The following is a 54174-nucleotide window of genomic DNA, read 5'->3' as shown; positions in this document are numbered from 1 at the left end:
GTATCCCACCGTAGAGGGTGGACCAGAGGGGTGACGCCCCAGGTGGTCCTTCAGAGGGGAGGCGAGTTCTGGTTGAAGGTGGAGGGTGAGCACCACCTCGACGAAGAAGCCGGAGCAGGCCGCCCTGTTGGAAGTAGCCGCCAGCGAGAAGCCGGAGCGGGAGGAGCAAGCGAAGAGCTCCGCCCGCTACGCCTCGCCGAGGCCATTCCGGGAGTGGACACCGGAGCAGGGACAGTTGCTGCCGCAGTACGCGCGGGAGGTGCTGGGAGAGGGGCATCTGGCGTGCTTCTTCGTCGAGCTGCGCAAGACGCTCGACTTCAGCCCCATACTGAAGGCGTACACCCAGGAGCGAGGCCAGCCGCCCTACCATCCGGTGATGATGACGCTGCTGCTCATGTACGCGTATACGCGTACGCGCGGGGCATTACGAGCAGCCGGGAGATTGAGCGGCGGTGTGAGACGAAGGAGAGTTTCAGGGATGTGAAGGATCTGCGCTTCGGCATGGACCTGTCTTCCTTCCGAATCGCGGAGACGGACAGGCGTGACAGGCTGCTGCTACTGAGTGCCCTGGCGGGTGCTCTGCTGACGCTGCTGGGGGCTGCTGGCGAGAGCCTCGGTATGGAGCGCGACCTCAAAGCCAACACCTCGAAGAAGCGTACCTACTCCCTCTTCCGCCAGGGCTGCATGTACTACCAGGCTCTGCCCAATATGCCCGAAGCCCAGTTGCAGCCTCTCATTGAACGCTTCGCCCAACTCGTCTGCGAGCAGCTCGTTTTCCGTGAAGCCTTTGGCCTTTTATGAGGGGATGCCTCAGATCACGACAGGTGGCTCTGGCGCGCTGATTCTGGTTCCTCTTGCGCTCTAATCTGGTGAGATCATGAACTACAATTCAAACTTCGCTGTGGACTCCGTCCTGCGAATCCTGGGGACTGTGAACGAGAAATACCAAGAGGGCTCGGCAGAAGATGAAGCACTCCGCATTGCCGCAGTGGCGCTGCTCTACGTGCGCGACATCCAGAAGCTGGATGAGTACCGCGAGTACTTTCGCAAGTTCTACATCCCAGCCATTGAGTCAGTCGTCGTCTCTCAGACCTTCGCGACGAGAGAAGAGGCTGATGCGTGGCTGGCCAGTGGAAGAGCCAGCGAAGAGGAACTCGTTCGGATCGCTGGCCAGGGATTCCGCGTCATCGCTTCGCGCAAGGGAAAGGGCCTGATGTTCCTTCGCACTCCCCTGCCAGAAGAGATGGAGTAGCCGCACTCACCCGAACGCGCAGTCCTTGCCCTTCGTCGGCAGCGCGGAGGGCTCGCGGTTGAGGTACGTGTCCACGGCCTTCGCCGTCTCGCGTCCATCCGCGAGCGCCCAGACGATGAGGCTCGCTCCGCGGCTCGCGTCACCCGCGCAGAACACACCTTCCACCGACGTGGCGAAGTGCGCGTCCACCTGCACGTTGCCTCGCGGCGTGAGCTTCGTGCCGAGCTGCTCCGCCAGCAGCCCCGTATCCGGCCCCGTGAAGCCCATGGCCAGCACCAGCAGGTCCACCTCGTAGACCGTCTCGGAGCCGGGCACCTCCACCAGCCGGGGAGCGCCATTGGCCTCCCGCTGCAGCTCCACCCGCACCGCGTGCAGTGCCCGCAGCTGTCCGTTCTCCCCCACGAGCTTCTTCGTCATCAACCCGAACTCGCGCGCCCCACCCTCCTCCTGGCTCGACGAGGTGCGGAAGATGAGCGGCCAGCGCGGCCACGGGTTGCCCTCGGCGCGTACCTTCGGCGGAGCCGGCATCAACTCCACCTGCGTCACGCTCGCCGCGCCCTGGCGCAGCGCCGTGCCCAGGCAGTCCGAGCCCGTGTCACCACCACCCAGAATCAGCACCCGCCTGCCCGCCGCGTTCAGCCGGGGCTCGAGCGTGGCCAGCCCCGACACCACCCGGTTCTGGTGCTCCAGGTAGTCCATGGCCTGCACCACGCCGGGCAGCTCGCGCCCGGGAACCTCCAGCTCCCGCGCCTTCCTCGCGCCCATGGCCAGCACCACGGCGTCGTACTGCTCGCGCAGCGCGGCGTAGCCCGGCTCGCGGCCCACGTCCACGCCACAGCGGAACTCCACGCCCTCGGCCTCCATCAGCTTCAGCCGCCGGTCCAGCACCGGCTTCTCCAGCTTGAAGTCGGGAATCCCGTAGCGCAGCAGTCCACCGGCCCGGTCATCCCGCTCGAACACGGTGACGCTGTGCCCCGCCTGGTTGAGCTGCGCCGCCGCCGCCAGCCCCGCGGGCCCCGAGCCCACCACCGCCACGCGCTTGCCCGTGCGGCTCGCCGGAGGCCTCGCACGCACCCAGCCCTCGGCGAAGGCCCGCTCGATGATCTCCTTCTCCATCTGCTCGATGGTGACGGCGTCCTGGTTGATGCCCAGCACGCACGCCGCCTCGCAGGGCGCCGGACACAGCCGTCCGGTGAACTCGGGGAAGTTGTTGGTGGCGCTCAGGGCGAGGAAGGCCTCCTTCCACTTGCCCCGGTACACCGCGTCGTTGAAGTCCGGGATGGGATTGCCCAGCGGACAGCCCTGCTGACAGAAGGGCACGCCACAGTCCATGCACCGTCCCGCCTGCCGCTTCGCCTCCTCGGCGGACAACGGCAGGACGAACTCCCGCGAGTCTCCGACGCGCTCGGACTTCTCGCGCTTGGGGGCGGGCACGCGCTGCCACTCCATGAAGCCAGTCGTCTTTCCCATGGCTCAGCCCTCCCCTCCCACGACCTGGAGCCGTGGCAACGTGGCCGGAGGCGGCTTGCGGGCCGCCCGGCGCGCCTGGAGCACGCGCTTGTAGTCGGTGGGCATCACCTTCACGAACTGCGGCACCATGCGCTCCCAGTTGTCGAGCACCCGCTGCGCCAGCTTGCTGCCCGTGTGGTGCAGGTGCCGTTCGATCATCCCGTGCACGAGCCAGATTTCCGACTCGTCCACCAGGGACTCCAGCTCCACCATCTCCAGGTTGCAGCGCTCACGGAAGGAGCGCTCGCGGTCGAGCACGAAGGCCATGCCACCGCTCATGCCGGCGGCGAAGTTGCGCCCGGTGGGCCCGAGCACCACCACCGCGCCGCCCGTCATGTACTCACAGCCGTGGTCCCCCACGCCCTCGACGACGGCCTGGGCGCCGCTGTTGCGTACCGCGAAGCGCTCGCCCGCGAGCCCGCGCAGGTACACCTCGCCGGCCGTGGCGCCGTAGAGGACGGTGTTGCCCACCACCACGTTCTCCTCGGGCACGAAGCGGCTGTCCGCGGGCGGGTAGACGATGACGCGTCCGCCGGAGAGCCCCTTGCCGAGGTAGTCATTGGCATCGCCCTCCAGCTCCAGCGTCACGCCGCTGGCGAGGAAGGCCCCGAAGCTCTGTCCCGCCGAGCCCTTCAACCGGATGCGCAGCTGCCCGTCCGGGAGCCCGCGGGCCCCATGGCGCCGGGCGATCTCCCCCGAGAGCATGGCGCCCACCGCGCGGTGCGTGTTGCTCACCGGCCGCACCAGCAGCGTGGGAGCCCCACCCGCCAGCGCCGCCTGGGCGTCCTTCAGCAGGTCATGGTCCAGGTGGTCGGAGACATCCTTGCCCCACGGCGAGTCGCACCGCCGGGGCTCCTCGACGGGAGCGTGGGGGAGCGTGAGCAACCCGGAGAGGTCCACCCGCTTCACCTTCCAGTGGTCCGAGGCGGGCCGCTGGCGCAGCAGGTCCACGCGGCCCACCAGCTCGTCCAGCCGGCGGGCGCCGAGGGCCGCCATCTGCCGGCGCAGATCCTCGGCCACGAGGTAGAAGAAGTTCACCACGTGCTCGGGCTTGCCGTGGAAGCGCTCGCGCAGGCCCGCGTCCTGGGTGGCGATGCCCACCGAGCACGTATTGAGGTGGCACTTGCGCAGCATGATGCACCCGAGCGCGATGAGGCTCGCGGTGGCCATGCCGAACTCCTCGGCGCCGAGCAGCGTGGCGACGAGCACGTCCCGGGCGGTGCGCAGGCCGCCGTCCACCTGCACGCGGATGCGTCCGCGCAGGCCGTTGTGCACCAGCACCTGCTGCGCCTCCGCCAGTCCCAGCTCCCACGGGAGGCCCGCGTGCTTGATGCTGGAGAGCGGCGAGGCGCCCGTGCCGCCCTCGTAGCCGGAGATGACCACGCCCCCGGCGCCGGCCTTGGCCACGCCCGCGGCGATGGTGCCCACGCCCACCTCGCTCACCAGCTTCACGCTCACCCGCGCCGCCGGGTTCACCGACTGCAGGTCATAGATGAGCTGCGCCAGGTCCTCGATGGAGTAGATGTCGTGGTGTGGCGGCGGGGAGATGAGCGTCACACCCGGCGTGGACCAGCGGACCCGGGCGATGCGCTCGTCCACCTTGTGGCCCGGGAGCTGTCCGCCCTCGCCGGGCTTGGCGCCCTGGGCCATCTTGATTTGGAGCTCGGCCGCGTTGACGAGGTACTCGGTGGTGACGCCGAAGCGGGCGCTGGCCACCTGCTTGATGGCGCTGCGCCGCAGGTCTCCGTTCTCGTCCCGGGTGTAGCGTCGCGACTCCTCACCGCCCTCGCCGCTGTTGGAGCGCCCGCCCATGCGGTTCATCGCGATGGCCAGCGTCTCGTGGGCTTCGGCGCTGATGGAGCCGAAGGACATGGCGCCGGTGACGAAGCGCTTGACGATCTCCGATGCCGGCTCCACCTCCTCCAGGGGCACGGGAGTCTGGCGCTCGGCCGCGACCTCCAGGAGCCCGCGCAGGTTGCAGTGGGCGCGCGACTCGTCGTCCGCCAGCCGCGAGTACTCGGCGAAGGCGGCGGCGTCATTGTCGCGAGCCGCCTGCTGCAACCTGGCGATGGTGGCGGGGTTCCACTTGTGCGTCTCGCCGCGGCGGCGCCACTGGTACTGGCCGCCCACGGGGAGCAGCTCCGCCTCGTGCTCGGCCACGGGGCCGAAGCCGAGCGCATGCCGCTCGCTCACCTCGCGCCCCAGCTCGGGCAGGCCCACGCCCTCCACGCGCGAGGGCGTCCCGGTGAAGTGCTTCTCCACCAGGCCGCGCCGCAGGCCCACGGCCTCGAAGAGCTGCGAGCCGCGGTAGGACTGGAGCGTGGAGATGCCCATCTTGGACATCACCTTGAGCAGCCCCTCTTCAATCGCGTGGATGAAGTTCTCCTGCGCCTTCTCCTGGTCCACCGGCAGCTCGCCGGCATCGGCCAGGGCGCGCAGCGTGTCCAGCGCGAGGTAGGGGTTCACCGCGGAGACGCCGTAGGCGAAGAGGCACGCGAAGTGGTGCACCTCGCGGGCCTCGGCCGTCTCCAGCACGAGGCCGGTGTACATGCGGATGCCGTCGCGCACGAGCCGCTGGTGCACGGCGGACACGGCCAGCAGCGCGGGGATGGCGGCATGGGCCGCGTCCACGTCCCGGTCGCTCAGCACGAGGATGTTGGCGCCCGCGTCCACCGCCTCCACGGCCGAGTCGCACAGCCGCTCCACGGCCGCTTCCAGCGCGCCCTCGCCCCCGTTCACCGGGTAGAGGAGGCTGAGCGGCAGCGTCTCGAAGATGCCCTCGTTGCGGATGGCGGCCAGCTTCGCCAGCTGCCCGTTGGTGAGGATGGGGCCCGGCAGCGACAGCCGGTGGCAGTGCTCGGGCGTCTCCTCGAAGGTGTTGCCCTCGGGGCCCAGCCCGGTGGCCAGCGTCATCACCAGCGACTCGCGGATGGGGTCGATGGGCGGGTTGGTCACCTGCGCGAAGAGCTGGTGGAAGTAGTTGAAGAGCGAGGGCGCCTGGTCGCTGAGCACGGCCAGGGGCGTGTCGGTGCCCATGGAGCCCACGGGCTCCTTGCCGCCCTCGGCCATGGGCCGCAGCAGCAGCCGCACGTCCTCGTCCGTGTAGCCGAAGGCGCGCTGCAGCCGCCACAGCTCCTCGCCGCCCAGCCGCCGGGGCGCGGGCACGGTGGGCAGGTCATCGAAGGTGAAGACGTTGTTCTTCAACCACCGCCGGTAGGGCCAGCGGGTGGTGATGTCGCGCTTGACCTCCTCGTCCTCGAGGATGCGGCCCTCGAGCGTGTCCACCAGCAGCATGCGGCCGGGGGTGAGGCGGCCCTTGCGGCGCACCTGGGAAGCGGGCACGTCGAGCACGCCCGTCTCCGAGGCGAGGATGATGCGGTCATCCTCGGTGACGAGGTAGCGCGCGGGCCGCAGGCCGTTGCGGTCCAGCGTGGCGCCGATGAGCTGGCCGTCGGTGAAGGCGATGGCGGCCGGCCCGTCCCACGGCTCCAGCAGCGAGCTGGAGTACTCGTAGAAGGCGCGCCGCTCGTCGCTCATGAGCGTGTGGCCCTCCCACGCCTCGGGGATCATCATCATCATGGCGTGGGGCAGCGCGCGTCCGCCCAGGTACAGCAGCTCCACCATGTTGTCGAACTGGGCCGAGTCGCTCTTGCCGGGGACGATGAGGGGGAAGAGCGGCTCCAGGCTGCCGCCGAACCTGGCGGACTGCAGCAGGCCGCGCCGGGCGTTCATCCAGTTGCGGTTGCCGTGCAGCGTGTTGATTTCGCCGTTGTGGGCGATGTAGCGGAACGGCTGCGCCAGCTCCCAGGTGGGGAAGGTGTTGGTGGAGAAGCGCGAGTGCACCAGGCCCAGCGCGCTCACGCACTCGGGGTGCTGCAGGTCCACGTAGAAGCGCGGGAGCTGCCGGGGCAGGAGCAGGCCCTTGTAGATGAGCGTCTCGGCCGAGAAGCTGGCCACGTGGAACTGGCCGTCCGGGTCCAGGGCGCGCTCGCGGATGCGGCGCTCGGCGAGCTTGCGGATGCGGAACAGCTTGCGCTCGAAGGCGCTGGGCACCACGCGGCGCCGGGCGACGAAGAGCTGGCGGATGACGGGGGCGCCGTCGCGGGCCAGCTTGCCCAGGTGCGAGGGCTCCACCGGCACGTCGCGCCAGCCGAGCACGCGCTGGCCCTCGTCGGCCGTCACCTGCTCCAGGGCGGCCTCGCAGGCGATGCGCGCCTCGTCGTCCGAGGGGAGGAACACCATGGCCACGCCGTACTGGTGGCGCGGGGGCAGCGCGAAGCCCAGCCGCTCGCGCTCGAAGAGGCGATGCGGGAGCTGGATGAGGATGCCAGCGCCATCCCCCGTCTCGGGATCCCTGCCGGCCGCGGCCCGGTGGCTCAGCCGGTTGAGCAGCTCCAGCGCGTCCTCGACGATGCCGCGGGATTTCTCTCCCTGGATATGGGCCACGAAGCCCACTCCACAGGCATCGCGCTCGGTGTCCGGTTCGTACAACCCATAGCGGCCCGGGCCTCGCTGCTGCATCAGCACTCCCTCTCGGCGGGTGATTCCGTTGACGCGGAGAGTCTAGTGCACTGCGTCAGCCAGTGTAAGCAGGCAAGAAGGATTCAGTGACGTCCGCAAGCGCCCGGAGCGCTCAGGGAGACGGGGGCCCGGTGGGAGCCCTCACGGGAGCATGAGGGCATCCCGGGGGACGCGCTCCGGACAGGAGGTGGCGTCCTCGGCGCGCGCGCGTTCGCCCGCCAGCCCGAGCGTGGCGCGCACGGCGGCGAGCAGCTCCTGTTCGCGGTAGGGCCGCGAGCACTGGGAGTGCTCCGGGTGGGCCCAGGCGGGCCGCGAGGCCCCGGCCAGGACGATGGGGATGGGCCGGGCGCGCGGCAGCTCGGCGAAGGCGGACAGGAAGAGGCCCAGCTGCGTGGGCGGAGCGCCCTCGGACAGCAGCACCAGGTCCACCGGCAGGGAGGACGCGCGACGCAGCGACTCCACGCCTCCGTGCGCGGTGAGCACCTCGAAGCCCTCGGAGCGCAGCACGCGCTCGGCGGTGAGCTCCTGCACCGGGTCCTCGTCCAGCAGCAGCACCCGGCGCGGCAGGCGGCGCACCTCGTTGGCGGACATGCGCGGCAGGCCCAGGGTGAAGGTGGAGCCGTGGCCCTCGGCGCTGGACATGGACAGCGCGCCCTGGTGCAGCTGGGCGATGGAGTGGCTGATGAAGAGCCCCAGCCCCAGCCCGCCGAAGTGGCGGTGCGAGGAGTTGCCCGCCCGGTGGAAGCGCTGGAAGAGGCGCGCCTGGTCCTGCTTGGGGATGCCGATGCCCCGGTCCCTCACGTGCAGACGGGCCTCGCCGAGCAGCGCCTCCACCTCCACGGCGATGGGCTCGCCCTTGGGGCTGTACTTGTCCGCGTTCTCCAGCAGGTTGACGAGCACCTGCTCCAACCGCTCCCGGTCCGCCTGCACCCAGAGGTGCTCGCGCGGCACCGCCAGGCTGAAGGGACGCTCCAGGCTGTGGCGGAACTGGTCCACCACTTCCGCCACCAGGTGGCCCAGCTCCAGGGGCGCGAGCTGCAGGGACAATTGACGCTCCTCCAGTCTCGAGACATCCAACAACTCGTTCACCAGCCGCTCCAGCCGCTCCACCTGCCGCTTGGACTTGGTGACGCTGGCGGGGTCCACGCGCTGGCCCTGGGCGAGGCAGCGCTCCAGGAAGCGCAGGTTGAGCTTGAGGGGCGTGAGGGGCGTCTTCAGCTCGTGCGACGCGATGGACATGAACTCCTCGCGCACGCGCAGGGCCGCCTGGGCCTCGCGCAGCAGGCGGGCGTTCTCCACCGTCACCGCCACCTGCCCGGCGGCCGCGCTCCACAAGTCCAGCTCGCGCAGGGAGAAGGAGGTGCCCTGCTCCTTGTAGAGCACCAGCAGCCCCAGCGCGCGCTTCTGCGACAGCAGCGGCACCGCGGCGAAGATGGAGCCCACGGCGTCGCCATAGCCGCGCTGGACGCCGATCTGCGGCTGGCGGGTGATGAGGGCCGCCTCGAAGGAGTCGGCATGGTCCTCGAGGGCGTCCTCGGGCGAGTCGGCGCTGGCCAGGTCGGACACGGCCACCCGGCGCAGGGGCTGGCCCTCCTCGGACAGGTACACCTCGGCGCGGCGCACCTGGGCGCAGCGCACCACGGCGAGCACGGCGGCCTTGCACACGCTGTCCACGTCCAGCGTCTCCCCCACCTCGCGGGCGATCTCCTGGAGGGCCTGGGCGAAGGCCACGTCGTCATCGGCGCCGGAGGGCTCGAAGAGGAGCCAGGCCCCGGGACTGGCGCCCGGGCCGGAGGGGCGGGTGAGGATGCGCACCTGCTTGAGGCTGGAGGTGATGGCGTGGCCCGAGTGGGCGCGGCCCTCGCGCAGGGCGCGCTCGAGCGCATCCCGGCCCCAGCCCCCCTCGAGGGCCGAGAGCACCGGGTCTCCCACCTGGAGGACCATGCCCGTCTTGGCGCCGAAGTCCGGCTCCAGCCACTCCACTCGCAGATCCGGTCCGAGCCGAGCCACGGCCTGGGGAACGCACGCGAGAATGTCCTGGAAATCAGAGGGCAGCATGCGGGGCGAGGATCTGAGTTACGCCCCTGTCACCGGAGACACAAGATGGCCCGGCCCCGGCTGCTCCCCCCTGGACAGAGGGGACGTTGGGGGCCGGACAGGTAGGAGGACCGAGCAGGAGGGGGAGCGTTCGCCAGACAGAGGCTGAAATCGGCCGGGTGTGTGATAGACGACACCCCGCCATGCCCTCTCAGCCGACCAAGGAACTGAAGACCTTTCCCAACCCCGCCAAGGATCGCGACTACGAGATCGCGTTCGACGTGCCGGAGTTCACGTGCCTCTGCCCGCTGACCGGGCAGCCGGACTTCGCGAAGTTCAAGATCCGCTACGTGCCGGACGAGCTGTGTGTGGAGCTCAAGAGCCTGAAGCTCTACATGTGGTCGTTCCGGGACGAGGGAGCCTTCCACGAGAAGGTGACCAACACGATCGCCGACGACATCGTGCGCGCCATCCAGCCGCGCAAGCTGACGGTGGAGGGCGACTTCTTCGTGCGCGGCGGCATCGGGACGCTGGTGACGGTGACGCACGAGAAGAAGGGCCGGGGAGCGAAGCCGGCCAGGAAGAACACCCCCGCGCGCCGCAAGTAACCCCGCGGGGTTGCCTACTGCTGTTCCCCGCTCATCTTCTGCTCCAAGTCGTGCGCCCGCTGGTCCGCATCGGACTCGATGCGGCTGGCGGCGCCGCGGACGTTGTCGAGCTGCCGCTTCGCCTGACTGGTCTCCGCCTCCGGAGCGGAGTCACGCGGGGCGTTGCTGAGCGCGTAGTACGCGACGCCCGCGGTGAGGGCGATGGCGAGGATGGCGGTGATCATCTTGCCCATGACGAGGAGCTCCCGGGTGCGAGCGCTCAGCGGATGGTGAGCTGCCGCACGAGCCCCATCCAATACGAGTGGGTGAGCGCCAGTCCAGTGCCCAGGGCTCCGGCGACGGCGACGAAGGCGAGCAGCCACCGCGTCCATGGCCGGGAGAGCAGCCTGGCCGCCTGGTCGCTGAAGTCGTCGACGACGTCCAGCTCCTTCTGGGTGAGGTGGGCGAGCGCCTCGGTCTCGGTGAGCTTCTTGCGGTGGCGGAGGAAGCCGACCAGGAGCGCCTCGTAGGACATGCCCACGCGCTGGGAGAGGAACATCTCCAGCTCGCGGCGCATGGCGGCGGCGTTGGCGAAGCGATCATCGGGCCGCACCTCGAGGGCGCGCTTCACGATGTCCGCCAGCGGCTTGGGGATGTGGGGCGCCACCTTGTTGAGCGGGGTGTACTCGCCATCGCGGATGCGGGCGAAGACCTCGCCGGTGTTGCGGCCCAGGAAGGGGCGGGCGCCGGAGAGCGCCTCGTAGAGCAGCACCCCGAGCGCGAACAGGTCCGTGCGCCCGTCCACCGGCGCGCCCGTCACCTGCTCGGGAGACATGTACGAGGGGGTGCCCACCGCCATGCCCTGCGCGGTGAGGGCCTCCAGGCCCACGTCCTTGGCCACGCCGAAGTCCATCAGCTTCACGTCGCCGGCCTTGGACAGCATCACGTTGGCCGGCTTGAGATCGCGGTGGATGATGTGGCGGAAGTGGGCGTGCTCGAGCGCCCCGGCGATGCGCGCGCCGATGGCGGCACCCACCTCGGGGGGCAGCGGCCCCTCCTTGATGAGCTCGTGCAGGGTGGGCCCGTCCACGAACTCCATCACCATGAAGAGGACGTCGTTCTTCTCCACGAGGTCGTACAGGGTGACGATGTTCTGGTGGCGGAAGGCGGCGAGCGCGAGCGCCTCGCGGCGGAAGCGCGACACGGCCTCCTTGTCGCGCACCGGGTCCGCGAGCATCTCCTTGATGGCGACCTCGCGCTGCAACATCTCGTGAAGCCCCCGGTACACCTGGGCCATGCCTCCGCGCCCCAACTCTCCGAGCACGCGGTAGGCGCCTATCTTCCGATGTCTGACGACGGGCTTCTCACTGGCAGGCACGCGCGCGAGGCTACCGATTTGCCCGCGAGGCGTCGACACGCCCGGAGTGCAGACAGCCAGGCGGTAGAAATCCCTGTTCACGGGAGAGCAGAGCGTCCCACATCACACTCCCGCTACGCTGCGCGCGCCATGAAGAAGACCCTCTTCCTCCTTCCCGCCGTCCTCATGTTGCTGCCCGGGTGCCTCGTCATCCGCGACACCCGGTACATCCCCAGGACGAAGAAGTCCGAGATGAAGTCCCGCCCCGACTGCCACCCCAGCCAGTACTGGGACGGCGAGCAGTGCCGCCACAAGGGCAAGGGCAAGGGCGCGCGCAAGCACGACGACTGACGCACGGTTTCACGGATGGGCTCCCCGGCACGAGATACCCTCACCCCGGCCCTCTCCCGAGGGGAGAGGGAGGCGTTGTCCGCGGAGGGGTCCTCCGGCGGCGTCTCCCCGGTGGGGCTGTCCGCGGAGACGCACGGGCAGTGGATCACCCTGCTCGACGGGGGCGCCGAGGCCTACCCGCGCATGCTCGCGGCCATCGCCTCGGCCACCCGGCGCGTCCACCTGGAGGTCTACGCCTTCGAGCTCGAGGGCGTGGGCACCCACTTCATCGAGGCCCTCATCGCCGCCGCCCGCCGGGGCGTGGAGGTGAAGGTCATCGTCGATGGCTGGGGCTCCATCGGCGAGAGCCGCGTGCTGGAGGACACGCTGCGTCCGGCCGGCATCAAGGTGCGCGTCCACAACCCGCTCACCTCCGTGCTCCTGCTGGGCCGCCTCTGGCGCAACCACCGGAAGATCCTGCTCGTGGATGACACGGTGGCCTTCCTCGGTGGCATCAACATCGGGGACCACTACGCCGCGGCGGAGGGCCATCCAGGGTGGGCGGACCTGGCGCTGGAGCTGCGCGGCAGCATCTGCGCGCGGCTGGGCGAGAGGCTCACCGCGGGAGCGTCCGCGCTGGAGCAGGGCCCGGTGCGCATCCTCCTGTCCGGCTTCGGCGGCGGGTGGCGCCTGCGCTCACGCTACCTGGCGGCGCTGAAGCAGGCCCGGCGCGAGGTGGTGCTGGCCCACGCGTACTTCCTGCCGGACCGGGCGTTCGTGCGCGCCCTCACCCGCGCGGCGAAGCGAGGGGTGGAGGTGCACCTGCTACTGGCCGGCCGCAGCGACGTCCCCTTCGCCCGCGCGGCCACCATGCGCCTGTACCGCACGCTGCTGCGCGGGGGCGTGCACATCCACGAGTGGACGGAGACCACCCTGCACGCCAAGGCCGCGGTGGTGGACGGCCAGCGCCTGCTGGTGGGCAGCTTCAACCTGGATCCACTCTCGCTGGTGAACCTGGAGACGCTGGTGGAGGTGGAGGACGCGGGCGTGGCCGGACAGGCCACCCGCTGGATGCGGCAGCACATGGGCCAGGCGAAGCCGGTGGGCCTGGAGGACTGCGCGCGCTCGGGGCTCCAGCGCTGGCTGCTGGACGGAGTGGGGCTGGCGGTGGCGCGCTTCGCCGAGCGCGTCGCCACCTTCATCGGCTCGCGGCGCATGCGCCGCCGGGGCTGACGCTCAGGCCCTGCCCGCCACGCCGGAGACCCGGGCCACCGCGTCCAACAGCTGCTCCAGCCGGAAGGGCTTCTTCAGGAAGGCCTGCCATTGGCGAGGCCCCCCCGCTCTCGGTGCGGTCTCGCTCATGAGGATGACGGGCACCCCGTCCAGGCCGGGCGTCCTGCGCATCTCCTCGAGCGCCTGCATGCCGGAGAGGATGGGCATCATCACGTCCATCACGACGACGTCCGGGCGGTGCGCGCGCAGGCTCTGCAGGGCATCCCGGCCATTGCCACAGACGGCCACCTCGTAGCCCTCGTCGCGCAGCACGTCCGCCACGACCTGCTGCACGTCGAACTCGTCCTCGACGACCAGGATGGTCCTCATCGTCCCCTCCCGCCGCCCCGGCCGCCCCGGCCGAGCACCTTCTCGAGCACCCCCGTCTTCCCCTTCTTCGGGGGCTTGTCCGCCTTCAGCCTCCCCTGGCGCAGGCGCCCGTGCCCGCTGAGGATGGTCTCCGCGCTCTCGAAGGAGTCGGCCACGTCGATGCCGTCGCGGGAGATGCGGAACTCGCGCAGCGAGGTGTCGTAGCGGCTCTCGCGCATCTTCATGATGGAGAGCAGCCGGTAGATTTGAGAGCGCAGCTCCACGTAGCGCAGCAGCAGGACCGACTCCACCACGTTGGCGAGCTCCGGGGTGGGCAGGTTGAGCTCGGGCTGGAAGAGCTCCAGCTCGTCCGTCATGACGGTGGTCACGTCCTGCATGCGCAGCTGGTTGGTGAGCGCCGAGAGGAAGCGGGGGACGCGATCCGGGTACACCGCCGCCGCGCGGAAGCCCTCGGCACCGTCGACGAACAGGCGCCGGCGCTCCTTCTTCTTCTCCTCGGCCCGCAGCTTCTCCAGCAACTGCTCGGCCAGCGAGTCCATGAAGTGCTCCAGCGGTGGCTGCCAGACCAGGTCGATGAGGCCCTTCTTCACATACCGCTCCAGCGGCAGGCCCACGTCCTCGGCCTTCTCGATGAGGCGGGGGGGCGGCTCGTAGAAGCCGAAGTAGGTGCCGTGCTGGCCCTGGCGGGCCCCCTCCACCAGGAAGGAGAGCCCCAACAGCGTCTTGCCCGTGCCCGGCGCGCCGATCAGCGCGGTGGTGGAGCCCGAGGGCAATCCCCCGTCGAGCATCTCGTCCAGCCGCTTGAGGCCGAAGCCCATGCGGACGCGCTGCTCACGCGCCTGCTCGGGCGGCCGGGCGAACTGGATCTCCGTGCGCGGGTGGATGACCAGACCCTCGCCGGTGATCTCCACCTCGTGACGGCCCCGGAGGTAGTCGCTGCCGCGGAACTTGTGCACCGTCAGCTCGCGCACCGCCCGCGGGCCCACGAGCTTGTCGGACAGCTCGATGACGCCATCCACCACGGCGTTCTCCACGTGCGTGCGCTCGCGCACGTTGGAGACCAGCAGCGTGGTGCAGCCCAGCAGGTTGGTGAAGGCCTGGAGGCCGTGCACGAACTCCCGGTAGGCCTGGGGCGAGGTGGCGAACTGCTCCGCGCTCTCCATGCCATCGATGACGAAGAAGGTCGCCTGGCGATCGCGCAGCGTGCGGCGGATGAGCTCCATGAGCCCGGAGAAACCCTCCTCGCGCACCTGCTGGTAACCGCTGATGTAGTAGAGCCGCTCGGGGATGAACTCCGGCTTGAAGAAGCTCAGCGTGGACAGGTGCGAGAGCATCTTCGCGTGCGACTCGATGAGCAGCGTCATGTAGACGCAGCGCCCCTCCTGCTTCTGGATGTGGTTGCAGCACAGCTGGTTGGCGAAGATGGTCTTGCCGCTGCCCGGAGGCCCCATCAGGGCATAGATGCCGCCCTGCTTGAGCCCTCCCTTGAGGATGAAGTCCAGCCTCGGGATGCCGCTCTGGATGCGAACGTCCTGCGCCTTGTTCTCCGTGCCATCTGTTCCGGACTCACTCATACCCCTCCTCCACCGCCTCCTTGGGCAGGCGCAACGTGAAGCAGGAGCCTCCGCCGTCGCGCGCCGTCAACGTCACCGTGCCCCCATGGGCACGGGCAATCCAGCGGAAGAGGGCGCCCTCCAGGGGCTCGCCGCGAGCGGCCCGCCGCACCGGACACCGCTCGGGGGAAAGGGGCGCGCGGACAACACCCGGCCCGTCCCCACCTCCACCCGCAGGACAGGCACCACGAGGAAGTCGAGGATGCCCTCCTGTGCCGATTGCTCGGACACACCCGTCTCCATTTCCTCCACCCGCGCAGCACGAACGGATGGAGCCCGCGGCACCCGGTGTCGCATGAGGTGACCGCAGTCCCCCAAGATGGGCACGGGGTCAAGGATGGCAACCGCGCCGGCGGAGCCCGCTCATCCTCCAGCGTTACCTGATGGACGGATGGCGCCACGGGGCGTGGCAGCCCGCTCAGGTGGCCGACTGTCTGGAAACGACCGGCTCGAGCAGGCCCTTCGCGCGCAGTACCTCCTGGACACGTTGGCCCAGGGCGAGGTGCTCGGGATTGGAGGCGGTGAGGCGCTCGGGTGTGCCAGAGGATGAAGCCATCCCTGCCCTCCTGGTAGGTCCTCCTCTTGAAGAAACGCAGGAAGGTATCCGCGGTGGGCTCGAACTGGAGCTGGAGCGCCTTCTTGCGCGAGTCGGCCTGCTCGAACCAGCGGGTGTAGATGGGATCACACCGCGACAGCAGGTGGAAGTACGCCTCCGCCCGCCGGGCACACTCCTCGGCGGAATCCTTGCGGCCCCCCCAACAAATGCCTGCGTAACAAGTCGCTCTCATGCGCGCTTCGCTTCAGGGCGGTGGAGTGAATACCACCTCAATACCCGTGATGAAGTTTTCAGGCGACGCTCAGCCCCTGGACCGCCACCGTCACCGCTCGCCCGGGCACCGTCACCCACCGCAGCACCAACTCGCCCCGCTTCGTCAGCGTCAGCAGCGGCACCGACAGCCGGCCGAGCTTCTCGCCCCACCCCACCGCCCTCACCACTCCCGCCCCCGAGGTGCCCACCGTCAGCAGCGCGTTGGCCAGCAGCCGTGACACCGTCCGCACCCGCTCACCCCGGGGCTTCTGGCGGAAGGACTCCCAATACTCGGGCGCATTCTGGAAGAGCACGCGCACCGCGCCCGGCAGCCGCGTCAGTCCCTCCAGGCTGTCACCGGGGTGGAAGATGAGCCGGCTCAGCCCCTCGAGCGAGGCCGCCCCGGCCCCCGTCATTCATTCCGGAACCACTCCGGGGGGATGCCCAGCACCGCGAGGATCCGCTCGGGCGAGCTCTCGCCCTTGATGTCGCTCACAACTGGCATGAATGAGTCCTCTCGTGGCGGCTGCGCAAATTGCCCGATGCACTCGCCTCCTTTGAGTCTGTTGACAACAAAGACGTCCAGTCCTGGGGAGGCAATTACTCCATAGACAGTTGCATTGGGGAGCCGCTCCGACAGGTTCACGTCAGCGAATCCTATGTCGCCCGTTCCGCTAAAGACACGGAGACCTCGTGGTGTGTCCTCGAGTTGGTATCGCCCCTGAGGGAGTGGTTTTCCGTCATCTTCCTCCAGGGCGCGAAGTGCCTCGTAGGCCCGGACGCCTTCCACCAAGGCGACATGCCGCAACGGCGTTGCCGCGGCGTTGTTCAATGGTTTCTCGCTGTCGGGCAGTGGGGAGCCGAGAGACTTCGCCAAGCCGTCTGGGCTCACTTCCAATACATCAGGTGCACCGCTTCGCCAAGACATGACGGTCCAGGGCTCGTTGGCGCGCTCAATCGAGTACACCGGCTCATCACATTCGAGCGACAGGGCTTTGGCGATTTGGATCTCGGCGCCGATGTCGATGGGGTCAGTTCCCACGATGGCGTGGTAACGGCCACTGCCGGGGATGACCTCGAAGGGCAGTTCGTCTCCGACCTCTTCTTCCCAGTCTGGCATCGCGATGGCGAGGGCGCGGCTCTCCAATCGTGCGGGCTCACCTGGAGCCAGAACCGCCCAGAGAGGCCACCGGCTCATGGTGCACCTCCGGACAAGTCTTCGGGCAGATTGAATGCGGCGCGCAACTGCTTCGTCTGCTCCAGAACTTGAGTCTCCTCTATTTGAATGAGCCTGGTGCCTCGTGCGTGTTTGCCGAGAAAGTGGCACCCCTCACTCATTGCGGAACCACTCTACTGGGATGCCCAGCGCTGCGAGGATCCGCTCGGGCGAGCGCTCGCCCTTGATTTCGCTGGCGACCGGCAGACGCGGAAACACATCAGGCGGCTGCGCGAACTCTTCGATGCCCTCACCCCCTCGCCTCACGGTAACAAAAAACTCGTCCAGGTCCGGCGAGGCAATCACCGCATACACGGTCGCGTGGGGAATCCGTTCCGACACAGTGATGTCTGCGTACCCGATGTCGCCAGTTCCGCTGGCGACGAGGAGCCCTCGCGGCGTGTCCTCGATGCGATAGCGCCCCGGAGTAAGTGGCTCGCCAGCCTCCTCCTCCAGAACCCGAATCGCCTCTTGTGCCCGGACTCCTTCCACCAATGCGACAGCCTGCAGTGGTTTCCTTGCGGGCGAGTCCGAAGACGCCTCGCTGCCTGGCAGCGGACAACCGAGAGACTTCGCCAAGCCGTCTGGGCTCACCTCCAAAACCTCAAGCGCACCCTTTCGCCACGACATGACGGTCCAGGGGTCGTTGGCGCGCTCAATCGAGTACACCGGCTCATCACATTCGAGCGATAGTTCCTCAGCGAGTTGCATCTCTGCGCCCACGTCGCTGGGGTCCGCTCCCACGATGGCGTGGTAATGGCCACTGCCCGGGACGACATCGAAGGGCTGCTCTTTCCCAAGTTCTTGATCCAAATCCGACATCACGATGGAGCGGGCACGGCTCGCCAGACGTGTGGGATCACCTGGAGCCAGAACCGCCCAGAGAGGCCACCGGCTCATGGCGCACCTCCGGACAAGTCTTCGGGCAGGTTGAATGCGGCGCGCAACTGCTTCGTCTGCTCCAGAATCTGGGTTTCCTCTATTTCAATGACCTGTGCGCCCCGTGCGTTTCTGCGTAGGAATCTCTCCAGCTTCTCCCTGGTAGGTCCACTCAGCTTGTCAGTCATGACGAGGAAAGGTTTCCCTCGGGGCGCCTTCGCCGCATCGGCGAGTTGTTCGATTAGGCGCTGCAGTTGATCTGCTAGTGCAGCCTGCTGTTCGTTGATCGGTTGCGCACTTTGCCTGGCATCCCACGCATTGAGCGCCATGCGCCACCTGTCTTTGTTCCAGCCCTTTGCTTCCACTCCATGTTGAAGCCGCAATCCAAGCATCGATGTTATCTCATTGTCGATGACGTGCCCCCCTGCCAATGGCACCTGTCTCCCCGTGAGCCGGAAGCCCGGGAAGAGCTTCTGAGCATTGCGCTCTGTCAGCATCTCCACCGCGATGCCTCGGAGTTGCTCACGCGCTCGCCGTTGCACCACGAAGTTCCACGGTTCTGCTGCCGCCTTCTGGAATAATTTCCAGGCCGTCTTCTCGTTCCGGGCCATGAAGTTGAGGTCATCCGTGGTCAGTCCTGTGGAGCGCAGCCAGCCCAGGTCCACGCGCCCTTTGCATGTTTTTCTCGCTAACTCAACGATAGCTTCGGCATCCAGTTCCGCGTGACTGACGAGCCACTCGGCTTCCCTCATGAAGGCGAGCGGATCCTTCAGGCTTGGCGCTCCAGAGCGGTGCAGCAATCCCGGAAGGGTCGGTTTCGCCGCACCGCGCGCGGAGGAGCGCAGCGATTCCACGGCGGCGAGGTATGCCTGGGCCTTGTCGGCCGGCAAGGCCGCCGCGCGCCGCGCCACCGCACCGTAGGCGAGCGCCATCTCCTGGCTCTCCGCCGCCAGCAGCTTCAACGCTTCCAGCGTCTTCTCGGCCTCCTGGGCCGCGAGCCCCGCGCCGCGAATGCCGCCGAGGGCTCGTGCGGCGGCCATTTCCCCTCGTATGGCGAAGAAGGCCTGCTTGAAGGCCTCGGCGCCGCCAGGCAGGGACAACCGCAGCCCGTCCGGTGTCGCAACGGCCTTGCCCTCGGCGTGCATCCGCTCCAGCGTCTTCACCAGGGCCTGGACGGACTCCAGCGACTCGCGCAGTCCGGACGAGGCCCGGGCGCCCGCCGCGCTCAACGCCAGTCTGCTCCGGTGCACCAGCTCGCGTCCGATGCCCGAGGTGGCCAGCTTGTGGATGTCCCGGCCGGCCAGCACCACCATGGCCACGTCATGCACCGCGAGGAAGGCCCGTCCCTCGGGCGTTCGCGACAGCTCGTCCCGGTACGTGTCCACCGCCGCCAGCGCCGCCACCAGCGAGATGCGGCCCACGAAGAGGCGCACCGCCGCTCCGCGTGCGGCCGCCAGCGTGCCGCCTTGTGCTGCCGTGGCTGGCGCTCCCGCCAGCAGCGGCGCCCGCGAGAGCGCCGACACGGCGCCGTACACCATGTGCAACTCGCTGACGCGGCCGACCGTCGACCAGACCAGCGACGTGTCCGGCGTGGAAGCGAGCAGGGCCAGCTCCATGGCCGTCATCAGGTGCGTGCGAGGCCGCGGCCCATGGACTTCCACCCGTACCCACTCCAGCGGGTGCAGGGCCCGGCTGCGCGGCAGCTCGTCCACCGAGGACAGGTAGCGCGCCTGGAACTCCTGCCGCACCGGCTGGAAGTACAAGGCCATGCGCCTTGCGGGCCCCACCGCTTCTCCGGGCAGGGCGGGTTCGGCGCCCAGGCGTACCCCCTGCCGTGCCTCCCACGCCTCTGGCGCCACCAACACCGTGGACACCTGCCCATGAGGCACGTTGAGCAGGTGGGTCGTCTCGCCCTCACGTCCCAGGTGGAAGGCAGGCAGGGACTCGAGGACGTCCAGCACGAGGGGGAATGAGGCGAGCGCCTTCTGGGTGAAGGCCTGTCCCAGCAGCACCTTCGCCTCCGGCGCGTTGCCGCCGAGCAGCTTCTCCAGCGCCCCACTCGACGTGAGCTTGCGCTCCAGAGGGGGGAATTCCCCGTCCGGCGTGGACAGCAGCACCCGCGTCAGCAGGTGCACCGCGTCCTCCCTCATGTCCGAGGTGAGTGCCGGGCCCGAGAGGACGGTGTTGAAGACGCCCAGGCGCTCGTCCGGGGTGAGCAGGGAGAGCACGTCATGGTCGAGGGCGAGCAGAGGCCGGGGCTCTTGCGGTGTCGCCGCGGCCAGGGCTGTCTGGAGAAGCTCCCGCCTCAGGGCCGCCACCTCGCCCGTACTGGCTCCCAACCCCGGCCGCCAGTCCCCCGGGCGGATGAGGAGCGTGCCCGGGTAGTACCAGGAGGCGTTGCCCTCGGGGCTCTCGAGCGGGCCGGGAGCTCCGGGGGGGGTGTTGAATTCGGCGCTGTAGCCGCGCCAGCGCCCGTCCTTGCCGAGGAGGATGACGCGCGGTGTGCCTCGGGGAGCGTTGCGCACCCGTAGCTCCGCCCGCTCCAGCGACGTCTCCTCGGTGAGCAGCAATTGGGTGCGGACCTGGACGCTGGAGCCGTCGGGAAAATAGAAGCGGCCCACCACACTGCCCGGAGCGAGGGCGGGCGAGCCATCCGTGACGTTGTAGCTCGTCTTGAAGCGCCTGGAGCGCAGGGCGACGGCCTTGCGCAGGGGCTCCGCGGCTTCGCCGAGGGAGGGCCAGTCCTCGTCCCGCCAGGGGCCGAGCGCCTGGAGGTAGCGGTCGAAGTAGCTCTGCCCGGCCCCGTCCGGAATGTCCGAGCGCTGGGCCCAGCGCAGGCCGCGTTCCACCACCGTGGCGGCCGCGGCCCTATCCAGCGAGGCCGCCGAGAGCAGGGAGCGGCTCCAGGCGACATCCGCCTCCAGCTGCGCCTCCAGGGCACCGCGCATGGCGGCGAGTAACTGTGGCACGAGCGCTGGAGGGTGGCGTACGCGCACGCAGACCGGGAAGCCCTCCAGCGCGCTGGAGGGTGGCGCTCGGGGCTCGATGTCGAAAGCGCCCGCCGCCGCGGCATCCCCGAAGAGACGCGAGGCAATCTCCTCCCGCGAGGCGTATCCGGCCACCCAGAGCAGCTCGGGCCGCTCCGGGTCCACCTGCACGGGGAAGGAAGCCTCCTGCGCCCAGAGGAGTGTGAGCGCCCTGTCCTCCCCGTCCTCGGGCGTGTACTCCCGCTCCGTTTCAACCCGTTCGTCCTCCAGCCACTCGGGTGGAATGTCTTCCACGGGCGGGAGGCGCCAGGAGCGCTCCAGGGCGGGCGTGTCCCGATAGTCCCAGCCCCACTCGTAGGTGAGGGTGAGCATGGCCCCAGCGCCAATGCCCTCAGGGATGTCTACTTCCACCTCCTCCCGGCCTGGCTCGCGGCTCACCACCCGGGGCAGCGCTGCTGCCTGGGCCGTGCTCGGGTCCACCCGCAGCCGCTTGTCCTCCCCCCAGTTCAGCTCGCCCGCGGCAATGACTTCATCGCCTGCCTTCACCACGAGGCGGCCGGGGTCCACCACCCGGAGGGAGAGCGCGCCTTCCTTCCAGTCTTCCAGGCGGGGGTTGGAGGCTTTGGCTCGCGCATGTGCGTTGGCCGAGAGCGTCACCCTCACTCGTCTCGGCTCTTCGCCGGCCGCACTCATGCTGACCACGAGGCAGCTTGCGAGCACGAGGACCTGGAGTCCTCTGGCCCAATGTGGCTGGCGCCTGTTCCCTCCCCTTCCCTCCTCCGGTTCCCCCCCGCTGTGCGCCGAAACCACCGGCTCCGGGCCCGTGCTGGCCTTCCCAGGTGCCGATGCTCCGAAGCCGGGACTCGAGTTGACCAGGAGGATGCCTGCGCGCGCCGGCGGGAAAACCGTCAGTGCTGGGGGCGGCCGTGCGCACGCGGTGGATGCATCACCACGACGGGCGGACATGGTGCACCTCCTCACCTGGACGAGCCGGAAAGGGACACGGGATGCGTGAGGCACGCCGTGGCGAGGCCCTTGCCCGAGTGGAGAAGCCCCCGCCCCAGTGTGTCAGCGCCGTCAGGTTCCGGCCATGTGGAACACCGATTCCGGGCAAGTGGAACGCACCCGGCAGGGGACGAGGGGGGCCAAGAACCCCTCCCCAGGTATACGCACCCAGGTGGACCTTCCCGGCGGAGCCCCTGCCCGCGACAGCCAGATGCGTGCGCATGGGCGGTTTTGACGCGGGGAGACGAGCCCTCTGCTCGACACGGGTAGACGTCTACCACCGGGGCACTGGTAGACGTCTACCACTCCAGGGGCACACATGCGCACATGGAACCACACCACTGGTAGACGTCTACCAGTCAAGCCCACCCCGGTGGCATTCCCGGGTGCTTCAGCAGGGGCCTGTCCACCGCGTGGACGGGCGCGAGCGGCTCCGGACAATGACTGGCACCCTGTGTATCCGCACGCCTTGAGCCGTCCTGTAGGCTGGCCCACCTCGGAGGTGGTGTGCATGAGCGAAGCCAGCACGCGGAGCGGTGGGCAGGAGCAGCAGCGGCCAGGAGCGGTGGAGCCCCTGGAGGAGGAGGCCTCCCCCTGGCGCCCCCGGCCGGGCCTGGTGGTGGCCGGCTACACGTTGGAGGCGCGGCTGGGCACCGGCGGCCAGGGCACCGTGTTCCGCGCCTCGCGCGGGGGCGTGCTGTACGCGGTGAAGTTCCTCTTCCTGCCGCGCACGGCGCGCTGGGCCTGGCGCGAGCGCGACGTCATGCTCAAGCTCAGCAGCGTGGGCGGCCTGCCCCTGGTGCAAGAGGGCGTGTGGCCCGAGCACCAGCCCTTCTACCTCTTCCTCGTCATGCCCCTGGTGCGTGGGCTGCCGCTGGACGTGTGGACGCGCGTGCACAACCCCTGTGCCCTCGAGGTGGCGCACCTCTTCGGCCAGGGCGCGCGCCAGCTGGCGGTGGTGCACGCGGCCGGTGTGGTGCACCGCGACGTGAAGGGGGCCAACCTGCTGGTGCATGGCGAGGGGCAGGTGGTGCTGGTGGACTTCGGCGTGGCCACCTACGAGGGCGCCCCCCGGTTGACGGGCGCCTTCCCTCCGGGCACCTGGTCCTACCTCAGCCCCCGGGTGTGGCGCGCCTGGCGCGGCCTGGAGGACTCGCGGGCCTGCCCGGGTGACGACGTGTGGGCGCTGGGCGTGGAGCTCTACCTCGCGCTCACCGGCGCGCTGCCCTTCCGGGGCCGCGAGGGCGAGCTGGTGCATGCCGTCCTGCACGAGGAGCCGCCGGTGCCGCACGCATGCAACCCCCGGGTGCCACGGGCGCTGGGCGAGGTGTGCTGGCGCATGCTGCGCAAGGTGCCCGAGGAGCGCTACCCGGACGCGCTCGCGGTGGAGGCGGCGCTCGCGCAAGCGTTGAACGAGGCGGACGACACGTGGCGGGAGCCGCTGTGCGAGGCCTGGGGGCCGCACCACGCCACCACCGTGCTCGAGGGCGACATGTGGCGGGGGGCGGACGTGCTGGCGCTCTACGAGCGGCGGGCCTCCTACGCCCGGGTGCCGGTGCGCGGCAGACCGCGGGCGCCCGACGAGGTGTCCACCCTGCTCCCGCAGGCGCCGCCCGAGGCGCCCGCCGCGGGCACGGCGCCCGTGGAGCCGCCCGTGCCGCCGCCCGCGCAAGGGGAGGCACCCGAGGTGACACCGCAAGTGGCCGTGCCCCCAGTGGCGGCGCAAGAAGCCCTGCCGCTCGCCGGGCCCGAGGTGCCGCGAGCGGTGGACGAGGCCCCGGCGGTGACACCGCCGGCTCCGCGCGTCCGGGAAGCCGCGCGGCCCGCCGCCCGCTCGCGCCGGGCGCTGCTGGCCGCGGGTGCGGTGCTCGCGCTGGGCCTGGGCCTGTGGCTCGCCATGCGTCCCCCGCCTCCCGCCGCCGTGCGCACCGCGTCACCCCTGGAGACACCTCGCGCCAGCCTACCCGGGGAGTTCCTTCCTATCAGCCTGGAGCCGGGTGGCCAGGAAGTGGCTTCCCCGTGGAAGCGGCCAGAAGGTGACGCTGGCGCGACGCCCCCTGGGGCGGCAACCCCCGCGCCCGTCGCCCCTGCGACGCCGCCTCCAGAGACGCGCGTGAAGACTCCAGCGAAGGAAGCCAAGACTCCCACCCTCCCGAAGCAGACGGGCTCCACGACCACGAAGGTGGGCGCGGCCGTGCTCGGCTGCGCCCTGGCCACCGGCTGCCCCAGCCCCGCCACCACCGCCCAGGTGCTGCCCACGCCCCCGCTGCCCCCTCCCGCCGAGTGCCCCCCCGGTGCGCAGCAGGCCATGAAGGAACTGGAGCTCACGCGCGAGTCCGAGGGAGTCACCATTCACCCGTTTCCGGGGAAGGCGACGACCACCGTGAGGCCGGGCCTGGTGACGATGCGTCTCAATGGCCAGGACCACTGGGGCAAGCTGCCGCGCGACACCCTGTTCACCGGCCAGTTGCTCTTCGGCGAGCGGGTGCAGGCGCGCCTCACCCAGGCGTACACCCCCGAGGGCCAGGCCTATCCGGTGTGCCTGGAGGTGACGTCCGGGCGGTATTGGGGCTGGGAGAAGGAGGAGGGCAGTGGCCAGGACACCGCCGTCGTCCGCAGCATCTCGACGGCTCTGCGTCCGGTGAAACGCTTCGGCGAGGCGTCGCGGTACGAAGACCAATAGAAGCCGCGCGGCGACTGACGGGAGGAACAGGAGGGGCCGACTTCCGAGGACCTGCTAGTGTGGGCCACTCTGGAGGTCACCCCCATGTCCACACTGCTCGCCGCCCCCCTGCTGCTCGCGCTCCTCGTTTCCACACCCGCCTCGCCCCACGGGGTGGAATGGGACACGCCGGACGAACGCCTCCTGGAGCTGACGGCGGAGAACGCCGGGGAGCAGCACCCGGTGCGCATCCGCCCCCACCAGTCCACCACGCTGGTGTTCGACACGCCGCTGCAGCCCGGTGGCGTGCAGGTAGAGGACGGGCAGGGGATGAAGGTGGCGGTGAACGAGGCCGAGGGCATGGTGATGCTGCTGCCCACGCAGGCGCCGCCGCCGGACAGGCCGCCGCGGGTGACGGTGCGCTTCGCGGATGGGCAGGTGCCTGGCGGCGTCACCTTCCGGCTGGTGGAGGACGCGCCGCGGGCCGAGCACCAGGTGCGGGTGTACCGCCAGCCCCGCTCGGGGGAGTCGTTGCAGCTGGAGTCCCGGCAGCAACGCGAGCGGGCCGAGCGGTGCGAGGCCGCGCTGGCGCAGGAGCGTGCCCGTCCGCAGGGGCCGTGTTCCGGAAGTCTCCAGGGACTGCTGGAGGCCGGGCTGGTGAAGAAGGGGTTGGGCATCCTGGCGCGCGAGCTCAAGAGCAGCCTCACCCAACGTCCCGGATCGCCGCTCGAGGTGATAGAGGCCTGGAGCTACCGAGCCGAGGCACGGCAGCAGATGGCGGTAGAACTGTACGTGACGAACACGAGTGACCTGGCCTGGACGACGGAGGGGGCGGAGCTCGTCAGCACGGAAGGCGTCCGGCTGCGGGTGACGCGGGTGTGGCAATCCAAGCTCCTCATGCCGGGAGACCAGGCGCGGCTCGTGGTGGAAGCGGAGGCGCCGGAGAAGAAGCAGTTACGAAGCACCTTCCTGCTGAAGCTGCGCGAGGCGGGTGGAGCGCGCACCTTCACCGTGCGCGGCGTGCGCTTTCCCTGAGTGCGGTGACCCGCTCCCCCCGGGAAGGCGGAACCTGCCCCTGAGCACCCCGCCCCGCCCGTCTCAACCCGGGAGCGGAGCCAGCAGGCCGGCCTTCTCCAGCCGCTCGCGCACGCGCCCGGCCAGCGAGACATGCGCCGGGTTCTCCAGGGAGAAGCGCTCCGGCGTGAGGATGATGAGCGTGCCCTGCTCCTCCATCGGCTCGGCACGCGCGGGCCTCGGCAGGGGCGGCACCCTGCCCCGCCGGCCCGAGACGTACGTGAGCCACCCGAGGCAGGCGCCTCCGTCCTCCATCGTCTTCTTCGCGCCCCGGTCTCCCTCCGGAATCACCGCGCACCCGTCCGGGTCCCACGCCAGCACCATGGCGCGCACCACCTCCTTCAGCACGGAGACGGTAAGCACCCGGCTGGCGGCCGGCTCCTCCCGAGGCAGATGCAGCAGGCACCCGTTGGGATAGAACGTCTCATTCGAGCCGCAGATGAAGCTCAGCATCCCTCCCCGCCCCTGCTGCTCCTGTCCCGTCCACGCATCGAAGGTGAACACCTCGCGCGCCAGCCGGTACTTCCTGCGCTCGAAGAAGCGGAGGAACGTCTCGGCGGTGGGCTCGAACGGCAGCTGGAGCGAGTGCTTGCGCGAGTACGCGTACTCGAACCAGCGCGCATAGGCCGGATCACACCGTCCCAGCTGCTGGAAGAGCACCGCCACGCGCCGGGCACACGCCTCGGCGGACTCCCTCCGGCCTGCCCAATGTGCCCCCGCCTGGAAAAGTTCCATTACCCATGACATACGCCATGGGTAACAAAGTGACCATCCCAGAATGAGATGCCACCCCACCTTCCCGGTGGGGACCGGGTCAGCTCCCCGTCTGGGGCACCTGGCGCACGGGCACGGGTGCGTCCGGGGCCGTCGCGTGGCGCAGCGCCTGGAGGGGCTTGGTGTCCGGCTGGTTGTTGCGCCGGGCCAGTTCCATCAGCACCCCCTGGCTGCGCACCGCCGTGCCCTCCCGGCCCACCGGGGCGTAGGTGCCGTCCACCTGCAGCCTCCGCGCCTTCACGTTGTCCCGGAGCGCCACCCCCAGCACCTCGTCCAGCAGCCGCTGGCGGATGGCCGGATCCTCCACGGGGAACATCGTCTCGATGCGGCGCAGGAAGTTGCGCGGCATCCAGTCCGCGCTGCTCATCCACACCTCGGGGTGGCTGCCCGCCCCAAAGGCGAACACCCGGCTGTGCTCCAGGAAGCGGTCCACCACGCTCGTCACGCGGATGCGCTCGCTCACCCCGGGCACCCCGGGCCGCAGGCAGCAGATGCCGCGTACCAGCAATTCAATCTCCACCCCCGCCTGGCTCGCCGCGTAGAGCGCGCGGATGACGGTGGAGTCCACCAGCGAGTTCATCTTCGCCACGATGCGCGCGGGCTCGCCCTTGCGGGCCTTGTCCGCCTCGCGCTGGATGAGCGCGAGCACCTTCTCGTGCAGGCCCATGGGCGCCACGGCCAGCCGCTTCCACTGCGGGGCCACCGCGTAGCCGGTGAGCATGTTGAAGAGCGCGCTCACGTCGTCCGCTATCTCCTCGCGCGAGGTGAAGAGGGACAGGTCCGTGTACAGGCGCGCGGTGTGGGGGTTGTAGTTGCCCGTGCCCAGGTGCACGTAGCGGCGGATGCCGTGGCCCTCGCGGCGCACCACCAGCGCCACCTTGGCGTGCGTCTTCAGGCCGATCAGCCCGTAGACGACGTGCACCCCGCTCTCCTCCATCTTCCGCGCCCAGGCGATGTTGTTGGCCTCATCCAGCCGGGCCTTGATCTCCACCAGCACCGCCACCTGCTTGCCATTCTCCACCGCGCGCGACAGCGCCCGGGCGATGGGGCTGTCCCCGCTGGTGCGGTACAGCGTCTGCTTGATGGCCAGCACGTCCGGGTCCTCGGCGGCCTCCTCCAGGAAGCGCACCACCGGGTCGAAGGACTCGTAGGGGTGATGCAGGAGGATGTCGCGCCCGGTGATGACGTCCAGGATGGACTCCACGTCGCGCAGCACCGGGGGCACCGTGGGCGTGAAGGACTCCACGCGCAGCTCCGGCCGCGTGTCCAGCTCCGTGAGCGCCATCAGGTCCAAGGGCTGCAACGGAAACTGCTGCCGGTACACGTCCATGGGCCCCAGCTTCAGGGCCGCCGTCAGCAGGGACTCCATCTGCGGGCTGGCCGAGGCATCCAGCTCCAGGCGCACCGCGGCGCCTCTGTCTCTCCGGCGCAGCTCCTCCTGAAGGGTGGAGAGCAGATCCTCGCTCTCCTCCTCGTCCACGTTGAGGTCCCAGTTGCGTGTCACGCGGAAGGCGGCGGCGTGCTCCACGACGTAGCCGGGGAAGAGCTCGGCGGCGCACAGGGCGATGACATCGCCCAGCAGCAGGAAGGCCAGACCCTTCTCGCCAGGCATGGGGACGAGCCGGCGCAGCACGCTCGGCACCTGCACCACGGCCAGCGAGGTGCCCCGAATGTTGCGCCGGCGCTTGGGACCCTCGCGCCGCAGCAGCACCGCCACGTTGAGGGACTTGTTGCGCAGGTGCGGGAAGGGGTGGCCCGGGTCCACCGCGAGCGGGGTGAGCGCCGGGAAGACGGACGTGGTGAAGGAGGTGCGCGCGGCCAGCTTCTGCTCGGCCGTCAGCTTGTCCCGCGTGAGGATGGAGACGCCCGCGGCCTGCAGCCCCGGCAGGAGCTCCTCGGTCCAGAGCCGGGAGGCCGAATCCACCAGGGCGTGCACCCGCTCGCTGATGGCGCTCAGCTGCTCGGCGGGGAGCAGGCCGTCCGCCGCGGGCTCCGCCACCCCGCTGGCCAGCTGCTGCTTCAGGCCCGCCACGCGGACCATGAAGAACTCGTCCAGGTTGGAGGAGGCGATGGCGAAGAACTTCAACCGCTCGTAGAGCGGCAGCTCCCGGGAGCGCGCGTCGTCCAGGACCCGCTCGTTGAAGGCGAGCCAGGACAGCTCACGGTTGATGAAGAGCTGCGAGTCATTGAATTCCACGGGCCTGGAGTCTGGCAGGTGTCGGGTGAGGACACGTGACGGCCCCGTGACGTCACGTCACGGACCTGTCAAGAAGCCCAGGTAAAAGGTGGGCCGCCCGACAGTGGAGGCCCTATCCTTCGAGCCGCAACCATTCTGAGCGCCCACCCCATGCCCACCTCCCCCCAACAGCCCGTGCTCGCCGCCATCGACGTGGGCACCAACGCCGTGCGCCTGGAGCTGGCCCGGCCGGACGCGGAAGGCTCGCTGGAGACGCTCCACCAGGAGAGAGATCCCATCCGCCCCGGAGAAGGCGTCTTCACCAGCGGGGAGATGCCCGAGGAGACGGCGGCCCGGCTGTTGTCCACGCTGCGGCGCTACGCGGCGCTGTGCCGGCGGCACAAGGCCCGGGTGCGCGCGGTGGCCACCAGCGCCATGCGCGACGCGAAGAACCGCGATGAGATCGTCCAGCGGGTGCGCGACGAGGCGGGGCTGAACCTGGAGGTGGTGAGCGGCAAGGAGGAGGCGCGCCTCATCTGCCTCGGCGTGCTGCACCGCAAGCCGCCGCACACGCGCTCGCTGCTGGTGGACATCGGCGGGGGCTCCACCGAGGTGGTGCTCGCCACGGGAGAGAAGCCGGATGAGCTGTGGAGCCTGGCACTGGGCTCGGTGCGGCTGACGGAGATGTTCGACGCGGCCGGGAAGGTGACGCCCAAGCAGCTGCGGCTGATGCGCAGCTACGTGGAGGAGCAGATGCGCAAATCCATCCCCGAGCGCCTGCCCAACCTGCCCCGGGTGGCCCTGGGCTCCTCGGGCACCATCAACGCGGTGGTGGGCTTCGCGGCGAGCGAGGGCACCGGACACGTCTCCGTGCGCCAGCTCACGAACGCGGTGGAGACGCTGGCGGACATGACGCCCGAGCGGCGGCGCAAGCGCTTCGACCCGAGGCGCGCGGACATCATCGTGGCGGGCGCCACCGTGCTCGAGCGGGTGGCGAAGCACCTGGGCGTGGAGACCGTCACCGGCGTCAACCGGGGCCTGCGCGACGGGCTGCTGGTGGACCTGATGTACCGGCAGGACGAGACGCGCGAGGACCATTCGCTGGCGGACGCGGCGGTGGCCATGGGGCGGCGCCTGCTCTTCGACGAGAAGCACGCGCGGCAGGTGGCGTCGCTCGCCCTCAGGCTCTTCGACGACCTGGCGGCGCTGCACCAGTTGCCGCTCTCGTGCCGGCCGTACCTGGAGACGGCCGCGCTGCTGCACGACGTGGGCAACGCCGTCAGCTACGAGCGCCACCACAAACACACCTACTACCTCATCCACAACGGCGACATCCCCGGCCTGGCGGACCGCGAGCGCGAGTTGGTGGCCCGGGTGGCGCGCTACCACCAGCGCAGCCCGCCGGAGCTCAACCACTCGGGCATGGAGGGGCTGAGCACCACGGAGGCCCGGCTGGTGCGCAAGCTGGCCACGCTGCTGCGGGTGGCCAACGCGCTGGACAGCAGCCATCACCAACCGGTGAAGGAGCTGCGGGCCGTCAATGGCCGCGACGCGGTGTCCCTGCACTTCAAGTCGCGCCAGCCGGTGGACCTGGAGCTGTGGACGGTGGAGCGCGAGACGGCCCTCTTCCGCCGCGTCTTCGGCAAGCGGCTCGCCCTGCACGTCGGCCGCTAGCCGCGCCGCCCGCCCTCCAGGAGAGGAAGCGCCTCCGTCTGGCACCGGACAGGGCGCGTGGCCACCCCTAGCGGGGAGATTCCGACGCCAGCGCGCTCAGCGCCTGGAGCCCCGCGGGGGGAAGGAGCGGCAATGAAGGCAGTCGTCTTTCATGGCATTGGAGACATCCGGCTCGAGGACGTCGCGGAGCCCGTCCTCCAGCAGGACACGGACGCCATCGTCAAGCTGACGGCGAGCGCCATCTGCGGCACGGACCTGCACTTCGTGCGCGGCACCATGCCGGGCATGAGGCCGGGCACCATCCTCGGGCACGAGGGCGTGGGCATCGTCGAGGCGCTGGGCCCGGACGTGCGCAACCTGCGCGTGGGAGATCGGGTGGTGATTCCGTCCACCATCGCCTGCGGCACGTGCTCGTACTGCCGCTCGGGGTACTACGCGCAGTGCGACGTGGCCAACCCCAACGGCAAGCGCGCGGGGACGGCGTTCTTCGGCGGGCCGGAGATGAGCGGGCCCTTCCACGGGTTGCAGGCGGAGAAGGCACGGGTGCCCTTCGCCAACGTGGGGCTGGTGAAGATTCCGGACGAGGTCACGGACGCGCAGGCCATCCTGCTCTCGGACATCTTCCCCACGGGCTACTTCGGGGCGGACCTCGCGGAGATCAGCCCCGGGGACACGGTGGCGGTGTTCGGCTGCGGCTCGGTGGGGTTGTTCGCCATCCTGAGCGCGAAGCTGATGGACGCGGGGCGCATCTTCGCCATCGACTGCCACGCGGACCGGCTGGAGGCCGCGCGCAACCTGGGCGCCGAGGTCATCAACTTCGACGCGGAGAATCCGGTGGAGGCCATCCTCCGGCTGACGGGCGGCATCGGCGTGGACCGGGCCATCGACGCGGTGGGCGTGGACGCCATGCACGCGCACCACGGGCCGGCGGCGAAGGAGGCGCGCAAGGAGAAGGCCGAGTTCAAGCGCGAGCTGAAGGAAGTGGCGCCGCACACCAACCCGGCGGGGGACAACTGGGTGCCGGGTGACGCACCGGCCCAGGCGGTGATGTGGGCGGTGGAGGCGCTCGCCAAGGCGGGGACACTGGCCATCATCGGCGTGTACCCGCAGCAGATGCGCACGTTCCCGCTCGGCCAGGCGATGAACAAGAACCTGACCTTGAACATGGGCAACTGCAACCACCGCAAGTACATCCCCCACCTGATGGAGCTGGTGCGCGCGGGCGCGGTGGACCCCACGGAAATCCTCTCGCACGTGCAGCCGCTGACGAGCGCCCTGGACGCCTACCGCTCCTTCGACGCGCGCAAGCCGGGCTGGATGAAGGTGGAGCTCGAGCCCGCCATGCTGACGTGAGCCTGTTCTTCTTCACGAGCGGTGGCGCGCGGCCACGCGGTAGAGCCGGGTGAGGGAGTAGTCCAACAGCGCCTGGCGCGAGGCCATGTAGTGACGGGCTCGGACAAAGGGCAACCACACCCGGCTGCCCACCCGCACCTGGGCTTCCTCCAGCTTCTGGCGCGGTATCCACCGCCCGCCCAGGTTCCTCACCAGCACCTCGCCCAGGTACGCACCAATGGCGGGCACCGCGTACGCCTCGATGTTCTCCCGCAGGCGGCTCCTCGGGAAGTTCTCGCGCCAGAAGTAGAAGTCCACGTCCGTGAGGGACTCGGGCGTCTCGTCGAAGACGGAGGGCACCTTCGTGTGCAGCAGGGCCACGAGGTGCTCGGCCAGGGTGCCGTAATGCTCCAGGGCGCGCACCGGGTCATCCACGTCCGGGGGCAGGGCCGCGTCGGCGGGGCGCCACTCCTCGGGCTCGGGCGGCTGCCAGGTGTTGAGCCCGGAGATGGTGCGCTGGCGCTCGTGACTGGCGGTGTGGTCCACCACGCGAGAGAGGAGCGGGGCCACGTCAGGGTGGAAGCGGGGCTCCACGGGGGCGAGCGTGGCGCTGCGCTCGCGCAGGGTGCGCAGGAGCGTGTCGAAGTCCAGGTCCGGACGAAGGTGGGCGTGGGCACGGGCCTGGGCCAGGCGCGCCTCGTCGCTGGCGAAGTCCGCGGCGGTGGGCCACGTCATCAGCAGCACGCAGCCGTTGGGCAACTCCTCCACCCGGTGAGCCGGCGTGGACAGCACGCGCTCGCGGCCCACCGTTTCCACCAGCCTGGGGCCGAAGACGTTGAGCCAGCCCACCTCGTACACCTTGTCGAAGCCATCCCGGTACCAGGTCTCCTTGTCGCGGCCGAAGTCAGGGAAACCCGCCAGCTCCGTGTCATCACTGCTATGGGCGATAGCATGGGGGACCGGGTAGCGGCAGGCCCAGGCGCGTACCATCTCCACGAAGTGGCGGCAGCGCTCCGCCTCCGCGAAGAAGGAGAGCGGTTTGACATTGAGCCAGACCTCCAGCGTGGGAGGCTGGGGGGGCAGCCAGAGCCAGAGTGTCATGTCCAGCGCGGGCCACTGCGTGCGATAGAGTCCAAGGGACGTGAGGTTGCCGTCGCGTGCCTCCTCGAGGGCTTTCCAGAGGGCGGCACGGGCGTATTTGCGCCGCCGCTTGCCCTCGACGGCGTCCGGCATCCACCCGTCAGCATGCGCCTCCAGCGCGTGGAAGAAGGGCTCCAGTTCGGTCTCCCGTGCCGCCCGTGGGTCAAAGGCGCCTTTGAAGGAGAGCCAGAGGTAGTCCTCACTCTTCACGCCATGAAACTTCAGCACCTTCATTGCACCAGCACCTCCACTCCTGGAACCTGGAGCTCTGCTGCTAGCATGGCTGCATTCAAGTTTTTCGCACTGTCGGGCTTGAGCTCGTTCCCGTCATAGACGAGGCGAACCCGCTGGATGGACACCTCGCTCCCCTGGTGCAAACGAGATTGGAGGGAGGGCCGACGGATGTCCAGCACCCCTCCGTACTTCTGGAGCGCTTCGCGCGCATCCTCGATCATCTGCCCTCTCAGAGCCCTGCCTTCCAAAGCGGACAGATCGCGGCTCTTGAAGCTGAAGGTCTCGACGCGAGGAGGTACTCCCGCGGGCCCGCCCTCCTCGATGACGAGCACATCCGCGTAGCGCAGGCCACTCTCCGGCTTCCAGACTCCCACGGAGCGCTGGACACGCGGCTGGATGAATGCTCCGAGGAAGCGGCGCTCTGCCCGGGGCCGCTTCGCGTCGGCCTCCAGCAACGCCACCATGAAGCGCTCGAAGGCCAGCCCCCGGGCAAACCTCGTCCACAACTGCTCATAGTCCACCCAGCGCAGGGGCCCCTTGGCGGCCTTGCCCTGTCGAAGCTCTCCCAGGCGGTTCTCGTAATAGGCAACGTACTCGCCCCAACGCGGGTTGCCTTCGGCTCCGGGCGGTGGAGCGTCGGGCGAGGGCCGTTGCCGCTCCAACGCCGCCACGTCCCGGGGCAGCCGCGCGCCCGAGGACTCTCCCTCCACCAGCGCCAGCCGCGCCTCCACCACCTCCCGGGTGAGGCCCGCCGCCTCGTCCACCAGAGAGGCCAGTCCCCCGGCGCGCTCCATGGCTCCGGCTTCCAGGGGGGCGCGTGCGGCGTCATCCGCCCCGCGGGCCACCTGCCTGGAGCCCTGCGGTGCGCGGCTCTCCACCGCCGGGGCGCCGGTAGCTCCGGGCCGGGCCCGGGACATGAGTGCCTGCGCCCGGGCCACATCCCCCCCGGCCTCGCGCAGCGCCAGCGCGGCGTCCACGCCTCCCACCGCCACGAATTCGCCTGCCTCCCGGCTCGCGCGAATGTCCCGGACCAGCTCCTTCAGGCCGTTCACCCCCAGCCTGTCCTCCACCTGCCGCGCCAGCTCCCGCAGGCGCACCTGCACCGCCTGGGGCCCCAGCGTGGCCCGAGCCTGGGACAGGGCACGCAGGCCCTTGCCACCAACATACAGGGTGCCCAGCAGCAGGGCGGGTGCCAGCTCGCGCGTGGCCTGCTCGTAGTGGCCCAGGGACAGCGAGTGCGCGCCCTGCCCCGTGCCCGCCACCAGGGAGTAGAAGCCCAGCGGCACTCCGAATGTCATGGAATCGAAGGTGCCCAGCGCCACACTGCCTGGCGAGAAGTGGCGCAGCGCCAGGGCGCGCTCCACCTCGCGGGCGGCGTGCTGATAGGGCGGGGGCAATTGCGCCCACCTCTGCGTCAATTCCAGGTAGCGCCCGCCGTCCACCAGGGAGCTGGTGGCGAGCGCGTCCCGGGCGGCACGGCCCAGGCCCCGCAGCACGTCCCCGGACTGCTCGCCCCGCTCCGGGTAGCGGGAGAGGGGCAGGCCGCGCGTCTCCAACTCCTGGCGCACGGCGGGCATGAGGGCCAGCGTCTGCCCCAACTGCTTGTCCTTGGCCAGCAGCCGCAGCACCGCGTCCACTTCGTCGTCGTGGGCCGAGTGCAGCACGAAGAGGGCGAACACCTCGGCGTGGAACGGCCCGTAGCGCTCGGTGGCGCTCACCAGGAAGGCGGCGCGCTTGCGTTGCAACACGGGGGCGGCGTCCTGGCGCACCGGCCCCAGGGCCCCCAGCCGCACCGCGCTCCACTCGTCCAGGGCCTCCACCAGCCGGGGCATGTCCACGCGCTGTTGCAGAGCGACGTATTCCGCGGGCGAGGTGCACGTGAGGAAGGGCGAGAGCAGCGCTTCACCGCCGGAGGAGAAGTCGGGCCAGCCCGGGGGCACGGCCAGGCCGCCGCAGGAGGCGGGGCCCTGGGAGACGTTTCCCCCGCTGGCGCTCGTGTCGGAGCCCAACTCCCGGGTGCCGCGGCGCTGGTACAACCGCTCCGGCCCGCCTGCCTCTCGAGGCGTCATGGGAGGCGGCACCAGGGGCGAGCGCAAGAGGGCACGCGCGCAGTGGAGGCCACCCCGGCCGTGGTGCGGTGCCCACGTGGCGCAACCGCTGGTGGTCAGCAGGACGGACCCCAGCAGCACCACACACCGGGCTGCGCCAGCTGTCAGACGTGGAGCCTCACGACGCTTGCACACACGGCACCTCCCCACCGGGCCACGCACGGCAGTCGGGGAGCGCGGTCCGAAGCAGCAGAGCAATCTACCGCGAACCTGGGCCTCCGCCGTGTCGCGAGCGGGTGGGCTCTACCCGCTCACGGGTCCAGGAGGAGGCACGAGTCGCCTTCGAGCTTCATCGTGTCTCCTCCTTGCACGATGAAGTACGCCCGGGCCGCTCATCCGTTGGTGGCCGTGCCAACGCATTGGCAGAATGCCATCCCATGAGCGACGAGGAGCTGGCGGGCTGGCTGGCGCGCAACATCAAGGCACTCCGGGAAGCGCGAGGGGCGACGCAGGCGCAGCTCTCGAAGCTGGCGGGCGTGCCCCGGGCCACCTGGGCGAACCTGGAATCGGGGACGAGCAACCCCACGCTGGCCGTGTTGCACCGTGTAGCGTCGGCCCTCCAGGTGTCCCTGGAGGAGCTGGTGGCGAAGCCCCGGGCCAGTGCGCGGCACTACCCCCGCGAGAGCCTCACCGTGCGGCAGCGGGGGCCGGGCTTCGTCCGCAAGCTGCTGCCGGATCCGCTGCCGGGAATGGAGTTCGACCGGATGGAATTGCCCCCGGGAGCGCGGCTGACGGGCGTGCCCCACACTCCCGGTACGCGTGAATACCTCGTGTGCGAGTCGGGCCGCATGGCGCTGGTGGCCAGCGGCGAGCGCTTCCTCCTGGAGACGGGCGATGTAGTGGTTTTCCGAGGGGACCAGAAGCACTCGTACGAGAACGTAGGACCGAGGGTGGCGGTGGGCTATTCGGTGGTGCTGCTGGCTCCCACGCTGCGGTGACGGCGTCCCCCCGGGCCTAGGTTTCCGGGGCATGTGTGTGCTACGAAACAGCGCGTTCCCGAGCCCACACTCGACGGGGGGGATTGAAAGAATGCGGAGCCGATCACTCGCGGCAGTTGCGCTCATCTTCGCCATGGTCTCTGGCTGCACCTGCGGCGGTGGAGACAAGGAGACGAAGAAGGGCCCGGCGCCCTCCGAGCTGTTGAAGTCCCTGCCCAAGGCCGCCATCTACCGGCCCACCGCGCTGGTGCCCAAATCCGTGCTGGACTCGCCCCGCTCCATGGTGGTGGCCGCCGCCGATGCCCGGGGCACCTGGGACGCCTTCATGCGGACCGCGCCCGGCAAGGCGCTGGTGGAAGGCCACGCCATCGAGCACGTGAGCCTCTCCGCGCAGATGGAGCGCGCCCTCTCGCTCAGCCATGACCTGGCCTCCGCCTCCGAGCACCCGCTCGCCGCGGATCGCCTCGCCGATGCCCTCTCCGGCCCGGCCGCCATCGGCGTGGTGGACAATGACGACGACGACGCCGACCTCCTGCTGGTGAAGGAAGTGGATGGCTCCCAGGAGTTCGTGGTCCGGCTCGCGCTGATGGCCTCCACCCTGAAGGGTTACGGCGTGAGCACCGAGCAGCACGAGGGCCACCCCCTGCACAAGCTGCAGCGCGGCAGCCGCGTCCTGCACGTGGCCGCCTTCCAGAACGTGCTCATCGCCTCCACCGACGTGAAGCTGGCCAGGGAGGCCCTCTCGCTCGCGCTCGGCAAGGGCGGTGAGTCCGTCGAGTCCGTCGCCGGCTACAAGAAGGAGGTGGAGAAGCTGCAGGGCCACCGCCTCGCCGCGCTGATGACGCTCGAGCCGGACGGCCCTCCGGCGCTGCTGCTGGGCCTGTCGCAGGTGGCGCTCGGGCTGGACGTGGACTCGGGACAGATGCAGCTCGGCGGCGAGCTCTCCGACTCGCCCGGCACCGTGGCCGCCTTCCGCGCGCTGGCCTACGTGCCCAGGGACGCGGTGTTCTTCTCGAGCCTCGGCGCGGCCAATGCCGAGGCCTTCCTCGAGCGGCTCGGCAGCCCGGGCGGCACCAGCGCCAAGGACATGCGCAAGGCGCTCGTCCTCCCGAATGAGCTGGAGGACGCCCTCACCGACGAGGCCTTCTATGGGCTGCTCGGCGTGTCGGACACGCGCTTCGACCACCTGGTCGGCCTGGGCCTGAAGGATGGCGCCGCCGCGTCCAAGGCCTTCCCCAAGCTGGCGAAGAACTGGCTGGACGAGCCCGGCAAGAAGGACGTCGCCCCGGGCGTCTCCGCCTTCTGCAACTCCACCGAGGGGCTGTGCCTGGCGCTGACGAAGGACTACCTGCTGGCGGCCACGGACCTGGAGTCGCTGACGGCCGCGGTGGAGACGGGGCTCGGCAAGCGCCCCGCCCTGTCCGACGTGAAGGGCTTCCAGCAGGTGGGCAAGAGCGGTGACGTCCGCTTCCTCACCGCCTACGTGGACACCGCGAAGGCGGCCGACGCCATGCTCACCTTCTTCAAGGCCGTGGGCCGGGGCCAGAGCCAGGGCTTCGACACCGGCGACGTGGAGGCCAGCGTGGCGCCGCTGTGCGAGGCGATGAAGAAGCTGCCGCCCTATGGCGGTGGGCTCGCCGTGAACGGCACCGGGGTGGCCGGCCAGTTCCAGCCGCTGCCTGTGCAGCAGTAAGGGGGCCGCCGCGTGAAGTGGGCTCTCGCCATCGCCGCCGTGCTGGCCGCGCCAGCGCTGGGCCTGCGCACCTCCGCGCGGGTCGAGCGCTCCGCGTCCGAGCTGCCCGCCGATGGCAGTGCCTCGATGAGCTTCCACGTCCAGCCGCGCTCGCTGCTGGGCCTCTCCGCGCCGCTGCTGCCGTCCACCCGCGCCAGCCTCTCGCTCTCGCCCTCCATCGCACGGGCCTCGTGCGGTGCGGGCGCCCATGGCCCGGTGTGCACCGTCGTCGCGGGCACCACGCCGGGCGAGGTGCACGGCACCCTGCGGGTGGAGGATGCGCTCGGGCTGGTGGCGGAAACGCCGGTGGAGCTGCGCCTGCGGGCGGATGACTCCGACACGGACAAGGACGGCTTCCCGGACGCCGTCGAGCTGGACTCGGAGGATGACCGGCAGGCGTTCCGCCGCTGGTTCGTGACGCTGGCCGCCGCGCAGTACCCCACGCCGGATCCGCACTGGCCCGAGGTGCACCGCGACTGCGCCGGGCTCCTGCGCTTCGCCTACAAGGAGGCCCTCAAGGCCCACGGGGCGGGCTGGCGCAAGGGCCGCGAGCTCCACACCGCCTCCGCGCCGGACGTGCGCAAGTACCACTACCCCGCCGTGCCCGTGCTCGGAGACAAGCTCTTCCGGGTGGCGGCCGGTGCCTATGACGCCCGGGGGCCGCTCGAGTCGGCCTTCAGCGCGTCCGCCAGCGCGCGCTGGCTCCTGTCCGCCAACGCGGTGCGCATCCCCTCCGGGCAGGCCCTGCCGGGAGATCTGCTCTTCTTCGAGGACCCCGAGGCCCGCGGGATGTCCTACCACTCGATGGTGTACCTGGGTGACCTCGACGGCATCGGGCCCGAGGTCGTCTACCATACCGGCCCCGACAGCCGGCCCGGCGGTTCCAAGGGAATCGTCAAACGACTCCGACTCGAAGACCTTTTGTCGCATCCGGACGAGAAGTGGCGCCCGCGCGACGACAACCCGCATTTCGTGGGGTTCTACCGATGGAAGATTCTCGACTGAAGTGGCTGTTCGCCGTGCTGTGCGTGCTCGCCGCGCCGGACGCATTCGCTCGCGGGCGCTTCTACCTGTCCACGCAGACGGTGGCCGCTCCGGGCACGCAGCCCACGGTGAGCATCGAGGCCAGCGGCGTGAACGCGCTCTCCATGCGCGTCTACCGCGTCCCCGAGCCCGAGGCCTTCATGCTCGGGCAGACGGACCTGCACCGTCCGGTGACGAAGAACACCCTGCGCGACAAGCACCTCTTCACGGTGCTCACCGGCGGCTACCGCGCGGCGGCCACCTCGTTGCGCGAGCAGGTGCGTGACGCGGTATCCCCCAAGGCGCGTGCCTCGGCGCTGACGGTGCTCGAGCCGGCCAACACGGGCCTGTCCAAGGCCCAGTCGGCCCCGGCCCGCGAGCAGGTCCGCATCCCGCTGCTCAAGGAGTATCCGCTCGTCAGCTACTGGCGGGAGGACCTGGACGGCACGGTGCCGGACTCGGCCTCCACGGAGGAGAGCGAGGACGGCGAGGGCTACTCGGGCAACAGCGGGAACTGGACGCTGCGCACGCTGGAGCTGGGCGTGAAGGAGAGCGGCGTCTACCTGGTGGAGGGCGTGACGGGCGAGGACGTGGGCTACACGCTGGCGGTGGTGTCGCGCATCGGTCTGATGGTGCGGCAGGGTCCCGAGCAGACGGTGGCGCTGGCGGTGGACCAGACGACGGGCGCGGCGCTCCCGGGCGTGAAGGTGACGCTGTACGACCAGGGCAAGCCGTACGCCGAGGGCGTGACGGACGGGGACGGCCTGTTCAAGGCCAAGGTGAAGGCGGCCACGCAGACGCTGGCGCTGGCGCGCAAGGGCGACGACGTGGCGCTGGCGGATGCCACCTTCTACTCGGGGGCGGCGAATGACCGGGTGGTGTACCTCTTCACGGACCGGCCGGTGTACCGCCCGGGGCACGAGGTGCACTTCAAGGGCATCATCCGCTCGCGCGCGGGCACGGCCTATGCGCCGCCGAAGGGTGGCAAGGCGGACGTGTCCCTGGTGGATCCGGGCGGCACGGCCATGGACACGCTGGAGGTGGAGATCGCCGCGAATGGCAGCTTCACCGGGCGCTTCGAGCTGCCGGGCAAGGAGGCGCAGCCGGCGGCGGGCGTCTGGCGCATCCGCGCCGAGGTGGAGGGCGAGGCCTTCGAGGGCGAGTTCAAGCTGAAGGAGTTCACCAGGCCGGAGTACCAGGTGAGCGTGCAGCTGGGCCGGCCCTCCTACGTGCAGGGTGACGAGGTGTCGGGCCGGGTGCAGGCGCGCTTCTTCCACGGTGGCGTGGTGAAGAACGCGGACGTGCAGCTGACCGTGTACCGCAGCCGCTTCTTCATCCCGGAGTTCACGGACGCGGAGGCGGACTTCTTCGTCTCCGAGGGTGAGCGCGCCTCGGCGGGCCGGGAGATCGTCCAGGAGACGTCCGGCAAGCTGGATGCGAACGGGACGTACGCCTTCGCCTTCCCCACCCACAAGGACGGCCAGGACTACACGTACTCCATCGAGGCCAAGGTGGTGGACGGCTCGGGCAAGACGGCCCGGGGCCAGAAGGCGGTGGACGTGACGGTGGGCCGCTTCTTCCTGTCGGCGCGGGCGGACAAGCTCGTCTACGAGCCGGGGGACGAGGTGTCGCTCCAGGTGGTGGCGCGCGACTACGGCGAGAAGCCGGTGGCCGCCCCGGTGCAGGTGGAGGTGAAGTACCAGAAGCGCACGGGCGAGTCGGTGGCCGAGGCCTCGCTGCCCGCGCAGCAGCTCCAGGTGGCGGCGTCCGCCACGGGAGGCGTGCAGAAGCTGAAGCCCACCGAGCCCGGGGCCTACGTGGCCCACCTCACCGCGAAGGATGATGCGGGCTCGGTCATCACCACCACGGTGCCCTTCTTCGTCACGGAGAAGGGCGGGGACATCCCCATGGCCAAGGGCGGGCTCGAGCTGTACTCGGACAAGCCCCGCTACAAGGTGGGCGACGAGGCGGTGGTGCTGGTGCGCGCCCCGTTCGACTCGGCCAGCGTGCTGCTGACGCACGAGGGCCTGGAGGTGCTCTCCAGCGATGCGCTCGAGCTCAAGGGCTACTCGGCGGTGCTGCGCTTCAAGGTGACGAAGGAGATGACGCCCAACATGTACGTGGGCGCCATGGCCATCTCCGCCGGGCGCACCTTCCGCCAGGAGCTGCTGGTGCGCGTGCCGCCCACGGACCGGGTGCTCCAGGTGGAGGTGACGGCGGACAAGGAGAAGTACGCCCCGGGCGACACGGGCACCTTCACGGTGTCGGTGAAGTCGCCGGACGGCAAGCCGGTGGCCAACGCCGACATCGCCCTGTCCGTCGTGGACGAGGCCATCTACGCCGTCTCGCCGGAGATTGCGCCCTCGCTGCCGGAGTTCTTCTTCCACCCGGTGCGCGACAACGTGCGTGGCACCAGCTCCACCACGTTCCGCTTCTACGGCTACGGCCGCAGCGTGCGCGAGCAGATGAGCCAGCTGGTGCAGCGCAGCCGCGCGGGCTTCGGTGACCTGAAGACGCTCTCGCGCAAGGTGCGCAAGGACTTCAAGGACACGCTGCTCTTCTCGCCCAACCTGGCCACGGGCCCGGACGGCAAGGCGCAGATGAAGGTGACCTTCCCGGACAACCTCACCACGTGGCGGGCCACGGCGCGCGTCATCACCGCCGACACCTCGGTGGGCTTCGGCGTGGGCAAGGCGCGGGTGCACCAGGACTTCCAGGTGCGGCTGGCCACCCCGCGCTTCTTCCGCGAGCGCGACACGCTGCAGCTCGGCGTGCTGCTGGAGAACTCCACCAGCCAGAAGGGCACGGCCACGGTGACGCTCGAGGCCACCGGCGTCGAGCTGACGGAGAAGCAGAAGAGCCTCTCGGTGGACGGCAATGACCAGGCGGTGGCGGTGTTCCCCGTCAAGGTGGTGGGAGCCGACGGCAAGGTGAAGCTGCGCGCCACCGGCAAGCTGGGCAGCCACTCCGACTCCGTGGAGCTGGAGGTGCCGCGGCTGGCGCACGGCGCGCTGCTGAGCGAGGCCGTCGTCGCCTCGCTGGGCTCCGACTCCACCGGGCCGGTGGACCTGGCCCTGGAGATTCCGGCCTCCGCCCACCCCGAGGCCTCGCGGCTGGCCGTCTACGCCAGCACCGGCATCGCGCCGGCCATCGAGAGCGCCCTGGACTACCTCGTGGGCTACCCGTACGGCTGCACCGAGCAGACGATGAGCCGCTTCGTGCCCAACCTCGTGGCGGTGAAGGCGTACGAGCAGCTCAAGCTGCCGCGCAAGCAGCGCCACGAGGAGCTGCCGAAGATGGTGATGGCGGGTGTGGCGCGCCTGCGCCAGCTCCAGCACGGCGATGGCGGCTGGGGCTGGTGGGAGGAGGACGAGACGGACGCGGCCATGACGGGCTACGTGGTGCAGGGCCTGGCCATGGCGCGCTCGCTCGGCTACGGCAACGAGGAGCTGGACCAGATGCTCACGCGCGGCCTGGCGAAGCTGTCCTCGCTCACCCACGGCAACATGGATGACGGGCTCCGGGCGAAGCTGCTCTACAACCTGGCGGTGGCGGGCAAGTCGTCGGACTCGATGCTCACCGCGCTCTCGCAGAAGGTGCGCGAGCAGGCCGAGCTGTCCGCCTACACCAAGTCGCTGGTGGTGCTGGCGCTGGCCGAGTCGGGCAAGAACGACGACGCCGCCGCGCTGGCCGAGGAGCTGGAGCGCTCGGCCAACCGGGTGGGCGAGCTGGTGGTGTTCGGCGGCAGCGGGACGGAGCCCTGGTGGCAGGGCCGCATCCAGCCGGCCATGGCCACGTGGGACAAGGACCCCATCGAGTCCACGGCCTCGGCGCTCCGGGCGCTCGCCCGCGCGCGGCCGTCCAGCCCGTTCATCGACGGCGCGGTGAAGTTCCTCCTGCAGCAGCGGCGCGAGGGCCACTGGCAGAGCACCCGTGACACAGCGGTGGTGGTGTCCGCGCTGGCCGACGTGCTCCCGCGCTTCGCCAGCCAGACGCAGGGCGCCACCGTGGCCGCCGTGCTGGATGGCCAGCCGCTCGGCGAGCGCACCTGGGCTGGAGAGGACCTCTATGGTCCCGAGCTGATGGTGGGTGAGTCGCTGACGGTGAAGCCGGGTCCGCACACCCTCCAGGTCGCGCGCAAGGGCGAGGGCGCCGGGATGATGCTCGAGGCGCGGCTGTCATACCTGGACGCGGGCGAGGGCCTGAAGGCGAGCAGCAGTGGCCTGACCATCAACCGCCGCTACCACCGCGTGGTGCGGGAGCAGGGTGGCGCGGGCATCCAGGAGACGCTCCAGCCGCTCGGCAAGAGCGCCGAGCAGGATGGGCTGCTCTTCGTCGAGCTGGAGGTCAACGCGCCGAACGCCGTGGAGTACGTGATGCTGGAGGATCCGCTGTGCTCCGGCTGCGAGGTGGAGGAGGCCGACGTGGGCCGTACGCCCGGAGGCAGGGACCTGCACCCCAAGGGCCTGCACCGCGAGGTGCGTGACGAGAAGGTGGTCTTCTTCGTGAGCGACCTGAAGGCGGGCAGGAACGTCTTCGGCTACATGATGACGCCGGGCCTCGCGGGCAACGTGCACGTGATGCCGGCCACCGCCTCGCTCATGTACCACCCGCAGGTGCGGGGGACCTCGAGCGAGCAGACGCTGACGGTGGGAGGTGAGCCGTGAACGCCCGGACGTTGCTGTCGGTGCTGACGCTGTTGCTCTGTGGTGCGACCTCCGCCTGGGCCAAGGACGCGCCCACGGTGACACTCGCCACGCCGGCCGGGGGATGGACCTCGAACCGCGTGGCGCGCATCACCGGCACTGTCTCCGACGCCTCGCTGGGTGTCGGCACCCTCTCCATCAACGGCACCGAGCGGCCGCTGCCCCTGCGCGGCGGCTCGTTCGACCTCTCGCTCGTGCTGTCGCCGGGGATGAATGTCATCGAGGTGTCGGCGGCCAACGACGCGGGCGTGGGCCGCGCCAAGGTGTCGGTGTTCGCCAAGGTGCCGAAGATCGACCTGCGCGTGGTGCTCTCGTGGGACACGGACGGCACCGACCTCGACCTGCACGTGCTGGAGCCCTCGGGTGAGGAGTCCTGGTACGGCCACAAGGAGACCGCGAGCGGCGGCTCGCTCGACGTGGACGTGACGACGGGCTACGGGCCGGAGATCTACACCCAGGCCAACTCGCAGGCGGGCGTCTACAAAATCCTGGTGGACTACTTCTCCGACAACGGGAACGCCCAGACCGAGGTGAAGGTGGACGTGCTCCTCCACGAGGGCACCGACCGCGAGGAGCGGCACAGCTTCCGTCACATGCTGACCCGCACGGGCGGCAAGTTCGAAGTGGGCACCTTCACGGTGAAGGCCGCCCGGGTCGTGGAGTAACCGTCGTGCCGCTCGGACTGCTGTTGGTGCTGGCCGTGGCCGGAAGCACGCCCGAGCTGCGCACCCGGCTGGCCGAGCGCGCCGAGGCCCTGCTGCCGGACGAGGATGACGCGGCGGCGGTGGTGGACCTGAGCACCGGAGAGCTGGTGCTGGCCCATCACCCCGCCATCCTCACGCGCGCCTTTCCGCCCGGCAGCGTGCTGAAGCTGGCCAGTGCCTACGCGGCGCTCGACTCCCACCGGCTGCCCGAGGGGCCGCAGCGCTGCACGGGCCGCGCGGAGATTGGAGGCCGGGAGCGGACGTGCTGGCTCCGCCCGGGCCACGGGCGCATCGAGCTGACGCGGGCGCTGGCGCTCTCCTGCAACATCTACTTCCACGCGCTGGGAGACGTGCTCGAGGGCGAGGCGCTGCTGCGCGCCCTGCGCGACTTCGGGCTCGGGAGGCCCACGGGCGCACTGCCCGGAGAAGAGAGCGGCGTGTTGCCCCAGGCCCTCTCGCGCGAGGACCGGATCCGCGTGGCGGCCGGGGACAGCGAGCGGGTGCAGACGACGCCGCTCCAGTTGCTGCAGATGGCGGCGGTGGTGGCGGGGCGGGGACAGGCGCGGAGCCTGGGCGAGGTGGGAGGCCGGCAGGGGCCGCGGCTCGGGAACGTGGCGGCGGTGGAGGTGCTGCGCGAGGCGATGCGGCAGGCCGCGGAGAGCGGCACGTTGGAGGCCACGCGGCTGGGAACGCTGGAAGGCGCGGGGAAGACGGGCACCGCGCGCTGGGAGAAGGGCTGGCACACGCACGGCTGGTTCATCGGGTTCGCGCCGTTTCGTGCGCCGCGCTTCGCCGTGGTGGCCTTCGCCCGGGAAGGACGCGGAGCCCACCAGGCCGCGCAACCGGGGACGGAGCTGTTGAGCCTCGCGCTCGGGGGTGATGCGCCGAAGACCACGCCCTGGGAGCGGCCCCCGGGCCACCTGCGCGTCCGCGTCCTGGAGAAGCTGCGCCCGGTGCGCGCCACGGTGATGACCAACAACGGCGGGCGGCTGCGCTGCGATGGAAAGACGCTGGACCTGACGGGCGCCACGGCGGAGATCGACCAGGGGCTGCTGGACCTGGGCCGGCCGGACTGGCGCTGCCGCGAGCTCTACGCGCCGGGAGAGGGAGTCATGGTGCGGCTCGGTGCCATGACGCGGCGGTACCGGGGAGCGCTGCGGGCCACCGTGCTGGACGGGCAGATCGCCCTGTTCAACGAGCTGTCCGTGGAGGACTACCTCCGGGGCGTGGTGGGCAGCGAGCTGGCCGGGAAGCCGGAGGCACTCAAGGCGCAGGCCATCGTCTCGCGCACCTACGCGCTCGCCGGGCGCAACCGGCACGAGAAGGCGGGCTACGACGTCTGCGACCTCACCCACTGTCAGCTCTACCGGGGCCGGCAGGACGAGCGCGCCGAGGTGGACAAGGCGGTGGAGGCCACGCGCGGGAAGGTGCTCCGGGGACGCAATGCCAGCGAGCCCCTGGCGCCGGCCTATTTCCATTCGAGCTGCGGCGGCGCCACGAGCACGGCCGCGAGTGTCTTCGGCTCGTCCGAGTCCTCCAGTGCGGTGGAGGATCGGCTGGGCACGTCCGGACCGCTGTGCGCCGCCTCACCGCACCATCGCTGGCACTTCGAGGTGTCGCGGCAGGAGCTGGCCCGGGCGCTGGGGATTCCCGCCGAGGGTCCGGCCTTCGAGGTGCTGCGCAAGGACAGCGGAGGCCGTGCCTTGGAGGTGCGCACGTTCGGCGTGCCGCTGTCGGGCGAGACCTTCCATGCCCGGGTGGGGCGGGTGCTGGGCTACCAGACGTTGAAGAGCCTCGCGGTGAGCGCGCGCGAAGCCGGCGGCAAGGTGCGCTTCGAGGGGCGGGGACTCGGCCACGGCGTGGGGCTGTGCCAGTACGGCGCCACGGAGTTGGAGCGGCGCGGGTACACGTACGAGAAGATCCTGAAGCACTACTTCCCGGAGCGCACGCTTGGCGCACCCCCTCCTTAGCGTGGTGATGAGCGCGGTGTTGGCGGCCGAGGTGCAGGTGGGCGCCACGGTGGTGCGGCACGAGGAGGGCGCGGAGGGCGTGGCCACGCGGGTAGCGCGAGCGCTGGAACGGGCACGCCAGTCACTGCCGCCCTTCGTGGGGACGGAGGTGCCGGAGGTGCGGGCGGCGCTGTCCGAGTCGGTGGACGCATTCAGCGCACGCACGGGCCTGCCTCGCACCGCCGCGGCCGGAGTGGTGGAGGGCGAGGTGCTCTTTCCGCCCGCGCGGGTGGTGGACCGGATGGAGGACCTGGGCGCGCTCACGAGGCACGAGGTGGCGCACCTGGCGTTGATCTCCCATGCGGGGCCAGCGCTGCCCCGATGGTTCGTCGAGGGGTTCGCCACGGCGCTGGTGGAGCCGGGGCCCACCGCGAGCGGCCCGGAGGACTGCCGGGTGCTCACGGCGGAGTTGCTGGAGGTACGTCCGGAGGTGCGGGAGCGGGCCTATGCGCGAGCGGCGGCGCTCGCGAGGCGGATTGCCCGCGAGGCTGGTGGCGTGGAGGCGCTGTGGAAGCAGCTCTCCGCGAGGCCCGATGCCCGCGCGTTCTGGCGGATGTACCTGGGAAACAAAACGATCCGGGAGCACGCCTGCGAGCCCCCTCCACCGAAGCGTTACCCCGCGTTCCGCCCGTAGAACCACGCGGTGAGCGCGAGCCGGGGACCGTGCGCGGGCAGCACCTCGTGCTCGATGCGCTCGCTGAGGAACACCACGAGCCGATCCAACGTGGGCTCCACGTCCACCGGGCCGCGCTCGGGGTAGATGCGCAGCAGGCCCCCGTGGGCCGGCACCCAGTCCGGATTGAGGTAGTAGAGCGCCGTGACGCGCCGGTTGGACTGCCCGGGAAACGCATCGAAGTGGCGTGCGTACCTCGCTCCCTCGCCGGGGTACCAGGCGAGCTGCAGGTCGAACCGCCCGAGCCCCAGGTACGCCTCGGCCGACAGCGCCTCACCGAGCGCGGCATACGCATCCCGCAGCCGGCTGATCGCCGAGCCCCGCTCCTCCTCCTTCACCCAGGTGATGAAGTCGCCTCGGGTGTCCCGGTCCAGCGTGTGGTCCGCGCCCCGGCGGATGCCCGCCGGACGCAGCTGGCCGGCCTCGACGCGCGCCCTCGCCTCGGCGTGGATGGCTCGGGCCTCCGCCCCCCCGAGGAAGGACGCACGGGTGAACCATCCCTGTTCACCGAGTGATTGGATTTCTTCATCCCGAAGCGACAGCGGGCTCATGGCTCGGCGAACCCTACCCCACCCTGGCTAGAATGGGGCCCATGCTGCGTTTCATCTCGCGGGTGTTGCTCGTCCTCGTCGCATTGATCGCCGGGGCCGTGGGCTCGTTCCTCTTCCTCCGCCCCAAGCCCCCTGCCCTGCCCGATACGCCAGCGCTCGTCACCCGCGTCCGCGAGGTCGCCCGGCTCGAGACGCTCCAGGTCTCCCTCTACAAGAAGGTCGAGTTCTCTCCCCAGCCCCAGGCCACCGACGCCCTCTGGAAGGACGTCATCAACTGGGCCCGCTACTCCATCAACACCCCCATCGGCCGCGCCATCGTCTTCGCCGACGTGCACTTCGGCTATGACTTCAGCCGCCTCGATGGCTCCGCCATGCGCATCCAGGGCAACCGCGTGGACGTGGTGCTGCCTCCCCTGGAGGTCAAGGTGGAGCTCAAGCCCGGCGAGACGGAGATCATCGGATCCAACCTCGACAGCGCCCAGACCACCCTCCTCCTGGAGAAGGCCCGCGAGGCCTTCGAGCGCGAGGTGAAGGGCGATGCCCGATTGAAGGAGCGTGCCCGGCGCTCGGCGGAGAACACGCTACGCGTACTGTTCCTCTCCGCGGGCTTCCGCGAGGTGAACGTGGTGGACGTGCTGCCTCCTCCGGCGACCGCGGGGTAGGAGAACGGGCTCGGATACCCTCACCCCGTCCCTCTCCCGGGGGGAGAGGGGATATGCCCGCGGAGATATACCCGCGGAGATGGGCTCACAGTGGATTCGCGGGGAAGGTGCTCTCACACGGCGGCGAGGGTGCCACCCTCGAGGCGGAAGAGGCCCGGGATTCCGTCCGGCGCACCTCCCAGCCGCGCCAGCGCCTCGCACGCGGAGGCGTCCGACTCGCGGCACACCAGCGTGAACTCCCGCCAGCCCAGGTGCACTCGCAGCGGCACCTCTCCCGCGTGCAGCACCAGCCGTCCGCGCTGCTCCGCCGTGAGCAGCCTCGCCCCGTCGTACCCGTCGCCCCCCGCCACCGCCCACAGGCCGCTGAACGTCTCCGCGAGCACCACCTGCCCCTCGTCCAGCACCACCGGCCTCACCGGCGCGGGGTGGGCCTCCAGGTTGCGCCACGCCAGCGCATCCACCTCCTCCGCGGACAGCCCCGCCGGCTCCAACGCATCCCCCGGCAGGTAGTGCACGAACTCGGCGTCCTCCAGGACGTAGAACACCGCGAGCCCCGCGGGCCCCGGCCGATGCAGCGCTCCCGCCGCCTGCGTCTCGAAGCCCCCGGGCCTCAGCACCGGACGCAACCGCGCCTCCAGCGTGCCCGCATCCACGGCGGGCCCGGACAACCCCCGCAGCCGCGCCACCAGGCCCTCCACGTACGTGCCCAGCTCCTGCGAGCCATCGCGATAGGCCGCGTACAACGACGCCACGTCCACCCGCCCCACCTCGCCCGAGGCCAGCTTCACCAGCAGATCCTTCCCCTGCCTCCGGCACGCCACGCCGGCCCGGTGCAGCGCGGCCAGCAGCGCGGCGGTGAACTCCGGGCGCAACGCCTGCACCCGGGGCGCGGGCGGAGACGGCACGTCCGCGGCTTCCAGCTCCGTCTTCAGCAGCCGCGCCTCCTCGTCGAAGGGATCTCTCCGCAGCACGTCCGCCACGTACTCCCGTGCCCGGCCGTGCTCCCCCCGCCGCAGCGCCAGCACCGCGAGCACCTTCTGGGCCTCGGGGTCTCCCGGGTTGAGGACGAGCGCCTCGCGCAGCACCGCCTCCGCGTCGCCCATCCGCTCCAGTCCGAGCAGCGCCCGCGCCAGCCCCAGCCGCACCTGCACGTCCTGCGGAAAGTCGCGCCGCAGCGTCTCCAGCAGCCGCAGGGCCTCGCGCTCCGCACCCGCGTTCACCAGCGCATGCGCCACCGTCAGGCGCAGCGTGGGCCCCGGCGTGTTCCGTGCCGCGCCACGGAGCGCCTCCAGCTCCGCGTCACTCAGGGTCTCGCCAGCCTCCACCTTGCGGCGGAGGCGCTCCAGGGAAGTCGGGTCCACGGCGGCAGTCTAGCCACGCCCCGCCCCCGCGGCTCACTCCCAGGTGAGCTCGTATTCGCCATCGAGCGCGCCCGTCTGGCGTCCCACCACCCGCACGTTCCGGGCCCCCGAGCTCTCCACCAGGACCTCCAACACCCCTTCCATGAAGGGGAGCGGCATGAACTCGCGCTCCATGCTCCAGTGGAAGCACGCCGGGCCCGCCCACCGCGTCGTGTGCTTGCCGTAGCTCAACCCCATCCGGAAGCCGACGTGAGCCCCCTCCAGGAGCCGCTTCCTGTCACCGCCCGCCAGCATCAGCATCAGCCTGCCCGCGTGCGAGCACAGGAAGGCACTCGTCCCCTGCCGGCCCAGCAGCCGCAGGGCCCTCTCGCTGCCCCCATGCCGCGCGGCCAGCGGCTCCAGGCAGAGCGCCATCATCTGGAGCCTCAAGCGGACGGGGTAGCGGAAGAACTCCACCGGCTGCTCGTGCCCGCAGACCTCCCGGCAGCGCCGCACCAACCCCTCGTCCCCGAGCACGCGAATGGCCTCCAACGTGCTCCGCAGGAACGCGCCCCACGCGGTGTCCGCGGGTGTGGCCAACGCCACGCGCTGGGCCAGGTCCCGTGCCCAGACATCCCCGGGAGGATCCGCCGCCTTGGACTCCATGCCCATGCTCAGCCCCCTGACGATGGGACCCACTTCCACCGCACCAGGAACGAGCCGTCCAGGCAAGGGTCACTCCCTCTCACTGCCAGGAAATGTCGTACTCACTCTCCAGCATGTCCGTCTGACGCCCCACCACCTTCACCTTGCTGGCATTCAACCGCTCGAGCATCGCCACCAGCATGCCCTCGTGGAACGAGGGGGGCATGAAGTCGCGCTTCATGGTGAAGCGGCAGCACTGAGGCCCCGTCCACCGCACCGAGCGCTCGCCCGTCATCGACATCCGGTACGTCAACGGCAGGTTGTTCACCAACCGCTTCGGCTCGCCGCGCACCAGCACCTTCACCGTCCGGCCGGCCTCGGACTCCAGGAAGTCCATGGCCACGCAGTGCCCCATGCGCCACAGCGCCTGCTCCACGTCCGTGTGTCGCGTGGCCAGCTCCGGCATGGCCACCGACAGCATCTGCAGGTGCAACCGCATGGGGTAGTTGAAGAAGTCGAAGAAGCGCGCCTGCCCACACGCACTGGCGCTGCGCTTCTCCAGCGCCTCGTCCCCGAGCGCCCGGATGGACTTCAACACGCTCTGCAGGAACAGCCCGCGCGCGATGTCCTCCGAATTCGCCAGCGCCATGCGCTGGCCCCAGAACTGACCACCGTCCCGGGGGGACACACTCCACGCCATCGCCGCGCTGCTCATTCCCCGCTCACTCCTGGTCTCACTGCCAGCAGAAGTCACACTCACTATCGAGCCCCCCCGTGGGACGCCCGCTCACCTTCACCTCCCGCCCGCCCCACATGCTCAGCGACATCTCCATCACCCCCTCGTGGAAGGGGTGGGGCATGAAGTCGCGCTTCAAGATGAACCGGCCACTCCGGGCGCCCGTCCACTTCACCTCGTACTGCCCGAAACTCACCGCCATGCGGTAGGCCATCGGCAGCGAATACCCCAGCTGCCTCGGGCTGCGCGGCGTCAGCGACAACATCACCTTGCCCGCCCCCACCCGCATGAAGCGGTTGGCCACCAGCCGCCCCAGTTGACGCAGCGCCTCCTCCGCGTCGCCGAACGCCTCCGCCAATACCGGCAGCGCCGTGCTCACCATCTGGCAGTGCATCCGCGCGGGATAGCTGAAGAAGTCCAGGAACTCGGATTCCCCACACTCCTCCACACACCGCTGCGCCAGCGAGCCGTCCCCCACCGTGCGCAGCACCTCCAACGTCCCGTTGAAGAGCATGCCGCGGATGGTGTCCTCCGAGGTCGCCAGACACATCCGCCGCTCCAATTCCTGCTCCCACGTGTCTGCCTTTTCCCACCTGGTGCGTGCGCTGATGGTCACGGCCATGTGTGTCCCCCTTGGCAGGAATCAGCCCGGCTGCTGAGGAATGTCTATCCTAATTGTTTCAGGACTTGCTGTCAGCAGGGGGCATCACGAATGAGCCCGTCCTCCGAGGGAAGAACGGCCCCCGTACCTCGTTTCGTCCACTCTCGTTGTGGGATTGTGCTGGCAGCGCACACTCCATCCCTGTCTATGAAAGCTTTCAGTGCTGCAATGCTATTCACGATTCCGGTGTGATGGGATTCAAACAGCCCCGCCGGAGAAAAGGGCCGGGAGCCCGCTCCCCACGGGCCGAAGTCCGTGGTGACCCGGCGGGTGGGGTCCTCCCGACTCAGCGTCCGCCGAAGAGCAGCCGCTCGAAGTCTCCGGGGAGGGAGGCGAAGTCGGAGGTGACCCAATGGGCTCCGGCCTCGCACAACACCTGCGCGGGTGTGAGCGTGGAGACACCCACGGCGATCATCCCCGCCGCGCGCGCCGCGTGGATGCCGTGCACCGCGTCCTCGAAGACGACACACGCCGCGGGGTCCACATCGAGCGCCCGCGCGGCGGCGAGGAAGAGGTCCGGCGCCGGCTTGCCCCGCGTCACGTCCTCGGCGCCCACCACGTGGGAGAAGAAGGGGCGCAGCTGGAGGCCGTCGAGCACGAAGGCGCGGTTGGGGCGCGGCCCCGCCGAGGCCACCGCGAGCCGCAGGCCGGCGCCGCGCAGCCGCGTGAGCAGCTCCCGGGCCCCGCGCACGGGCACCATGTGCGGCGCGTAGAGCGCGCGGTAGTGGGACTCCTTCTGCTCCGCCAGCCGCGCCAGCTCCTCGGGAGGCACGGGCCGGCCGAGCAGCGCGGGGATGATCTCCTCGTTGCGCCAGCCGTTGAACTCGCGCTCGAAGCGCTCCGCGGGCGTGTCCACGCCGAGCGAGCGGGACAGGGCCACCCACGCCTGGATGTGGAAGCGCAGGTTGTCGACCAGGGTTCCATCCAGGTCGAAGATGACGGCGGCGGGCCCCATGCTCACGCCACCCACGAGACGTCGTAGTCGCTCTCCAACGTGGAGAGCTGCTGGCCCACCACCCGCGCGCCCCGTGCGTGGGCCTTCTCGAGCACGCCCAGCAGCAGGCCTTCCTGGAAGGAGGCGGGCATGAACTCGCGCCGCATGGTGAGCCGGCAGCTCGTGGGCCCCATCCACACCACCGAGCGCACCCCGAAGCTCACCGAGGCCCGGTACATGGACGGCATGTTGCCCACCATGCGGTTCGTGTCTCCCCCGGCCAGCAACTGGAGCGCCAGGCCCGCGGTGGAGGACAGGAAGCACGCCGCGGCCCCACGGCCGAGCAGCCGCAGCGCCTCGGAGATGCCGCCGGAGCGGGCCTCCAACATCCGCGCCGCGGTGAACACCATGCGCAGGTTGGCGCTGACGGGATAGGAGAAGAAGTCCACGAGCTTCTCCTCTCCGCTCACCCGCTGACACCTGCGCACCGCCTCCTCGTCCCCCAGGATGCGCACCGCGTCCAGCGTGGCCCTCAGGAACATGCCCCGCGACGTGTCCGCGGGCGAGGCCATCGCCAGTCGCTGCTGCAAGTCCTCGTCCGAGCCCGGGGGAGCAGGCACCCACCAGCCCCGCTCATCGACCCTCTGCATGCATCCCCCCCCGCGTGTCGAGGCACCGAGCATGTCCACACTGTAACCCTTCCGCCCCTCTTCGTCAGGCACGCCTCCTGTCTGTCATTGAGTTTGAAGAAATACATTCCCGGTGTGGCTCTCACGCGGGAGGTGGGGTCACCGCGCCCCCCCCCCGGTCGCGTGTGACTCGGACTGGCCGAGGAAGTCGTCCAGCGCGCCCACGTCGATGGGCTTGCGGAACACGGCGTCCACCAGCGCGAGGTTGGCGCGGTTCTGCCCGCGCACGTCCATGCCCGTGACGATGGCCAGCAGCGCTTGCGGCGAGCGCTTGCGCAGCTCGCGCGCCACCTCCCAGCCCGACATGTCCGGCATCACCGCGTCCAGCAGGGCGGCGTCGTACCGGCGCTCGTCCCACATCTTCAGCGCCACGTCGCCGCTGTTGGCCACCTTGACGTCGTAGCCCTCCTCGCCGAGCACCTCCGCCATCATCCGCGCGTTGTCGGGGTCATCGTCCACCACCAGCACCCGGCGCGTCTGCTGGAAGCGCCGCGGGCCCACCGCCACCTCCCGGCTCTCCCGCGCCCGTGCCACCTCCTCCTCGGAGCGCGCCAGCGGCAGCCGCACCACGAAGGCGGCCCCGCCCTCGGGCAGGTTCTCCACCGTCAGCTCTCCGCCCCAGCGCTGAACCTGGTTGCGCGCCACCGCCAGCAACAGCGAGAGCTGCGGCGCGCCCGCATCGCGGTTGAGCGGATCGAACACGCGCGTCATGTCCTCCGCCTCGTACGGCGTGCTGGAGTCCGCCACCCGCAGCGTCACCCACCCGTCCGCCTCCCGCCGCGTCTCCACCAGCACCCGCCCGCCCTCGTCGCTCAACCGCTCGCGCTCGGCCAGCAGCAGGTTCACCACCAGCTCGCGGAAGAAGCCTGGATCCGCGCGCACCGCTCCCGGCTCGCCCAGCCGCTGCTCCACCGTCACCGGGTGCTCGCGGCCCTCCAGCTCCGCCCGCGCCAGCTCCAGCGCCTCGCGCACCGTCGCGTCCACCTGCACGTCCGACAGCTGCTCCTCGGTGCGCTGGACGTTGAACTCCTGCAACCGCGCCACCAGCTCGCCCACCTGCCCCACCGTCTTGTCGAGCGCGTCCAGGTGCTCGGGCTTGAACTCGCGCCGCAGCAACGTAATCCGCAGGCGCAGCACGTTGAGGAAGTTGTTGAGCGCGTGCGCCGCGCCACTGGCCAGCTGCCCCAGGGCCTGGGTGCGCGTGCGCTGCAGCAGCCGGCCCTGCAGCCGCCGCACCGCGTCGTTGGCCGTCATCAGCGCCTTCGTCTTGGTGGCGGCCTCGGTGCGGTCGGTG

General features: G+C 70.3%; 42 protein-coding genes and 2 pseudogenes. 18 read left to right on the top strand and 26 right to left on the bottom strand.

Annotation, left to right across the window (positions count from 1 at the left end):
* Nucleotides 1-85: 85 nt before the first annotated feature.
* From AC16DP_RS47015 to AC16DP_RS47005, 3 genes and pseudogenes are all read left to right on the top strand, one after another.
* Nucleotides 86-484, top strand: coding sequence for a transposase (locus AC16DP_RS47015; protein WP_414640672.1), 399 nt, complete (start codon nucleotides 86-88; stop codon nucleotides 482-484).
* Nucleotides 466-721: pseudogene (locus tag AC16DP_RS47010) on the top strand (IS4 family transposase); the annotation flags it as partial. The gene AC16DP_RS47015 and the pseudogene AC16DP_RS47010, both read left to right, overlap by 19 nt.
* A 156-nt stretch (nucleotides 722-877) precedes the next feature.
* Complete coding sequence (locus AC16DP_RS47005; RefSeq protein ID WP_329726341.1) at nucleotides 878-1252, top strand: hypothetical protein; 375 nt, start codon at nucleotides 878-880, stop codon at nucleotides 1250-1252.
* 6 nt (nucleotides 1253-1258) lie between these two features.
* Here AC16DP_RS47005 and AC16DP_RS47000 read toward each other — a convergent pair whose 3' ends face one another.
* The 3 genes from AC16DP_RS47000 to AC16DP_RS46990 form a co-directional block, all read right to left on the bottom strand.
* Nucleotides 1259-2722 carry a glutamate synthase subunit beta gene (locus AC16DP_RS47000; protein ID WP_329726340.1) on the bottom strand — a complete coding sequence of 488 codons (1464 nt, stop codon included), beginning with the start codon at nucleotides 2720-2722 and terminating at the stop codon, nucleotides 1259-1261.
* A 3-nt stretch (nucleotides 2723-2725) separates the two neighbouring features.
* The gene (gltB, locus tag AC16DP_RS46995) at nucleotides 2726-7282 is read right to left on the bottom strand and encodes a glutamate synthase large subunit (RefSeq protein ID WP_329726339.1); all 4557 of its coding nucleotides are present in this window, start codon (nucleotides 7280-7282) and stop codon (nucleotides 2726-2728) included.
* A 141-nt stretch (nucleotides 7283-7423) separates the two neighbouring features.
* Nucleotides 7424-9340, bottom strand: coding sequence for an ATP-binding response regulator (locus AC16DP_RS46990; RefSeq protein ID WP_329726338.1), 1917 nt, complete (start codon nucleotides 9338-9340; stop codon nucleotides 7424-7426).
* Nucleotides 9341-9522: 182 nt separating this feature from the next.
* On the opposite strand from AC16DP_RS46990, the gene queF reads away from it, so the two are divergent.
* Nucleotides 9523-9927, top strand: a complete 405-nt coding sequence (gene queF / locus AC16DP_RS46985; RefSeq protein WP_329726337.1) for a preQ(1) synthase — start codon at nucleotides 9523-9525, stop codon at nucleotides 9925-9927.
* A 14-nt stretch (nucleotides 9928-9941) separates the two neighbouring features.
* Here the strand turns inward: queF and AC16DP_RS46980 are convergent, their stop codons facing one another.
* Nucleotides 9942-10160: a hypothetical protein gene (locus AC16DP_RS46980; RefSeq protein ID WP_329726336.1), complete on the bottom strand. Its 219-nt coding sequence runs from the start codon at nucleotides 10158-10160 to the stop codon at nucleotides 9942-9944.
* A gap of 26 nt (nucleotides 10161-10186) precedes the next feature.
* A complete protein-coding gene (locus tag AC16DP_RS46975) occupies nucleotides 10187-11203 on the bottom strand; it encodes a serine/threonine-protein kinase (RefSeq protein WP_414640671.1) in 1017 nt (338 codons plus the stop codon).
* A 210-nt stretch (nucleotides 11204-11413) separates the two neighbouring features.
* Here AC16DP_RS46975 and AC16DP_RS46970 point away from each other — a divergent pair, with 210 nt between their 5' ends.
* A complete protein-coding gene (locus AC16DP_RS46970; RefSeq protein WP_329726334.1) occupies nucleotides 11414-11614 on the top strand; it encodes a hypothetical protein in 201 nt (66 codons plus the stop codon).
* A gap of 75 nt (nucleotides 11615-11689) precedes the next feature.
* Nucleotides 11690-12826, top strand: coding sequence for a phospholipase D-like domain-containing protein (locus AC16DP_RS46965; protein WP_329726333.1), 1137 nt, complete (start codon nucleotides 11690-11692; stop codon nucleotides 12824-12826).
* Nucleotides 12827-12829: 3 nt separating this feature from the next.
* Here the strand turns inward: AC16DP_RS46965 and AC16DP_RS46960 are convergent, their stop codons facing one another.
* From AC16DP_RS46960 to AC16DP_RS46920, 9 genes and pseudogenes are all read right to left on the bottom strand, one after another.
* A complete protein-coding gene (locus AC16DP_RS46960; RefSeq protein WP_329726332.1) occupies nucleotides 12830-13195 on the bottom strand; it encodes a response regulator in 366 nt (121 codons plus the stop codon).
* Complete coding sequence (locus AC16DP_RS46955) at nucleotides 13192-14769, bottom strand: DUF7125 family protein (RefSeq protein ID WP_329726331.1); 1578 nt, start codon at nucleotides 14767-14769, stop codon at nucleotides 13192-13194. The genes AC16DP_RS46960 and AC16DP_RS46955 overlap by 4 nt, the downstream gene beginning before the upstream one ends.
* Complete coding sequence (locus tag AC16DP_RS46950; protein WP_329726330.1) at nucleotides 14762-14920, bottom strand: hypothetical protein; 159 nt, start codon at nucleotides 14918-14920, stop codon at nucleotides 14762-14764. Before AC16DP_RS46950 ends, AC16DP_RS46955 begins: the two co-directional genes overlap by 8 nt.
* A gap of 306 nt (nucleotides 14921-15226) precedes the next feature.
* The gene (locus tag AC16DP_RS46945; protein ID WP_329726329.1) at nucleotides 15227-15364 is read right to left on the bottom strand and encodes an Imm52 family immunity protein; all 138 of its coding nucleotides are present in this window, start codon (nucleotides 15362-15364) and stop codon (nucleotides 15227-15229) included.
* A gap of 42 nt (nucleotides 15365-15406) precedes the next feature.
* A pseudogene (locus AC16DP_RS46940) lies at nucleotides 15407-15596 on the bottom strand (Imm52 family immunity protein); the annotation flags it as partial.
* A gap of 58 nt (nucleotides 15597-15654) precedes the next feature.
* Nucleotides 15655-16032, bottom strand: a complete 378-nt coding sequence (locus AC16DP_RS46935) for a hypothetical protein (RefSeq protein WP_329726328.1) — start codon at nucleotides 16030-16032, stop codon at nucleotides 15655-15657.
* Nucleotides 16029-16814: a hypothetical protein gene (locus AC16DP_RS46930; RefSeq protein WP_329726327.1), complete on the bottom strand. Its 786-nt coding sequence runs from the start codon at nucleotides 16812-16814 to the stop codon at nucleotides 16029-16031. Before AC16DP_RS46930 ends, AC16DP_RS46935 begins: the two co-directional genes overlap by 4 nt.
* Before the next feature lie 132 nt (nucleotides 16815-16946).
* The gene (locus tag AC16DP_RS46925; protein ID WP_329726326.1) at nucleotides 16947-17732 is read right to left on the bottom strand and encodes a hypothetical protein; all 786 of its coding nucleotides are present in this window, start codon (nucleotides 17730-17732) and stop codon (nucleotides 16947-16949) included.
* Nucleotides 17729-21361, bottom strand: a complete 3633-nt coding sequence (locus AC16DP_RS46920) for a hypothetical protein (protein ID WP_329726325.1) — start codon at nucleotides 21359-21361, stop codon at nucleotides 17729-17731. The genes AC16DP_RS46925 and AC16DP_RS46920 overlap by 4 nt, the downstream gene beginning before the upstream one ends.
* Before the next feature lie 853 nt (nucleotides 21362-22214).
* Between AC16DP_RS46920 and AC16DP_RS46915 the strand changes: the two genes are divergently transcribed.
* Both AC16DP_RS46915 and AC16DP_RS46910 read left to right on the top strand, forming a co-directional pair.
* Nucleotides 22215-24386 (top strand): serine/threonine protein kinase, encoded by a 2172-nt coding sequence (locus AC16DP_RS46915; protein ID WP_329726324.1) that lies wholly within the window; start codon nucleotides 22215-22217, stop codon nucleotides 24384-24386.
* Nucleotides 24387-24470: 84 nt separating this feature from the next.
* Nucleotides 24471-25400: a DUF2381 family protein gene (locus AC16DP_RS46910; RefSeq protein ID WP_329726323.1), complete on the top strand. Its 930-nt coding sequence runs from the start codon at nucleotides 24471-24473 to the stop codon at nucleotides 25398-25400.
* 63 nt (nucleotides 25401-25463) lie between these two features.
* Here the strand turns inward: AC16DP_RS46910 and AC16DP_RS46905 are convergent, their stop codons facing one another.
* Nucleotides 25464-26174 carry an Imm52 family immunity protein gene (locus AC16DP_RS46905; RefSeq protein WP_329726322.1) on the bottom strand — a complete coding sequence of 237 codons (711 nt, stop codon included), beginning with the start codon at nucleotides 26172-26174 and terminating at the stop codon, nucleotides 25464-25466.
* Between the two features lie 79 nt (nucleotides 26175-26253).
* The gene (gene ppk1 / locus AC16DP_RS46900) at nucleotides 26254-28410 is read right to left on the bottom strand and encodes a polyphosphate kinase 1 (RefSeq protein ID WP_329726321.1); all 2157 of its coding nucleotides are present in this window, start codon (nucleotides 28408-28410) and stop codon (nucleotides 26254-26256) included.
* Between the two features lie 150 nt (nucleotides 28411-28560).
* Between ppk1 and AC16DP_RS46895 the strand changes: the two genes are divergently transcribed.
* Nucleotides 28561-30063: a Ppx/GppA phosphatase family protein gene (locus tag AC16DP_RS46895; RefSeq protein ID WP_329726320.1), complete on the top strand. Its 1503-nt coding sequence runs from the start codon at nucleotides 28561-28563 to the stop codon at nucleotides 30061-30063.
* Nucleotides 30064-30195: 132 nt separating this feature from the next.
* On the top strand, nucleotides 30196-31416 hold the full coding sequence (locus AC16DP_RS46890; protein ID WP_329726319.1) for a zinc-dependent alcohol dehydrogenase: 1221 nt from the start codon (nucleotides 30196-30198) through the stop codon (nucleotides 31414-31416).
* 12 nt (nucleotides 31417-31428) lie between these two features.
* On the opposite strand, the gene AC16DP_RS46885 is transcribed toward AC16DP_RS46890, so the two are convergent.
* Together AC16DP_RS46885 and AC16DP_RS46880 are read right to left on the bottom strand one after the other, a co-directional pair.
* Entirely contained in the window at nucleotides 31429-32769 is a 1341-nt protein-coding gene (locus AC16DP_RS46885; protein ID WP_329726318.1) for a hypothetical protein, read from the bottom strand.
* Nucleotides 32766-34838 carry a hypothetical protein gene (locus AC16DP_RS46880; RefSeq protein WP_329726317.1) on the bottom strand — a complete coding sequence of 691 codons (2073 nt, stop codon included), beginning with the start codon at nucleotides 34836-34838 and terminating at the stop codon, nucleotides 32766-32768. Before AC16DP_RS46880 ends, AC16DP_RS46885 begins: the two co-directional genes overlap by 4 nt.
* 416 nt (nucleotides 34839-35254) lie before the next feature.
* Between AC16DP_RS46880 and AC16DP_RS46875 the strand changes: the two genes are divergently transcribed.
* The 7 genes from AC16DP_RS46875 to AC16DP_RS46845 all read left to right on the top strand — a co-directional run bounded on the left by AC16DP_RS46875 (nucleotide 35255) and on the right by AC16DP_RS46845 (nucleotide 46623).
* Complete coding sequence (locus tag AC16DP_RS46875; protein WP_329726316.1) at nucleotides 35255-35815, top strand: helix-turn-helix domain-containing protein; 561 nt, start codon at nucleotides 35255-35257, stop codon at nucleotides 35813-35815.
* 91 nt (nucleotides 35816-35906) lie between these two features.
* Nucleotides 35907-37508, top strand: coding sequence for a hypothetical protein (locus AC16DP_RS46870; RefSeq protein ID WP_329726315.1), 1602 nt, complete (start codon nucleotides 35907-35909; stop codon nucleotides 37506-37508).
* 12 nt (nucleotides 37509-37520) lie between these two features.
* Entirely contained in the window at nucleotides 37521-38552 is a 1032-nt protein-coding gene (locus AC16DP_RS46865) for a DUF1175 domain-containing protein (protein WP_329726314.1), read from the top strand.
* Nucleotides 38534-43237 carry an alpha-2-macroglobulin family protein gene (locus tag AC16DP_RS46860; RefSeq protein ID WP_329726313.1) on the top strand — a complete coding sequence of 1568 codons (4704 nt, stop codon included), beginning with the start codon at nucleotides 38534-38536 and terminating at the stop codon, nucleotides 43235-43237. Before AC16DP_RS46865 ends, AC16DP_RS46860 begins: the two co-directional genes overlap by 19 nt.
* Nucleotides 43234-43941 (top strand): DUF2135 domain-containing protein, encoded by a 708-nt coding sequence (locus AC16DP_RS46855; RefSeq protein ID WP_329726312.1) that lies wholly within the window; start codon nucleotides 43234-43236, stop codon nucleotides 43939-43941. The genes AC16DP_RS46860 and AC16DP_RS46855 overlap by 4 nt, the downstream gene beginning before the upstream one ends.
* A 5-nt stretch (nucleotides 43942-43946) precedes the next feature.
* Nucleotides 43947-45950, top strand: coding sequence for a SpoIID/LytB domain-containing protein (locus AC16DP_RS46850; protein ID WP_329726311.1), 2004 nt, complete (start codon nucleotides 43947-43949; stop codon nucleotides 45948-45950).
* Nucleotides 45931-46623: a hypothetical protein gene (locus AC16DP_RS46845; RefSeq protein WP_329726310.1), complete on the top strand. Its 693-nt coding sequence runs from the start codon at nucleotides 45931-45933 to the stop codon at nucleotides 46621-46623. The genes AC16DP_RS46850 and AC16DP_RS46845 overlap by 20 nt, the downstream gene beginning before the upstream one ends.
* Here the strand turns inward: AC16DP_RS46845 and AC16DP_RS46840 are convergent.
* Entirely contained in the window at nucleotides 46602-47213 is a 612-nt protein-coding gene (locus AC16DP_RS46840) for a 2OG-Fe(II) oxygenase (RefSeq protein WP_329726309.1), read from the bottom strand. The two genes, AC16DP_RS46845 and AC16DP_RS46840, sit on opposite strands and share 22 nt — an antisense overlap.
* Nucleotides 47214-47254: 41 nt before the next feature.
* Between AC16DP_RS46840 and AC16DP_RS46835 the strand changes: the two genes are divergently transcribed.
* A complete protein-coding gene (locus AC16DP_RS46835) occupies nucleotides 47255-47875 on the top strand; it encodes a DUF4230 domain-containing protein (protein ID WP_329726308.1) in 621 nt (206 codons plus the stop codon).
* Between the two features lie 113 nt (nucleotides 47876-47988).
* Here the strand turns inward: AC16DP_RS46835 and AC16DP_RS46830 are convergent, their stop codons facing one another.
* The 7 genes from AC16DP_RS46830 to AC16DP_RS46800 form a co-directional block, all read right to left on the bottom strand.
* Entirely contained in the window at nucleotides 47989-49236 is a 1248-nt protein-coding gene (locus AC16DP_RS46830) for a tetratricopeptide repeat protein (RefSeq protein ID WP_329726307.1), read from the bottom strand.
* Nucleotides 49237-49269: 33 nt separating this feature from the next.
* Nucleotides 49270-49887 carry a TIGR02265 family protein gene (locus AC16DP_RS46825; protein WP_329726306.1) on the bottom strand — a complete coding sequence of 206 codons (618 nt, stop codon included), beginning with the start codon at nucleotides 49885-49887 and terminating at the stop codon, nucleotides 49270-49272.
* 73 nt (nucleotides 49888-49960) lie between these two features.
* Nucleotides 49961-50575, bottom strand: a complete 615-nt coding sequence (locus AC16DP_RS46820) for a TIGR02265 family protein (RefSeq protein WP_329726305.1) — start codon at nucleotides 50573-50575, stop codon at nucleotides 49961-49963.
* Between the two features lie 19 nt (nucleotides 50576-50594).
* Nucleotides 50595-51218: a TIGR02265 family protein gene (locus AC16DP_RS46815; RefSeq protein ID WP_329726304.1), complete on the bottom strand. Its 624-nt coding sequence runs from the start codon at nucleotides 51216-51218 to the stop codon at nucleotides 50595-50597.
* A 325-nt stretch (nucleotides 51219-51543) separates the two neighbouring features.
* Nucleotides 51544-52212, bottom strand: coding sequence for an HAD family hydrolase (locus AC16DP_RS46810; protein WP_329726342.1), 669 nt, complete (start codon nucleotides 52210-52212; stop codon nucleotides 51544-51546).
* A 2-nt stretch (nucleotides 52213-52214) separates the two neighbouring features.
* Nucleotides 52215-52841 (bottom strand): TIGR02265 family protein, encoded by a 627-nt coding sequence (locus AC16DP_RS46805; RefSeq protein ID WP_329726303.1) that lies wholly within the window; start codon nucleotides 52839-52841, stop codon nucleotides 52215-52217.
* Nucleotides 52842-52979: 138 nt separating this feature from the next.
* A partial coding sequence (locus AC16DP_RS46800) for a hybrid sensor histidine kinase/response regulator (protein WP_483957096.1) occupies nucleotides 52980-54174 on the bottom strand: 1195 nt, incomplete at its 5' end.

This window comes from Archangium sp., from assembly GCF_057119385.1.
The sequence above is the reverse complement of the archived record's forward strand: the minus strand, read 5'-3'. Positions and strand labels throughout refer to the sequence as shown.

Coding starts and splice junctions, on each gene's coding strand:
- AC16DP_RS46960 (WP_329726332.1), bottom strand. CDS start 13,195: ATGAGGACCATCCTGGTCGTCGAGGACGAGTTCGACGTGCAGCAGGTC.
- AC16DP_RS46835 (WP_329726308.1), top strand. CDS start 47,255: ATGCTGCGTTTCATCTCGCGGGTGTTGCTCGTCCTCGTCGCATTGATC.
- AC16DP_RS46825 (WP_329726306.1), bottom strand. CDS start 49,887: ATGGGCATGGAGTCCAAGGCGGCGGATCCTCCCGGGGATGTCTGGGCA.
- AC16DP_RS46820 (WP_329726305.1), bottom strand. CDS start 50,575: ATGAGCAGCGCGGCGATGGCGTGGAGTGTGTCCCCCCGGGACGGTGGT.
- gltB (WP_329726339.1), bottom strand. CDS start 7,282: ATGCAGCAGCGAGGCCCGGGCCGCTATGGGTTGTACGAACCGGACACC.
- AC16DP_RS46910 (WP_329726323.1), top strand. CDS start 24,471: ATGTCCACACTGCTCGCCGCCCCCCTGCTGCTCGCGCTCCTCGTTTCC.
- AC16DP_RS46925 (WP_329726326.1), bottom strand. CDS start 17,732: ATGAGCCGGTGGCCTCTCTGGGCGGTTCTGGCTCCAGGTGATCCCACA.
- AC16DP_RS46915 (WP_329726324.1), top strand. CDS start 22,215: ATGAGCGAAGCCAGCACGCGGAGCGGTGGGCAGGAGCAGCAGCGGCCA.
- queF (WP_329726337.1), top strand. CDS start 9,523: ATGCCCTCTCAGCCGACCAAGGAACTGAAGACCTTTCCCAACCCCGCC.
- AC16DP_RS46980 (WP_329726336.1), bottom strand. CDS start 10,160: ATGGGCAAGATGATCACCGCCATCCTCGCCATCGCCCTCACCGCGGGC.
- AC16DP_RS46840 (WP_329726309.1), bottom strand. CDS start 47,213: ATGAGCCCGCTGTCGCTTCGGGATGAAGAAATCCAATCACTCGGTGAA.
- AC16DP_RS46895 (WP_329726320.1), top strand. CDS start 28,561: ATGCCCACCTCCCCCCAACAGCCCGTGCTCGCCGCCATCGACGTGGGC.
- AC16DP_RS46935 (WP_329726328.1), bottom strand. CDS start 16,032: ATGACGGGGGCCGGGGCGGCCTCGCTCGAGGGGCTGAGCCGGCTCATC.
- AC16DP_RS46905 (WP_329726322.1), bottom strand. CDS start 26,174: ATGGAACTTTTCCAGGCGGGGGCACATTGGGCAGGCCGGAGGGAGTCC.
- AC16DP_RS46860 (WP_329726313.1), top strand. CDS start 38,534: ATGGAAGATTCTCGACTGAAGTGGCTGTTCGCCGTGCTGTGCGTGCTC.
- AC16DP_RS46970 (WP_329726334.1), top strand. CDS start 11,414: ATGAAGAAGACCCTCTTCCTCCTTCCCGCCGTCCTCATGTTGCTGCCC.
- AC16DP_RS46955 (WP_329726331.1), bottom strand. CDS start 14,769: ATGAGTGAGTCCGGAACAGATGGCACGGAGAACAAGGCGCAGGACGTT.
- AC16DP_RS46875 (WP_329726316.1), top strand. CDS start 35,255: ATGAGCGACGAGGAGCTGGCGGGCTGGCTGGCGCGCAACATCAAGGCA.
- AC16DP_RS47000 (WP_329726340.1), bottom strand. CDS start 2,722: ATGGGAAAGACGACTGGCTTCATGGAGTGGCAGCGCGTGCCCGCCCCC.
- AC16DP_RS46810 (WP_329726342.1), bottom strand. CDS start 52,212: ATGGGGCCCGCCGCCGTCATCTTCGACCTGGATGGAACCCTGGTCGAC.
- AC16DP_RS46930 (WP_329726327.1), bottom strand. CDS start 16,814: ATGAGCCGGTGGCCTCTCTGGGCGGTTCTGGCTCCAGGTGAGCCCGCA.
- AC16DP_RS46870 (WP_329726315.1), top strand. CDS start 35,907: ATGCGGAGCCGATCACTCGCGGCAGTTGCGCTCATCTTCGCCATGGTC.
- AC16DP_RS46880 (WP_329726317.1), bottom strand. CDS start 34,838: ATGACGCCTCGAGAGGCAGGCGGGCCGGAGCGGTTGTACCAGCGCCGC.
- AC16DP_RS46945 (WP_329726329.1), bottom strand. CDS start 15,364: ATGGCTTCATCCTCTGGCACACCCGAGCGCCTCACCGCCTCCAATCCC.
- AC16DP_RS46890 (WP_329726319.1), top strand. CDS start 30,196: ATGAAGGCAGTCGTCTTTCATGGCATTGGAGACATCCGGCTCGAGGAC.
- AC16DP_RS46805 (WP_329726303.1), bottom strand. CDS start 52,841: ATGCAGAGGGTCGATGAGCGGGGCTGGTGGGTGCCTGCTCCCCCGGGC.
- AC16DP_RS46815 (WP_329726304.1), bottom strand. CDS start 51,218: ATGGCCGTGACCATCAGCGCACGCACCAGGTGGGAAAAGGCAGACACG.
- AC16DP_RS47005 (WP_329726341.1), top strand. CDS start 878: ATGAACTACAATTCAAACTTCGCTGTGGACTCCGTCCTGCGAATCCTG.
- AC16DP_RS46975 (WP_414640671.1), bottom strand. CDS start 11,203: ATGGCCCAGGTGTACCGGGGGCTTCACGAGATGTTGCAGCGCGAGGTC.
- AC16DP_RS46990 (WP_329726338.1), bottom strand. CDS start 9,340: ATGCTGCCCTCTGATTTCCAGGACATTCTCGCGTGCGTTCCCCAGGCC.
- AC16DP_RS46885 (WP_329726318.1), bottom strand. CDS start 32,769: ATGAAGGTGCTGAAGTTTCATGGCGTGAAGAGTGAGGACTACCTCTGG.